Here is a 55,942-nt window from a genome sequence, read left to right on the forward strand (position 1 = left end):
CAACAGGAGCAGCCAATTCGATATGGCCCATGCGTTCGCGGCGCACCTTCTGCAAGGTCACCTCAACGCCGCATTTTTCGCAGACAACGCCACGATACTTCATGCGCTTATATTTGCCGCACAGACATTCGTAATCTTTTACAGGCCCAAAGATACGCGCGCAGAACAGGCCGTCACGCTCGGGCTTAAATGTGCGGTAGTTGATCGTCTCAGGCTTTTTGATCTCGCCATACGACCAGCTGAGAATACGCTCAGGGCTGGCAAGCGAGACTTTGATCTCGTCAAACGCTTTTGGCGCGACAAGCGGGTTGAACGGGTTGTTCGTGAGTTCCTGGTTCATTTTCAAATCCTTGAATTCGGGCAGAGAGATGGGGGATCAGGCAGCGGCGGGGACGGGCCCCGCCAACCGCTTACTCTTCATCCTCCGCATCCAGGAGTTCCATGTTGAGGCCGAGGCCACGCACTTCCTTGACGAGAACGTTGAACGATTCAGGCACGCCTGCTTCGAAATTGTCCTCGCCTTTGACGATCGATTCATAGACCTTGGTGCGGCCTGCAACGTCATCCGACTTAACAGTGAGCATTTCCTGCAAGGTGTATGCAGCGCCATAAGCCTCCAAGGCCCAGACCTCCATCTCACCAAAGCGCTGCCCACCGAATTGCGCCTTACCGCCGAGCGGCTGTTGGGTGACAAGGCTGTATGGCCCTGTGGAGCGCGCATGGATTTTGTCATCCACGAGGTGATGCAGTTTCAGCAGGTATTTCACACCCACGGTGACGGGACGGGCGAATTGCTCACCCGAGCGGCCATCGTAAAGAACCGATTGGCCCGATGTGTCAAAGCCCGCGCGGGTCAGCGCATCGTTTACATCGGCCTCTTTTGCACCGTCAAATACAGGCGTTGCAATCGGAACACCGCGGGTCACGGTTGAAGCGGACTCAACCAATGCTGTGTCGTCCAGATCGGCAAAGGCCTCGCCATACACCTCATCACCATAAGCGATTTTGAGGGCATCGCGCACAGGCGTCATGTCACCAGAGCGGCGATATTCGTCCAAGGCTTCGTCAATCTTCAGACCCAGACCGCGTGCGGCCCAACCCATATGGGTTTCCAAAATCTGACCCACGTTCATACGCGAAGGCACACCGAGAGGGTTCAGAACGAAATCGACAGGGGTGCCATCTGCAAGGAAAGGCATATCTTCCATCGGAACCACTTTCGAGATCACACCCTTGTTGCCGTGACGGCCCGCCATCTTATCACCTGGCTGAAGCTTGCGCTTCACGGCGATAAAGACTTTGACCATTTTCATCACGCCTGGAGGCAGGTCATCGCCGCGGCGAACTTTCTCGACCTTATCCTCAAAACGGTGATCCAAGGTGCGCTTCTGTGCGTCAAACTGTTGGTTCAGCGCCTCTACTTCAGCGGCGTCTTTCTCATCAGCAAGGGCAAGCTGCCACCACTGGCCGTGGCTGAGCGTTTCAAGCAACTCTTCCGTGATCTCAGACCCTGCTTTGACGCCTTTTGGCCCTTTTACCGCAGTTTTTCCTAGCAGCATGGACTTGAGACGCGCATAGATATTGCGCTCAAGAATTGCCAACTCGTCATCACGGTCGCGTGCCAGACGCTCGACAATCTCGCGCTCGATTTGCAGCGCGCGCTCGTCCTTGTCGACACCATGGCGGTTGAAAACGCGCACTTCCACGACTGTCCCGAAATCACCAGGTGGCAGGCGCAAAGATGTATCACGCACATCAGACGCTTTTTCGCCAAAGATCGCCCGCAGAAGTTTTTCTTCTGGGGTCATTGGGCTTTCACCCTTTGGCGTGATCTTGCCAACAAGAATGTCACCGGGCCCAACTTCGGCGCCGATATAGACGATGCCCGCCTCATCGAGGTTGCGAAGGGCTTCTTCCCCTACGTTTGGAATGTCGCGGGTGATTTCCTCAGGCCCAAGCTTGGTGTCACGGGCAGCAACTTCGAATTCCTCGATATGGATCGAGGTGAAAACGTCATCACGCACGATGCGCTCGGAAATGAGGATCGAGTCTTCGTAGTTGTAGCCATTCCATGGCATAAACGCCACGACCACGTTCTTACCCAAGGCCAATTCGCCCATATCGGTCGAGGGGCCATCGGCAATCACTTCACCTTTGCCAACACGATCGCCCACTTTCACCAAGGGGCGCTGGTTGATGCAGGTGTTCTGGTTTGAGCGCTGGAATTTACGAAGGCGGTAGATATCCACGCCCGCATCGCCCAGTTCCAGATCTTCGGTGGCGCGCACAACGATACGTTCTGCATCCACTTGGTCGATGATCCCGCCACGTTTGGCCATGATCGCCGCACCAGAATCGCGTGCAACAACACTTTCGATGCCTGTGCCTACGAAAGGCGCGTCAGCTTGCAACAGCGGAACCGCCTGACGTTGCATGTTAGAGCCCATCAAAGCGCGGTTCGCGTCATCGTTTTCCAAGAATGGAATGAGCGAGGCAGCAACCGAAACCAACTGCTTGGGCGATACGTCAATCAGATCAACCTGATCGCGCGGTGCAAGCGTGTATTCGCCCGATTGACGGGTGTTCACCAGATCATTGATGAACTTGCCGCTTGCGTCCAAAGTCGCGTTGGCCTGCGCAACTGTGTGGCGCATTTCTTCGGTCGCGGACATGTAGACGACCTCATCGGTCACTTTGGTGTCCACAACGCGGCGATATGGGGTTTCGATGAAGCCGTATTTGTTCACCCGTGCGAAGGTCGCAAGCGAGTTGATCAGACCAATATTCGGCCCTTCGGGCGTTTCAATCGGGCACATACGGCCGTAATGGGTTGGGTGAACGTCACGAACCTCAAACCCTGCGCGCTCGCGCGTCAGACCGCCAGGCCCAAGAGCCGACAAGCGGCGCTTATGGGTGACTTCCGACAGTGGGTTGGTCTGGTCCATGAACTGAGACAACTGGCTTGAGCCAAAGAATTCGCGAACAGCCGCAGCGGCGGGTTTCGCGTTGATCAGATCCTGTGGCATCACAGTATCGATTTCGACCGAGGACATACGTTCCTTGATCGCGCGCTCCATACGAAGCAGGCCCACGCGATACTGGTTCTCCATCAATTCACCCACCGAACGCACACGGCGGTTGCCCAAATGGTCAATATCGTCAATGTCGCCCTTGCCATCGCGCAGTTCAACCAAGGCCTTGATGCAGGCAACGATATCTTCGCGGCGCAGAATGCGGGTTGTGTCAGGCGCATCGAGATCGAGGCGCATGTTCATCTTCACGCGACCAACGGCAGACAGATCATAGCGCTCGCTGTCGAAGAACAGCGTGTCAAAGAGGGCGCTTGCCGCTTCAACGGTTGGTGGCTCGCCTGGGCGCATGACTCGATAGATATCCATCAACGCGCCTTCGCGGCTCATGTTCTTATCAACGGCCATAGTGTTGCGGATATAGGCGCCAACATTGATGTTATCGATGTCGAGAACTGGGATGTCGGTGATGCCCGCATCCATCAGATCCATCAGCGTGCCGCCCGTGACATTGCCATCCTTGTCGGTTTCCCATGTCAACTCGTCCCCAGCTTCGACATAAATCGCGCCAGTTTCTTCGTTGATGATATCCTTCGCAACAAAGCGGCCCAAGATGTGATCGAAAGGCACCAACAGCTCGGAGACTTTACCCTCGTCAATCAGCTGCTTCACAGCGCGCGGGGTGATCTTCTTGCCTGCTTCAGCGATGACTTCGCCCGTGGCTGCATCAACAAGATCAAATGTAGGACGGGTGCCGCGCACGCGCTCGGGGAAGAACTTGGTTGCCCAACCTTTGTTCTTAATAGAGCGGAACATCACAGTGTCATAATAGGCATCCATGATGCCTTCTTGATCCAAACCAAGTGCATAAAGCAGCGTGGTCACTGGCAATTTGCGGCGGCGATCAATGCGCGCGAATACGATGTCCTTGGCGTCAAACTCGAAATCCAACCAAGAGCCGCGATAAGGGATGATGCGGCAAGCAAACAAAAGCTTGCCCGAAGAATGGGTTTTGCCTTTGTCATGGTCGAAGAACACACCAGGGGAACGGTGCATTTGGCTGACGATCACGCGCTCGGTGCCGTTCACGATGAACGTGCCATTTGGCGTCATCAAAGGCATATCGCCCATGAACACATCTTGCTCTTTGATGTCTTTGACGGATTTTGCGCCCGTATCCTCGTCAACATCAAATACGATCAAACGCAAGGTCACCTTGAGCGGCGCAGCATAAGTCAAATCGCGGCTTTGGCATTCCTCGACATCAAACTTCGGGGCTTCCAATTCGTATTTAACGAATTCCAAAACCGAAGTTTCGTTGAAATCTTTGATCGGGAAAACCGACTGGAAAACACCCTTGATGCCTTCACCATCCAAAGGCGCGTCTTGGTCGCCTGATTTCAGGAAAAGGTCATAGGAAGATTTCTGAACCTCGATGAGGTTCGGCATTTCCAATACTTCACGGATTTTGCCATAGAATTTGCGAATGCGCTTCTGGCCTGCGTAGGTCTGAGCCATGCTCTGATACACCTTTCGTTTCTTTCGCTCCACGCGCACCGTCGGGGCCACGGCACGGGGGGCTTTGAAACAAGCGGATGGAGGATCCATTCATGCCTGCCGTCCCACCGGCAAGCTCCCGATCCTGCACCACACCTAGAAGAAGGTCTTGGCCACCAAGGCCCTCATCTAGGTGAGGATGGCTGGACAGGAAAAACCCGCCCAGCCACATCGCAACATGGGGAATGCGCCACGCGCATCCCTACCATGATTACTTGAGTTCGACTTCTGCGCCAGCTGCTTCGAGCTTGGCTTTGATGTCGTCTGCTTCTGCTTTTGCAACGCCTTCTTTGACGGCCTTGCCACCTGCTTCAACGAGGTTCTTAGCTTCAACGAGGCCAAGACCTGTGATGCCGCGAACTTCTTTGATGACAGCAATTTTATTGCCGCCAGCAGATTTCAGGATAACGTCAAATTCGGTTTTCTCTTCAGCAGCTGCGCCGGCGTCACCACCAGCAGCAGGGCCTGCCATCATGACAGCGCCGCCTGCAGCAGGCTCGATGCCATATTCGTCTTTGAGGTAGTTCTTCAGTTCTTGTGCTTCGAGAAGGGTCAAGCCCACGATCTCTTCGGCAAGTTTTTTGATATCAGCCATTTTTCGGTTTCCGTATCTAAAATTTGTGATCCAACGTCATGCGGCATAGCCAAACATAACGGGTCTCGAGGTTGCATTATGCGGCTTCGGCCTTCTCTTCGATGGTCGAAAGGATGCTCGCAATATTCGAAGCAGGTGCGCCAATTGCGCCGGCGATGTTGGAAGCAGGTGCCCCAATGCAGCCCACGATCGAAGCAATAAGCTCCTCACGGGATGGCATGGACGCAACGGCTTTAACGCCAGCTTGATCAAGCACAGTGCCACCCATAGCACCGCCAATGATAACGAATTTCGCATTCGCCTTGGCGTAGTCCTCGGCAACCTTGGCCGCAGCCACAGGATCCTCGGAATAGGACAACACAGTCATACCCGTCATCAGGTCAGCAATGCCTTCGGCAGGCGTTCCTTGAAGGGCGATCTTGGCGAGCCTGTTCTTGGCGACGCGTACAGACCCACCAGCTTCGCGCATTTTCGCGCGCAGGTCTTGCATCTCAGCAACCGTGAGGCCCGCGTAGTGAGACACCACGACAACGCCAGAGCTTTCAAAGATTTGGCCGAGTTCCTCGACCACTCTCTCTTTCTGGGCTCTATCCACAGTTCTACTCCAATTAGGGGGTCACCCCCCGGCTCAAGTTTGGCAGGTTTCCCTACCTCTTCGAGTCCAAGTGAGGGGCCCGAGCCAGACCGCCCGAAGGCGCGGTGGCCTTGCGGAAATCCGAAACTCGTTTCCCATCTCAGGAAGGATTTACGGGCATGCGCCCACCCTCCGTCTCGGACAGGTGACCGCACCCACGAGCGAATCGCAGACACGGGTCGAGATGGGGCCATACGACAGAACGCAAAGAAACCCAAGAGGGAACACCACTTTGTGACCAAAGTTGTCCCACCCGAGTTCTTGCGGTCAAACCCCGCGGCTTTCGGCCCCCTCGCACAGAGAGGGCCAAAACTGTTTACGCGTTGGTCGCGCTTTCAACGCTAACCGACACGCCAGGCCCCATGGTGGAGCTGAGCGTGATACGCTTCAAATAAGTGCCTTTTGCGCCTGCTGGCTTGGACTTCGATACAGCGTCGACAAAGGCGCGGATGTTTTCCGCCAGTTTCGCTGCGTCAAAGCTGGCTTTTCCAACTGCACAATGAACGATGCCCGCCTTCTCGACCTTAAACTGAACCTGACCGCCTTTGGCCGCTTCTACTGCCTCTTTAACGTCCATGGTCACAGTGCCGATTTTTGGGTTTGGCATCAGGTTACGAGGCCCAAGAACCTTACCCAAACGGCCCACGATTGGCATCATGTCAGGGGTTGCGATGCAGCGATCAAACTCGATCTTTCCGCCCTGAACGATTTCCATCAGGTCTTCCGCGCCAACGATATCCGCGCCTGCAGCCTTGGCTTCATCTGCCTTAGGGCCGCGTGCGAAAACCGCAACGCGCACAGATTTGCCTGTGCCATTTGGCAAGGTCACTGTGCCGCGCACCATTTGGTCAGCGTGACGAGGGTCAACGCCCAAGTTCATTGAAATATCAACCGATTCATCGAATTTTGCCGAAGCATTGGCTTTGATCAGCTCAACGGCTTCTTCGATTGTGATGTCTTCTTTTCCTGCGAAGGCGGCACGGGCTGCCGTTACGCGCTTACCAATCTTGCCCATAACTTACCCTTTCACCTCAATACCCATCGACTTTGCAGAGCCGAGGATGATTTTCATTGCCGCTTCAACATCGTTCGCGCTGAGGTCTTTCATCTTAGCTTCAGCGATTTCACGAACCTGAGCAACAGTCACAGTTGCGATAGTCTCACGACCAGGATTTTCGGCACCGCGTGGGCGGTTGCGCTTGCCAACAGATTTCAAACCTGCCGCCTTTTTCAGGTAATAAGACGCAGGCGGCGTCTTGATTTCCATCGCAAAAGATTTGTCTTGGTAATAGGTGATCAAGGTGGGGCAAGGGGCGCCCTGCTCCATATCTGCGGTCTTGGCGTTGAACGCCTTGCAGAATTCCATGATGTTAATCCCGCGCTGACCTAATGCAGGGCCAACAGGTGGGGATGGGTTAGCTTGACCTGCAGGGATCTGCAGCTTCATCGTTCCAGCAAGTTTCTTGGCCATCTGGCCTCTCCTTTTTTTCATCGGCACAGCTTTGCTGCACCCTATCAGGATCGGGACGCGTCCCTTTTCCAGTCGCTAGCGTGGTTCGGCAGATCATGCGCGCATGATCCTGCCTCCCACGAATGAGCGGCGCCTGCGCGCCGCACCCACATCAGGCGGTTTTCGACACCTGCGTGAATTCCAATTCCACGGGCGTTGCGCGCCCGAAAATCGAGACCGTCACCTTGAGGCGCTGGTTTTCATCATCAACTTCTTCGACCATGCCATCGAAATCTTCAAACGGCCCGTCATTAACCTTAACCTTTTCACCAACATCAAAGGTGATGGTCGAGCGGGGGCTGGCCTCGCCCTCTTCAACACGGTTTAGGATCGCGTTCACTTCATCATCGCGCATCGGCATGGGGCGGCCCTGCGGCCCAAGGAACCCTGTGACGCGCGGGATCGAAGACACAGCATGATAGGCGCGGTCGGTCAATTCCATGCGCACCAGAACATAGCCAGGCATAAAGCGGCGCGGGACGGTGACTTTCTTGCCACGGCGAATCTCGATCACTTCCTCTTCAGGAACGAGAACTTCTTCGATCTCATCCTCGAGGCCCTTTTCGGCCACGGCGTTTCTGATCTGCTCGGCGATGCGCTTCTCAAAATTTGACAGCACGCTCACCGAATACCACCGTTTCGCCATCCGCTTCTTCCATCCTCGACATAAGGCGCGATCGCGCGCCAGTTATTTTAGTGTCCAACCGCTTGGCATCATGCCGCGCGTGCCGTCCCGAAACAAAAAATCAGCGTGTATCTCGAATCGATACACGCCGCCGGGAAATTTTCTCCGTCCCCCTACCCCCCGAAATAGGGAAAATCAAGGGTTCAAGGGTCTTAGCCTACCGCCGTCAGCAGCAATTCCAAACCTTGGCGGATCAGCCAATCGACCATGAAAAAGAACAACGCCGCCAAAACCGCCATCGCGAATACCATCGCGGTGGTGGTCACAAGCTCGCGGCGGGTCGGCCAAACGATCTTGGAAATCTCGGCGCGGGTTTGTTGAACAAATTGGATCGGGTTGGCCATGGTCTTTTACCTTTTTCGATTGTCGGCTGGTATAGGCAAGCGCGCCCGATGATGCAAGCCGCGAAGCACGCTATGTGCAGTCCAAGGTTGATAATCAAGGAAAGTGGCAGGGGCAGCAGGATTCGAACCCGCGGCCTACGGATTTGGAATCCGTTGCTCTACCAACTGAGCTATACCCCTAAGGCCGTGCATGCTGATAGCGGGGCTTGGCCCCCAATGCAAGAGGAAGGCTGCGCAGATTTCCATGGTTTATCTCCCGCTTGATGCTTGCACGGCAGGACAGTTTGCGCGAAGGAACCTAGCTATGACCAAGACCGCCACAACACTACGCAAAAGGATCGCAAATTCCGCCTTTGCAAATCGCGCGGTTGCAGCGGCTTTCGGGGCATGGGCGCGGTTGGTGCGCATAACCTCGCGCCGCGAGGAAGAGGGTTGGACACAGATTGAGACGGCATTGGCCACCCACGGCGCTGTGATCATCGTTTGTTGGCATCAACGGCTGATGATGACGCCCTTTATGTTTGATCTTTCTAAATATCGCTGTCGCAGCCTGACGTCTGATGCACGGGCGGGGCGGTTGGTGGGCCATATCCACCGCCATTTCGGCTATGAAAGCGTGCCAATGCCGCGCGGTATCCTTGGGGCCGCCGAAATGCGCCTGATCCTAAAAGGGTTGCGCGAGGGCATCTCGATTGGCGTTTCGCCAGATGGGCCGCGCGGGCCTGCGCGGGTCGCAAAATCAACCCCGATCCAATGGGCGCGCTCCGCCCAAGTGCCTGTGGTCAGTTTTACGTTTTCAGCCAAACATTATCTCAAATGGCCAACATGGGATCGGCTGATCTTCCCGCTGCCTTTTACCAAACTGCATCTGCGTTGGCGGGTTTGGGAGGAGACTGTGCCCCCGAAGCTCTCGGAGGCCGAGACCGCCGCACTGGCCGAAAGACTGCAATCCTTCATGGATGCAGAGGCGCTCGCAGCAGATCACAAAGCAGGTCACAATACCGCACAGCTTTAATGAAGAAAGCCGCCCCCGAAGGCGCGGCTTTCTTTGAGTTTAGAAAATCGCTAGCGATTAAGCGATGATTTTGGAGACCACGCCTGCGCCGACTGTGCGGCCGCCTTCGCGGATGGCGAAGCGCAGACCATCTTCCATCGCGATGGGGGCGATCAGCTCGACTTCGAACTTCAGGTTGTCGCCAGGCATAACCATTTCCGTGCCAGAAGGCAGGGTCACAGTGCCGGTAACGTCCGTGGTGCGGAAGTAGAACTGAGGACGGTAGTTCGCGAAGAATGGGGTGTGACGACCACCTTCTTCTTTTGTGAGGATATAGGCCTCAGCTTCGAACTTCGTATGTGGCTTCACAGAACCTGGCTTGCAGAGAACCTGACCACGCTCAACGCCCTCACGGTCGACACCACGCAGAAGCGCGCCGATATTGTCGCCCGCTTCACCACGGTCAAGCAGCTTGCGGAACATCTCAACGCCTGTGCAGGTCGTCTTGGAGGTGTCGCGGATACCAACGATCTCAATCTCGTCACCCACATTGATCACACCACGCTCAACACGGCCCGTCACAACTGTGCCGCGGCCAGAAATCGAGAACACGTCTTCAATTGGCATCAAGAATGGCTGGTCAACTGCGCGTGCAGGCGTTGGGATGTAGCTGTCAACAGCTTCCATCAACGCGCGGATCGAGTTCTCACCGATCTCTGCGTCACGGCCTTCCATCGCAGCCAAAGCAGACCCTTTAACAACAGGAATGTCATCGCCAGGGAAGTCGTAGGAAGACAGAAGCTCGCGGATTTCCATCTCAACAAGTTCCAACAACTCTTCGTCATCAACCTGATCGACTTTGTTCATGTAAACAACCATCGCAGGGATACCAACCTGACGACCAAGCAAAATGTGCTCGCGCGTCTGTGGCATAGGGCCGTCCGCCGCGTTCACAACCAAGATCGCGCCGTCCATCTGCGCCGCACCGGTGATCATGTTCTTCACATAGTCAGCGTGACCAGGGCAGTCCACATGCGCGTAGTGACGCGCATCTGTCTCATACTCAACATGCGCAGTCGAAATCGTGATCCCACGCGCCTTCTCTTCAGGTGCGCCGTCAATCTGATCATACGCCTTAAAATCACCAAAATACTTCGTGATCGCCGCTGTCAGTGTCGTCTTGCCGTGGTCAACGTGACCAATCGTGCCAATGTTCACGTGCGGCTTATTACGTTCAAACTTTTCCTTTGCCATAGCCCTGGCGCCTCATTTTTTGGGGGGCAAAATCTGTGCCCGAGTTTAACACGCGCGCTCGTTACGAGGCCTGAGACAAAAAATCAAGACGACATTCAAATCATTCAGCCCATGGTTGCTAACTGGGTTAGGGCGCAGGACGTGGAACGGGCGTGACAGTTGGCGTGGCACTGGTTCCTGTAACGGCCATTTCGGGCACCTCAAGGGCAGTAAGATCCGCCTCAGCCAAAGGATCGGGGGGCACATCTAATCCCTCAAGCGCCGCATTTGCCGCATCGGGGTCAATGCCAAACCATTGCGGGTTTTCAAGCATCCATGCCTGCACGCGCTTGGCCGCGTTGCGGGCCAAAATCTGCATCTGTTCTTCGCGGTCACGGGTGAAGCCCGACCCAAATATCGTATCGGGTGACGCGCCCTCAAAAATGGTGATTTGGTTGGGTGCCTCATGCAATTTCACCCCTGCCGCATCGTCCCAAATATTGGCAGAAATCACCAAAGCCGATTTTGGGCTGAGAAGGACGGGAATACCAGGAGGGGCCAGAGAATAGGCATCTACACTCAGCGCAATATGGTAGAGCTTATCCCCCTCATATGCGCCAAATCGGCGATCAATCTCTGAGGAGAGCACCGCAATCCACTCTTCGGGTGTGGCATCGCGTGAGGGGGGGACTTGCTGCATATTATCAGCAACAACAATATTGAACCCCAAGGCAAAATCCCCCATCGGGATTTGCGCCTGCCCCAAAGGATCGGGGGCTGCACAACCAATTAGCAGCAGGGACATCATTCCCGCCGCAACACTGCGCCTTGAGAATGTTAAAAATCGCATGACAGACCCCCAGTGTTGTCAAAGCGGTTATGTAAAGCGGTTATCCCTTGGGAAACCGCGCGGTGCCATGCGCCCTGCTGTGGCCCGTTTGCCAATCCAATCGGCAAGTTCTGTTTCCGTGCGGGTGCGTCCCGCAGGATCAGACCAACTTAGACCATCGGCCAAACGCAAGCCACGCGCATCGACCAAACCGCCATCTTTGTATTTTTGCAGCCGCACACCTTTACCGCGCCCAAGTTCGGGCAATTCGTCAAGAGAGAAGATCAGCACTTTGCGATTTTCACCGACAACGGCGATGTGATCATCCTCTGCCGCCAATCTATGACAGACAACCGCGCGCACACCTTCGCGCAGGTTTAAAACTTGCCGCCCCGTGCGCGTCTGCGCCAAAACCTCATCTTCAGCAACGAGGAACCCGTCCCCCGCACTGGAGGCCAACAGTAGCTTTTGCCCCTCACGATAGGGGAAGAACGCCAAAATCTCGGCCTCATTGGGCAAATCTACCATCAGGCGCAACGGTTCGCCCAAGCCGCGCCCGCCAGGCAGGTTTGAGGCTTGGATCGTGTAGAAACGTCCGTTGGAGGCAAAAGCCAGCAGCTTATCGGTTGTTTCCGCATGGAACAGGAAACGGCCCGCATCACCATCGCGGAACTTCATCTCTGTGCCAAGATCAACATGGCCTTTGACTGCCCGCACCCATCCCATGGCTGAACACACCACCGTAATCGGTTCGCGCTCAATCATCGCCTCAAGCGGCACATCTTCAATCTCGCCCGCTTCGGCAAAGGCGGTGCGGCGTGCGCCACCTTCGGCGCTTGCGCCAAATTTCTTGCGGAATTCACGCAATTCATCGGCAATCCGCGCCCATTGCAGGCTTTCGGTTTCCAACAAATCCTCTAGGCCCGCACGCTCCTCCATCAGCGCGTCACGTTCGCGCTGCAATTCCATCTCCTCCAGTCGGCGCAGACTGCGCAGACGCATGTTGAGAATGGCATCGGTTTGCGTTTCGGTCAGTTCACCCTCGCCTTCGGGCGGGGTCTGATAATCCAATTCGGAGGTGGCGCGCACGAATGTGCGTGACCAATCTTCGCGCATCAGTGCAGCTTTGGGGTCTTGGTCATAGCGGATAATATCAATCACGCGGTCAAGGTTGAGGAAGGCGATCAGAAAGCCCTCAAGAACCTCTAAGCGGTGATCGATTTTTGCCACGCGATGCTCAGAACGGCGAATCAACACATCGCGGCGATGGTCGAGGAAGGCGCGCAGCACTTCCTTGAGGCTGCAAACTTTTGGCACGCGCCCATCGATCAGCACATTCATATTTAGCGAAAACCGCGTCTCAAGGTCTGAATTGCGGAACAGCATCCCCATCAAAACTTCTGGGTCTACATTGCGCGAGCGCGGCTCAAGCACGATGCGAATATCTTCGGTCGATTCATCTCGAAGATCCGCCAAAATCGGCACTTTTTTTGTTTGGATCAGTTCGGCCAGCTTTTCGATCAGCTTGGATTTTTGAACCTGAAACGGGATTTCTGTAACCACGATCACCCATGATCCGCGGCCTTGATCCTCGACCTCCCATTTTGCACGCAAGCGAAACGCGCCACGGCCCGTGCGATATGTTTCCGCGATACTATCACGCGGCTCGACAATCACGCCTCCTGTGGGGAAATCGGGGCCTTGGATATAATTCAAAAGTGTTTCATCGCGGGCATCTGGGGTTTTGATCAAATGCAAACATGCGGCGATGAGCTCGTCCAAATTATGCGGAGGAATGTTTGTGGCCATGCCCACCGCAATCCCGCTCGCCCCGTTGGCCAAAAGATTGGGGAAGGCTGCGGGCAGAACCTCGGGTTCCGTCAAGGTGCCATCGTAATTGGGGCGGAAATCAACGGCGTTTTCGTCCAAACCTTCAAGCAGCGCCTCGGCCATCGCAGTCATGCGCGCCTCAGTATATCGGCTTGCCGCGGGGTTATCGCCATCAATATTTCCAAAATTTCCCTGACCATCGACCAATGGATAGCGCAGGTTAAAATCTTGGGCCAAACGCGCCATTGCGTCATAAATCGCGGCATCGCCATGTGGGTGGTAATTCCCCATCACATCGCCCGAGATTTTCGCAGATTTACGGAAGCCCCCGTTCGAGGCCAAACGCAACTCGCGCATTGCAAACAGGATGCGGCGATGAACAGGTTTCAGGCCATCACGCGCATCAGGCAGGGCGCGATGCATGATGGTAGACAGCGCATATTGCAGATAGCGCGTGCCAATGGCACGGCTGAGCGGCTCAACTTCCCGCTTCTCGTGAAAACTGTCATTCTGCTCGCTCATTGCACAACCTGATAGGCAAATTGCCCTGACCAAACAAGCGCCCCGTGCGCCCATTGCGATAAATTATTCCTCGCCTGCGCGGTTTTTTGCCCCAGATCGCCAGAATAGCAGGTCACCGCTGTGATCCGTGATTGCGCATTTTGTGCGTCACACATAGGCAAAGGCTGCGACAGGGCGAAGGCAAAGACCATGACAAAATCTATTATGATAACAGGCTGTTCGTCAGGCATCGGGGCGTGCTGCGCGCACGGGTTGCGGGCACGCGGTTGGCGGGTCATCGCAAGCGCCCGCAAAACGGCGGATGTTGTGGCGCTGCGCGCCGATGGGTTCGAGGCCGTGCAATTGGATTACGCCGACCCTGCATCTGTGGAGACGGGGCTTGCAAACTGCCTTGAGCTGACGGGCGGCACCCTTGACGCGCTTTTCTCAAACGGGGCCTTTGGCATCCCTGGTGCAGTCGAAGATTTGCCACGCGGCGCACTGGCCGAGATTTTCGAAACCAATGTCTTTGGCGTTCATGATCTGACGCGCCGCGTGATCCCTGTGATGCGCGCACAGGGGCATGGCCGCATCGTGCAACATTCGTCTATCTTAGGGCTTGTGACCTTGAAATGGCGCGCGGCTTATGTGTCGACCAAATTCGCGCTTGAAGGGCTGACCGACACACTGCGCCTTGAGATGCGGGATACAAATATCAGCATCAGCACATTGAACACGGGGCCCGTCACCTCGAAAATCCGACAGAATTCTATTCCGCTTTTCGAAAAATGGATTGATTGGGAAAATTCTGCACGCGCGGATCAATATCGCAACGGCTTGTTGAAACGCCTCTACGAAGAGCGCGGGCCTGACCCCTTTGAACTGCCTCCTGAGGCGGTTCTGAAGAAACTTGTTCATGCGCTTGAGGCACCACGCCCCAAGCCGCGCTATTACGTCACAACGCCAAGCTATTTCATGTCGACCGCGAAACGGGTGTTACCGACCCGCGCCCTTGATTGGCTGATCGCAAAAGGGTGAGATTGCCGCATCCGTCCACTGCCCTCTGGCAAAAATAATTCGCCTCTGTGAAAAACGCCCTAGCTGTGGCCTATCACAGACCGCCACGACCGAAGGGAAACCCAAATGATCAACGACCCACTTTTTATTGTTGTCGCCTTGGCCTGTCTGGTCGTTGTGGCGATCTTGTTTCTTGGCATTAATTCCTTCCGCAAAGGCACCGCCGAAAGCGCGAAGCAATCCAATAAATTCATGCAAGCCCGTATCATCGCGCAATTTGTGGCGGTGATTTTGATCGTTCTTTTTGTCATTTTGCGCGGCTAGCCAGCCAATTAAGGGAGCAGACCCATGGTTGTTTTGAACAAAATTTACACAAAAACAGGTGATGACGGTGAAACCGCCTTGGGTGATGGCAGCCGCGTGGCGAAACATTCCATGCGCGTCACAGCATATGGAACCGTGGACGAGTTAAACGCGACCTTGGGCATCACGCGGCTTGAAGCCAGTGACGAGATGAGTGCGCATCTTGCCCGCATTCAAAACGATCTTTTCGACCTAGGGGCTGATCTTTGCACCCCAAATATCGAGAAAGACGCCGAACGCCCCTATCCCGCCCTACGAATTGTTGAGGCGCAAGTGACGCGTGTGGAAAAAGAAATCGACAAGATGAACGCCGATTTGGAACCGCTGCGCAGTTTCATTTTGCCAGGTGGCACCGCCTTGTCGGCACATCTGCACATGTGTCGCACCGTCTGCCGCCGTGCCGAGCGGAATTGCGTGGAATTGGCAACGATGGAATCGGTCAACCCTATGGCGGTGAAATATCTAAACCGCCTCTCTGATTGGTTCTTCGTTGCGGGTCGCGTGGCCAATGAGGGTGGCAAAGCCGATATTTTGTGGACACCAGGCGCCAATCGCGAGGCTGAGTAGGTTACCGCAAACAAGCTTTTAAAATTAGTTTTCTCGAGAGCAGCGCCGCGTTAGAGCGTCTCAGATGCCGCTTTTGGTCTGTTGCCGCAGGGAATCAGCGATTACAACAGCGTCTGAATAATCGCGCCGCGGCGCATGATCGAAATGCTTTAACTGGAGAACGTGCGGATGAAAATTCTGGTGCCGGTCAAGCGCGTGATCGACTATAACGTAAAAGTTCGTGTCAAAGCGGATGGCTCGGGTGTTGATCTCGCCAATGTGAAAATGTCGATGAACCCGTTTGACGAGATTGCCGTGGAACAGGCAATCCGCCTGAAAGAAGCGGGCAAGGCTGAGGAAGTGGTGGTTGTGTCCATCGGCGTCAAACAGGCGCAAGACACATTGCGCACCGCTTTGGCTATGGGGGCAGATCGCGCGATCCTTGTAGAAGCCGCCGATGATGTGCATCACGATATCGAGCCTCTAGCCGTTGCCAAAATCCTGAAAGCTGTGATTGCAGACGAGGGCCCGAGCCTTGTGGTTGCAGGCAAGCAGGCCATCGACAATGACATGAACGCAACCGGTCAGATGCTTGCCGCCCTGCTGGGATGGAGCCAAGCAACCTTCGCCTCTGCCCTTGAGGTCGAGGGCGACAGCGCCACTGTGACCCGCGAGGTTGATGGCGGCTTGCAGACAATTAAGGTCAAAATGCCCGCAATCGTCACAGTTGACCTGCGCTTGAACGAGCCGCGTTACGCATCACTGCCAAACATCATGAAGGCGAAGAAAAAGCCCCTCGATGAAAAAACGGCGGCAGATTACGGCGTGGATGTGACCCCGCGTTTGACAGTGATCAAAACGAGCGAGCCAGAAACCCGCAAAGCGGGCATCAAGGTGGCTTCGGTTGAAGAGCTTATCTCGAAACTTAAAGACGAAGCGGGGGTAATCTGATGGCGGTTCTTCTTCTTGCAGATGTCACCAACGGCCAGCTTGCCGTTGATCAGGTGTCCAAGGCCCTCACAGCCGTATCTGGCTTGAGCGATGTTCATATTCTGGTTGCAGGCGAAGGTAGCGATGCCGCTGCTGCAGAGGCCGCGACCCTTGCAGGCGCATCCAAAGTAATCTTTGCGGGCGATCACGGCTTTTGCCACATGTTGGCCGAACCAGTTGCCGATTTGATCGTGTCGATGGCGGGCGGCTATAGCCATATTGCTGCTGCGGCGACCTCGGACGCAAAAAACGTGCTGCCCCGTGTGGCCGCTTTGCTGGATGTGATGATCATTTCCGAAGTTGTGGGCGTTGTGGATGCCGACACGTTCGAGCGCCCCATCTACGCTGGCAACGCCATCCAAACCGTAAAATCAAACGACAGCGTGAAGGTCATGACCATCCGCACCGCAGGGTTCGATGCCGCCGCCACTGGCAACTCGGCCCCTGTTGAGGCCCTTGGCACAGCCGCCACAACAGGCCTGTCCCAATGGGTTGAGGATAAAGTGGCTGCTTCGGATCGTCCCGAACTGACCTCTGCAGGGATCGTTGTTTCGGGTGGTCGCGGGGTTGGCAGCCAAGAACAATTCGCCCTCATTGAAGGACTGGCCGACAAGCTGGGCGCTGCGGTTGGTGCAAGCCGTGCTGCTGTCGATTCTGGCTACGCCCCCAATGATTGGCAGGTGGGCCAGACGGGTAAGGTTGTCGCGCCGGATCTCTATGTTGCCGTTGGTATCTCAGGTGCCATTCAGCACCTTGCGGGTATGAAGGACAGCAAGGTGATTGTGGCAATCAACAAAGACGAAGAAGCCCCCATCTTCCAAGTGGCGGATTACGGGCTGGTTGGGGATTTGTTTGATGTCGTGCCTGAATTGACAGGCAAGCTCTGATCCAATCAAACTTGGCTCTAAAGACCCGCGCCGCGAATTGGTGGCGCGGGTTTTTTTTCTACAGCTTGAGGATTTTCTCTGAGAGGTCACGCGCCGCGCGGACATGGATATCAGGCCCAAGCAAAGCGCGCACTATTTTCTCTTCTCCCAATCCAAAGAACATGCCCCGCGTTGGTTTTTCTTGTTCCTCAGGCGTTGTCACGCATATCGTCAATGAGGCCGCTTGGGCGGCTATTTCTTCCAACATCCCTTTGGTGACAAAAAGCGGGTCTGCCCCCAACTCACAGCAATAGCCCGTTTCCGCAGGCGGGAGGTGCCCGATCCATAGCAAGTGAACTGGGCAAATAGCGCGGTTCAAAAGGCTACGCATACGCGCCATCCAAGCCATCTTTAATTCATCCACAACGATCTGAAACCGATCTTCGGAACAGGTTAAAAGATGTTCCAACATATGGCGCGAGAAATGGAAATCCGTGAAATCAACCTCGCGATAGATTGCCCGCAATATGTCAGAGGGTTGCAGGAACCTATCATTGCGGCGTGGATGCACCTGATAAAAGCGGTTGGTCAGGTGATGCGCACCTGTAATTTGCAACACAATCGCCTCGGCCCTACTCATCGCATCGGCGATAGCCCCATCGCCAAGCGCCAATTCCAACCCCGCATTCATTGCGGCCATATTCGCCACGGGGCGCCCCAACATCGCCGACAAGCGGTCAGGATAGGGCTGCGGTACGAATTTGCCGAATGTCTCAGAGCCGCCCAAACACAGCAAAAACGGCTTGGTTAGATCAATTTGCGGCCCACGAAACCGCATCAGTGACCCCTCATAGGTCACAAGTTTATAATCGAGGGGGCCATGCCCCTTGAAGGCAAAGCTCATTGCCTGCTCCCACCTTGATTCGTCTCACCCAAGGGAAAGAATGGCCAAAGCCTCTTACGAATTCCCTAACCATCAGATTTTACGAGATTTTATGTTGATTTTTGAATGATCCTGCAGCTTTGCGTTCTCAACTGCTGCAGCGCTTTTGCGCGGTTACGGCTTGTGTCTTTGGGGCTTCGCCTTTTATGGTGCAGCATGCAAAGACCACGCGTTTTCAAGACAAAGGTTCAGCGATGGAAATCAGCAAAATCGGCATCGTAGGCGCAGGCCAGATGGGCAATGGGATCGCGCATGTCTGCGCCTTGGCAGGTTATGAAATCTGGCTGAACGATGTCAGCCAAGATCAGTTGGACAAGGGCGTAGCGCTGATTGACCGCAACCTTGAGCGCCAAGTGAGCCGCGAGAAAATCTCGGCCGCAGATAAGGCAAATGCCTTGGCGCGCATCCATACGACATTGCACCTCTCTGACTTAGGCAAAACTGATCTCGTCATCGAGGCCGCGACTGAACGCGAAACTGTGAAGCAAGCCATCTTCGAAGATCTGCTTCCACATTTGCAGCCGCATACTATTTTGACATCCAACACCTCCTCTATCTCCATCACGCGCTTGGCCAGTCGCACGGATCGGCCTGAGAAATTTATGGGGTTCCACTTTATGAACCCTGTGCCCGTGATGCAGTTGGTTGAACTGATCCGCGGCATCGCAACAGATGACGAAACCTTTACGGCCTGTAAGGCGGTCGTGGATCGCCTTGGGAAAACATCGGCCACAGCAGAAGATTTTCCTGCGTTCATCGTTAATCGCATCCTGATGCCGATGATCAACGAGGCGGTTTATACCCTCTATGAAGGTGTCGGCAGCGTGCAATCAATTGACGAGTCGATGAAGCTTGGCGCCAATCATCCAATGGGGCCGCTTGAATTGGCGGATTTTATCGGTTTGGACACCTGCCTTGCCATTATGAATGTCTTACATGATGGATTGGCCGATACGAAATATCGGCCTTGCCCGCTTTTGACCAAATATGTCGAGGCAGGGTGGCTGGGACGCAAGACCGAGCGTGGCTTTTACGATTATCGGGGCGAAGTGCCCGTGCCCACCCGCTAGGGCCTAGACATAAATCGCGCGTCAGGGTTGTCTTTCAAAGACAAAACATGCGCCCTCAAATCAGCCATAAATTGACGCGGGGAGGCGCTGGCCTCCTTCCAGTCTTCTGGTAGGATCGGATGCCCGATTACAGGGGCCTGCGGTTTATCAAACGCATGGGCCACCTCATGCAGCAAAAGACCCTGCCGCAAAATGGGCGAAATCCGATTGGCAATTTGATACCACCGCGAATTTGATCCAGGGAAATTGAGCGGCAAAATTGTTGCCCCCGATGTGCGGATCATCTTTGCGGTAAACACATTCCATTCCGCTTCAACCGCAGGGCCGAAGGCGGTTTTTGCGGCGGCGACCACCCCTGATGGGAAAAGCGCAATCAACCCGCCCGCCTTGAGATGACTCATCGCTTTGTCGCGCATTTCAACCATTTTGCGCTGAGCCTCGGATTCATGGGGAAACGGCACGGGGATCATGTATTGAGCCGCGCTTTCATCAATTCCAGTCAACAGCGCGCGGGTCAAAATGCGGTAATCTGGCCTTTTGCGCCCGATCAGATCAGCCAAGATCATGCCATCCACCAAACCATGCGGATGATTGGCCACCAACACCACGGGCCCTGTTGCGGGAATACGGTCAAGCTGTGCCTCTGGGGTCAGCAAATCAATGCCCATGACCTTCATCGTAGCAGGCCAAAACTCCTGCCCTTTCGGGGCACCAAGTGTTTCAAATGCACGCACGCGGCGGATAATCGTGATCTTGCCCGTCATCCATTCTATCGCGCGAATAATCGTGCGTGTGACGGGGCTGTCGAATGTGTTGGAGTAGGTCAGGCTGCGCCGATCATAGACGGGGCCTTGCGGCACTTCGGCCGCCACAATGGGTGCTGCGCCAGATTTTGTTTCTGTCGTCTCAGTCACGCAGTCTGTCCCCTCCAGCCGCTTGTCGCAAACGGGCCTTAACGGCCTTCGCCAAATTTATCTGCGACAAGCTCCGTCAGCGCCCCTGCCAGAGATTGCGCTTGAGTGCCAGTTGTTTCAACCTCAATTTCAGTGCCAATCGAGGCAGCAAGCATCAAAAGGCCCATAATCGAGTCGCCCGAAGCAGAAATGCCATCTTTGCTCACTGTCGCTTCGGCATCGAATTTTTCGACTGTTTCGACAAATTTCGCAGAGGCCCGCGCGTGTAGGCCTTTTTCATTCACTATTTTCAGAACGCAGCGTACCGTCTCGGTCATTCAGGGGTTCCATCAAAGCTGTTGATATAGCGCCGCCCCGCCTCGGTGGCGCGCGCCACCGCTTGATCCAAGGGCAAATGGCGCGATTTGGCCAATTTGATCAGCATCGGCAGATTAACACCGGTCAGAATTTTGCGGTTGGCACTGCGGCACGCAGGCAAGGATAAGTTCGAGGGTGAACCACCATACATATCGGTAACCACAACCACACCATAGCCTGTATCCACGGCATCTGCGGCGGCAGAAATATCACGTTGGCAGGTGGCGCGATCATCTTCGGGGCCGATGGGGATCGCGCGGGCCGCGTGAACAGGACCCACCACATGTTCAGTCGCGGCCAACAATTCGCGGGCCAATCCACCATGTGCAACGATAACAATCCCTATCACCCGCAAGACCCTATTGTATTTCAGGGCGTGGCGATGAGGCCGCGCCGCTCCAATTCTCTATGACGTTTTGACACTTGCCAGCCCGCTTGTGCAAGGTGGCTTACGATGATTTCCGTCATTGCAACAGAGCGGTGTTGTCCCCCCGTGCATCCAAACGCAACTGTCAGATGCGTTTTTCCTTCGTCAACATAAGCAGGAAGGAGCGTCTCAATCAGTCCCAAAACTTGGGTGGAGAAGGGCGCGAACCGCGGATCTTTGGCAATGAAATCGCGCACGGCTTGGTCGCGCCCATCAGATCGGCGCAGATCATCGTGCCAATACGGATTTTCCAAAAAGCGACAGTCAAACACCATATCGGCGCCAGTCGGCAGGCCGCGCTTGTAAGAAAAGCTTTGGATCGTCAGCGCCAAGCGATGCGGGGTTGTTGCGCTAAAATGGCGCGCAATCTCCTCGCGCAACTCATGCGGGCTGAGGGTGCTGGTATCGATCAGGCTTGTGGCGCGCGCGCGCACGGGGCTAAGCAATTCCTTCTCACGGCGTATGCCTGTCAGTGTATCCTCAGCGGGGGCCATTGGATGACGCCGCCGCGTCTCTGAAAAGCGGCGAACAAGAACATCATCGGCGCAGTCGAGATAAACCAGTTCGGATAAAACCTGCTCATGCGCGGCCAATCCATCGACCGCAGCAATCAATGCCTGTGCGGAGAAATCGCGGTTTCGTGGATCTGTGCCCAGCGCCAGAGGCCGCGTCAAAGGTGGGCCTTCCAATAGGCGGGGCAAGAGCGACAATGGCAGGTTATCAATCGCCTCGTATCCCAAATCCTCTAACGTATGGATGGCGCTGCTGCGGCCCGCACCAGACGGCCCTGTGACAAAGACCACCCGTTGCGCCTCGTCATCTCCCGAGGGGCGCGTGTGCTGTGGGTGGCCTGTTTTATCTTCGCGATCCATCGGCTTGGCACTTGTTAAGAACGGGTGGCATTGGCTCCTGCTCACAACTGTAGCGCAAATGGGCTGCGATCCAAGCGATTACGCGAGCGGGGCGAAGCCATGTCGCAGGGCGTGAACCACCGCGCTGGTCTGCGGGACGCGCGCATTGACGCTCAAAAGACGCGCAAAATGCCCGCGCCACATCGCCATGCGGGTGGCAGGCAGGCGTGGCTGCGGCATGTCTTGCAGATGTAAGACAAGCGCAAGGGCCGCCTGATCCACCAATGGCCCCGCATTCAAAAGCCCAACCCCCCGCGCCTCAATCATCGGCAGGCGTTCAGGGGGCGCGCGCAAGGTTAAACCTTCGGTATCGGCCTCAAGCAGGATCGCGTCATCGCAGATCAGCTCTGCACCAAACGTCATCAAATCAAGCGCAAGCGAGGATTTGCCTGCACCAGATGCCCCCAAGATAAGCACCCCCTGCCCTTCATACGCCACCGCCGTGGCGTGCAAACGCAGCGCAGCACCATGCATATGGCCAAACTGCGCCAAATCGAGCGCATTGGCAAAATTCCCACGATCCTCAGCCATAGATTAAATCGGCAAGCCAACGATGAACCGCGCACCAAGCGGGTCGGAGGTGACATCAGCCTCAGTGGGGCGAATATTTTCAGCCCAGATCACCCCACCATGCGCCTCAACAATGTGCTTGGAAATCGCAAGGCCAAGGCCCGAGTGATTGCCAAATTGTGCTTGGGGCCGCTCTGAATAGAAACGGGTGAACACTTTCGTCAGCGCGTCATCAGGGATGCCTGGCCCTGTATCTTCTACCACCACCAAAATGCGATCCTCTCTTTTGCGCGCCCAGATACGGACGGCATCCCCAGCATCGCAGAAAGACAAGGCATTGGACAAGAGGTTGACAAAGACCTGCGCCAAACGCCCCTCTAGCCCGGTGATCAGGATGGGCGCATCTGGCAAATCCGTGATGAAACTTACATCTTTCGCGCGCGCTTCGCCCGCGTGATAGTCGCAGATGTTGCGCAAGGTTCGCAGAAGATCAAATTCTTCTTCCTCCTCCTTGACCAAATCAGCATCTAATCGCGAGGCATTCGAAATATTTCGAATCACTGTTTTTCTGCGGCCAGAATGTGGCATCGGCGCGTGAACGAACCGTTAGCGCCTCAACAAATCGGGCGAGTTTGACAAAATTTGTCCAATCGGGGAAATGGTTGCGCTAACTGTGCGGATGCGTCCTGTTCAGTAATAAAACCGTCATGTTATACGGGGCTTACGCGGGGTTGAGTGCAGCTCTGTTCCCGCGTTGATTTCCATCACTGCCGGGCAGCATCGTCACAGGAGCACAAGAGAACATGAGCACAGGACGCGTGAACCCCGCCCATCGGCTGGAGCATCAAGGCATTTCGGATCTGGGCCAGGTTCACTATAACCTGCTTGAACCTGCACTGATCCAAGCCGCTTTGACCCGCAATGAGGGTCGCCTTGGCAACGGCGGCACTCTGTTGGTCAGCACAGGAAAATATACGGGCCGCTCTCCTAAAGATAAATTTGTTGTCGCAACCCCTTCGGTCGAGCCGCATATCTGGTGGGACAACAACGCCCGCATGGAAATGGACGCCTTCGATCGCCTCTATTCCGACATGGTCGCGCATATGAAGGGCAGCGAATATTTCGTGCAAGATCTCTATGCTGGTGCGGATGCGGACCACCGCCTTGATGTGCGCGTGATCTCGGAGTTGGCATGGCACAACCTGTTCATCCGTCACCTGCTGCGCCGCCCATCGTGCACAGAACTGGACAGCTTTGTGCCCGAATTCACAATCATCAATTGCCCTAGCTTTAAGGCGGATCCTGCGAAACATGGCTGCCGCACGGATACAGTGATCGCGCTGAATTTTGACAAAAAACTGATCTTGATTGGTGGCACCGAATATGCGGGCGAAAACAAGAAATCGGTTTTCACCTTGTTGAACTATCTCTTGCCTGAGAAGGGCCTCATGCCGATGCATTGCTCGGCCAATCACGCCACGGGTAACCCTGATGATAGCGCGGTGTTCTTTGGTCTTTCTGGCACAGGAAAAACCACGCTTTCCGCTGATCCTGCTCGCGTGTTGATTGGTGATGATGAGCATGGATGGTCAGAAAATGGCATCTTCAATTTTGAGGGTGGCTGTTACGCCAAGACCATCAACCTGCGCAAAGAGGCAGAACCAGAAATCTACGCCACGACCCATAGTTTCGGCACTGTGATCGAAAATATGGTCTATGACGAAGAAACGCTTGAACTTGATTTTGACGATGCAAGCCTGACGGCAAACACCCGCTGCGCCTATCCGTTGGAGCAGATCTCAAACGCGTCCGACACTGGGCTTGGCGGGCATCCGAAAAATATCATCATGCTGACCTGTGATGCTTTTGGTGTTTTGCCTCCGATTGCGCGCCTGACCCCTGCGCAGGCGATGTATCATTTCTTGTCAGGTTTCACCTCTAAGGTTGCCGGCACAGAGCGCGGCGTGACCGAGCCAGAACCAACCTTCTCAACTTGTTTTGGCGCCCCCTTTATGCCGCGCCGCCCTGAGGCCTATGGCAACCTTCTGCGCGAAAAAATCGCCACTTACGGGTCGACCTGCTGGCTTGTGAACACGGGCTGGACGGGCGGGGCCTATGGCACAGGATCGCGGATGCCCATTAAAGCAACCCGCGCCCTTTTGACCGCGGCACTGGATGGGTCACTCAATCAAGGCCAATTCCGCAAAGACTCCAATTTCGGCTTCGAAGTGCCTGTCAGCCTTAAAGGGGTAGATGATGCCCTGCTTGATCCACGCAGCACATGGTCAGATGCCGCAGCCTATGATGCGCAGGCCGCAAAATTGGTTGGGATGTTCGCCGATAACTTTGCGCAATATGTGCCCTACATAGACGAAGACGTAAAAGCAGCCGCGATCAGCTAAACCTCATCGCAAGAGCAAGGCTTCGAAAACCGCCCCCGACACAGGGGCGGTTTTTTTATCAGCCCATCAGACCACGGCGCACCAAATTGGCCCCTGCCACAAGTAGAACGATCAATGTGATCTTGCGAAATTTGACGGGATCAAGCCGATCAGACAGCTTGAACCCCACCTGCATGCCCAGAAAGGCAGGGATGAGCAGCGCCACCGAAAACGGTGCCGTGGTCAGGTTCAGCACCCCTGAGGAAAGATGCCCCGTCAACAGGCTGACCGACCCCAGACCATAGACCACACCCTGCACCAACATCTGGCGGGCCTTTGGGGTATCAAGGGCAATGAGATAAAGAACCGTGGGCGGCCCCCATGTGCCTGTCAGCCCCCCCAAAGCCCCCGCCAAAGTGCCGACACCCCATTCCGCCTTGCGGCGGTGCTGCGGTGGAATGTGAAATTTGATGCCCATCAACTGGATCAGGGTTAACACCACCACAGGAAAACCAAGGATCAGATACATCGTTTGGGTTGGTATGACGGTCACAAATTGCGCAACGATAACGATCATCACACAGACGATCAGGATATACCGCCAATATTCCTCAAACGCCGTTTTGGCCTCAGCCCAGCCATAACGGGCCACCTGCAATCCGTTGGAAAGGACTATCGGGAAAATGATGCCTGCAATCGCCAATTGCGGCTCTAGAAACATCGACAAACCCGAAATCATGATCAAGGGCATGGCAAAGCCAACCGCACCTTTCACGAAACCTGCCGCAAAAGTCACGCCAAGGGCGAGGGCGAAAGCCCAATATGGCATAAGGTGTAAGAAATCTGTCATGGCTGCTCCCTGCCTTGGTCAGGGTATTGCGCACATCCAACACCAAAACAAGCGCGACATTTTAATTCTTTTCGGTGCATTTTTTCGAATTAATGTTGCGCTGCATCTGCAAAATGATTTAGAAGCAGGTGCAGAATCGAAAGATAAGCTTGCCCTTGCGCACCCTCAATTTGGAGAGACGCTATGCCCCGTGACGCCGAAATGACCGATGCCCCTGTGATCTTGGCCAATCTCACCGCTTTGACGGCAGAGGCCCTGCCCCCAGTCGAGGCGGTTTTGGCCCGTGCCAAAGACGCCGTGCGCGATTTGGTGACAGTGGACGGGAAAATCTCGGGCGCGGCGATTGAGGCGGAGCAGACCGCCGCACATGGTCTGGCCTGGCTTGCCACCTATGTTGAGGCGCTGCGCCAGATGCAAACATGGGCCGAACTCTTGGGCAGTGAAGGCAAGTTTGGTGATATTGAACAATTAATCTTGCAAATTGCTTTTGGCGAATATCTGGCCCAACTTCAGGGCGGGATTGCTATGAACCAAGGCGAAGTGCTGCGCCTGTCTGAACTTGGGCTTGGGGACGCAGATGCAAATCTTCTGAAAACAGATGCAATCGCCACATTGGTCACACGCGGCAACACCCAAGCAGCCCGTTTGCGCCTTGTTGAGTTGATGCATGAACGCGCCGCAGAAATCACTGTTGGCACCTCAGGCCTTGAAGATGAATTGGAAATGATCCGCGAACAATTCCGCCGCTATGCGCTGGAAAAGGTCGAGCCTTTCGCACATGACTGGCACCTGAAGGACGAACTGATCCCCCTCTCGGTGATCGAAGAGCTGGCAGAGATGGGCGTGTTCGGCCTCACCATTCCAGAGGAGTATGGTGGCTTTGGCCTGTCCAAAGCGGCGATGTGTGTCGTCTCGGAGGAACTTAGCCGCGGATATATTGGTGTGGGCTCCCTTGGAACGCGTTCAGAAATCGCGGCTGAGTTGATCCTTGCTGGGGGAACGGATGAGCAAAAGGAAAAATGGCTGCCCGCCTTGGCAAGCGCCGAGAAGCTGCCAACAGCCGTGTTCACCGAACCCAACACTGGCTCAGACCTGGGCAGCCTGCGCACCCGCGCGGTCAAGGATGAGGCGGGCAATTACCGCATCACGGGTAACAAGACATGGATCACGCACGCGTCACGCACCCATGTCATGACCCTCTTGGCCCGCACTGACCCCACGACCACCGATTACCGTGGCCTGTCGATGTTCTTGGCCGAAAAAACACCGGGCGATGACGAAAACCCCTTCCCCACCGCAGGTATGACGGGCGGCGAGATCGAGGTCTTGGGTTATCGCGGCATGAAAGAATATGAACTTGGCTTCGACAATTTTGAGGTGAAGGGCGAGAACCTTTTGGGCGGCCAAGAGGGGCAAGGCTTTAAGCAACTGATGCAAACTTTTGAAAGCGCGCGCATCCAAACCGCTGCCCGCGCCATCGGCGTGGCACAATCCGCCTTGGATGTTTCGATGCAATATGCCCAAGATCGCAAACAATTCGGCAAATCCCTAATCGAATTCCCGCGTGTTGCCTCAAAATTGGCCATGATGGCCGTAGAAATCATGATTGCGCGGCAATTGACCTATTTCTCCGCTCGCGAAAAAGACAATGACCGCCGTTGCGACCTTGAGGCAGGAATGGCCAAATTGCTTGGCGCACGAGTGGCATGGGCCGCCGCGGATAACGGATTGCAGATCCATGGCGGCAATGGGTTTGCGCTTGAATATAAAATCAGCCGTATTTTGTGCGATGCCCGTATACTCAACATCTTTGAAGGCGCGGCAGAGATCCAAGCTCAGGTGATTGCGCGCCGCCTTCTAGGCTAATCATGCGCGCCTTGAGGGCATGTGCCGCCCTTCTGGCACTCGCCGCCTGCAATGAAGACCCGCCCATGCCCCCTGTTGGGGCATGGGTCTTGCAATCTGATCCAAGCATAACCTTGGAAGTGGACGCAGAATTTAACTTTTACGGTCAAGGCCCCTGCAACCGTTACTTTGGTCGGTTCGAAGTGGTGGAAACTGGCCTCAGTGCAGGCCCAATTGGCGCTACGCTGATGGCCTGTCCCAATCTCGGCCAAGAATTCGCCTATTTCAGCGCCCTTGAGGCGACCCGCAGCACGGCTGTAGAGGATGGGCAATTGGTTCTGCGCAGTGCTGAGGGCGCAGCCCTCGTTTTCAGCCATCAACATTGACGGTTGAGGATATCCACTAAGCGCCCACGCGCGGCGGGAAGTGGGCGATCCCCCAAACTAGGGGCCAAATGATTGGCCAAGAAATGCCCTGTCAGGCGCAAGCCTGCTTGCCGTTCAGCGTGATCAGCGGGGCCAACCCCCTGCAAAAAACGCGGCAAGGGTAAAAGGCGATCTGCCCATTCACCCGCCGCATCGCGCGCCACAGCGTGCCCTGTGCGCGGCGACACATAGGCCAAATCCTGCGACACGCCTGTGCGGGCGCAGTGGCTGAGATCGAGGCCAAAGCCCAACTCAGACAACAGCGCCAATTCCCATTGCACATAGGCATCGAGCCAATGATCCGCACCAAGCCCATCCAGCAGTGCAAGGCTATGTGCATAAAGCGCGGGGTAAGCGCTGCGTTCAGGCAAGGCAAAAGACAAAAGTGCGCAAACCGCGTTGAGCCCTGCAAGCTGCACAGGGTCGCTCATCACAGGGGCCGCGCGCGCGATCAAAGGCTCGATTGTGAAGGCGCCCATATGATCCGCGAGGCGCGCGCGCCACGTCGCCTGAAGCTGCGTTCCAACTTGCAAATGGGCGGCCATTTTGCGAGAGGCCCCACCCCGCAAAACGCCCACGAAACGGCCCTGCTCTGCCGTGAAAATTTCAAGGATGGCGGCAGATTCCCCATGGCGCCGCGCCGCGAGCAATACACCTTCTGCGTGCCATTCCATCAGATCAGACCCTTTGCTGAGGCTAAAGCAATCCCTCTTGATCTAGCATATGCCGACCCGCACGATCTTCCACCTCAATCACCCAAAGATCAGGGTCAAATTCGCGCTGTTTGGAGATGGCTGCATCCACCGCGGCCTCTGGCCCTTGCGTCAGCACATCCCAAACCCGCGCACCAGTCTCTAGATCAAACCCACGATGAAACAAGGAGGCGGTGCCATCAAGCAAGGACAGCTTAACCAAGACCGCACCCGCATCCTTATCACCCCGCGCCACGACAAAGGCGGGGATCTCGGACAAAGACAGCCGCCGCAGATAGGCTTGCACCCAAAACTCTGCGCGCAGACGGGGGGTCACTTGGTGTTCCCGTCCTTAAAATCGAGGCCCATTTCTGAATAGCGCTCAGATTCTTCGAGCCAATTCGGGCGCACTTTGACCTGCAAAAATAGATGCACCTTGCGGCCAAGAAACTCGGCCAATTCTTCGCGCGCGGCGCGCGAAACAGCCTTAATTGTTTCGCCCCGATGGCCCAACAAAATGCCCTTATGTCCGTCACGGCTGACGTAAATCACTTGATCAATGCGCGCGCTGCCATCATCGCGTTCCTGCCAGCTCTCGGTTTCCACCGTTAATTGATAGGGCAATTCTTGATGCAGGCGCAGGGTCAGTTTCTCACGGGTCATCTCTGCCGCGATCATGCGCATTGGCAAATCCGCAATCTGATCCTCAGGGTAAAGCCATGGCCCCTCTGGCATCTCTTGCGCCAACCATTCGCGCAAATCGCCCACACCATGGCCGCGCTCTGCTGAGATCATAAAGGTTTTCACAAATGGAAAAGCCGCGTTGGCCTCTTCGGTCAGCTTCAACAACTGAGGCGCCTCAACGCGGTCGATTTTGTTAATCGCCAAAGCGATCTTCCGACCCGAGGCCTTTTCAAGCAAACCGCTTAAGATTTCCTTGACCCCTTCGGTCAATCCACGATGGGCCTCGATGAGCAGGACAACCACATCCGCATCCGCGGCCCCTGTCCAAGCGGCCGCGACCATCGCCCGATCCAAACGGCGGCGCGGCCGAAACAGACCAGGCGTGTCGACAAAAACAATCTGGCTTTCGCCCTCAAGCGCCACACCACGAATACGCGCGCGGGTGGTCTGGACCTTATGGGTCACAATCGAAACTTTTGCCCCGACCATATGATTAAGCAAGGTAGATTTACCTGCGTTCGGTTCACCAATAAGGGCAACAAATCCAGCGCGGCTGGTCATGGGCAGTTCCTTGTTTCAACGATCTTCGGGCATAGCGGGAAATCAGCCCTAGCGCCAGACGTATTAAGCGGAACCACCATCGAGGGCGGCAAGCAATTTTTTTGCGGCTTCTTGTTCGGCGTGGCGCTTGGCTTTGGCACTTGCCTGCGCGGCCTCGCCCGAACTGAGCGTAACTTCGATGGTGAAGGTAGGGGCATGATCTGGCCCTTCACGGCTTAGCTCGGCATAGCGAGGCAAGCCTTTCCCCTTGGCCTGCGCCCATTCCTGCAAGGCGGTTTTCGCATCGCGGGCATCATCGGCCACTGTATCGGCCTTGCCCGCCCAAAGACGGCGGATCAACCCACGCACCGCATCATAACCTGCGTCCAAGTAAACGGCGGCAATCACAGCCTCCATCGCATCGCCCAAAAGGGCATCTTTGCGGCGCCCCCCCGTCATCATTTCGGATTTGCCCAATTTCAACACCGCGCCCAAATCTACGCTGCGCGCGACTTCGGCACAGGTTTCCTTGCGCACAAGTGCGTTAAAGCGGGGGGCCAGTTGCCCCTCTGGCGCGTCTTGATCCTGTTCGAGCAACAGCTCAGCAATGACCAATCCCAACACGCGATCCCCCAAGAATTCCAAGCGTTGATTATCCGCTCGGGTCGGAGAGGAGAGCGAAGAATGGGTCAAAGCCCGCAAAATCAATTCGGGGCGGGAAAAGCTATGCCCTAAACGGGCGCAAAACTCGTCAATCTCACGCGATAATTTCACTGTAATGCTCTAAAAAACCGATCACTGCGCCATGTCCAGAAATAGACCATGCGATCCCCTGCAGAAGAAAAGATCACCCGATCTGCGCGGCCCAAAAGATTTTCAACAGGCACGAACCCAACCCCGCCAATAGAACGAGGGAAACGGCTATCTTGAGAGTTGTCACGATTGTCGCCCATCACGAAAACATGACCCTCGGGCACGGTAAATTCGGGGGTGTTATCCGCGAAAGAGCGGTCATCAATATTCAACACCGCATACGATACCCCATTGGGAAGCATCTCAATCGCGCGGTCTTTTTCGCAGATGCCACCCGCCCCAACAGGCGCATTTGAACAGCGCGGAAGGTGGCCCAGCGGGCCTTGTGGCTCGAACGCCTCAACGAAAGGTGCTGTTGGTTCTTGTGGGACGGGCGTGCCGTTGATGATCAACTGGCCATCTTGAACTTGGATCACATCCCCGGGCAGACCAATAACACGCTTGATGAAATCTGCATCATTGGTGGGATGGCGGAAGACGGCAATATCACCACGCTCGGGCAATGTCTCGAAGATGCGGCCGGAGAAGGGACACATCGAGAAAGGGCAGCTGTGACGCGAATAGCCATAGGCCATTTTATTGACAAACAGGAAATCACCGATCAGCAACGTGTCTTTCATCGATCCGGACGGGATCCAAAATGGCTGAAAGAACAAGGTGCGAAAGACACCTGCAATCAGCAGCGCGTAGACAATCGTTTTGATCGTCTCGCCAATTCCCTCTTTTTTTGCCTTATAGCTTGCCATGCGTTTTGCCCCATCCGCTAAAAAATCGCGGTGGCCTTCGCCTGTGGCACCCTTGTGTCGCATCGCGGCAGGATTGCCAAAACGTCAACCGACCCATGCCCCTCATGGGCCGCGCGCGCCCTGCTGTCAAGCAAGCGAACGGTTTGGTGGGGTTGGCATAGCGGGAAGTTGCGCAGATATCCCATCTGGCAGCGCCTCAATCACCACGAATGCCTGCGCCCATGGGTGATCATCGGTCAATGTAACGTGGATAACGGCATCATACCCTTTTGGGGTCATTTCATTGAGCCGCTCTTGCGCCCATCCTGTGACGTGCATCACGGGCTGGCCCGTTTCCAAATTCGTCACCGACATATCGCGCCACGCAATCCCCATGCGCAGCCCCGTTCCCAGTGCCTTGGAACAGGCCTCTTTGGCAGCCCATCTTTTGGCGTAAACCGCAGCGGGGTTTTGCATGCGTTCGGCACGTTTTTGTTCATGTTCGGTGAACACGCGGTTGCGGAACCGATCACCAAACCGATCAAGCGCACGTTGGATGCGTTCGATATTTGCCAGATCCGTTCCGATCCCCAAAATCACGCGCGGGCCTCCTCCATCAGGCGGCGCATTTCACCGATGGCGGCAGACAACCCTGTAAATACCGCCTCGCCGATCAAGAAATGACCAATATTCAATTCGCGCACCTCTTTGATGGCCGCAATCGGGGTGACTGTCTCATAATTCAAGCCATGCCCCATATGCACCTCAAGGCCCAGATCAGCCGCCTGTTTCGCACCTGCGATCAAGCGGGAAAGTTCGGCTTTGTGGGCCTCCATCTCACCCTCGGCGTGGTAATCGCAATAGGCCCCCGTATGCAGTTCAATCACAGGCGCCCCAATGCGCGCGGCTGCCGCAATTTGCAGCGGGTCTGCGGCGATGAACATCGACACACGGATGCCTGCATCGCGCAAAGGCGCAATGAATTCCGCAAGGCGCGCCTCGTCCCCTGCCACATCAAGGCCACCTTCGGTGGTGCGTTCTTCGCGCCGCTCAGGAACGATACAGGCGGCATGTGGGCGATGAGACAGGGCGATTTTTTGCATCTCCGCGGTGGCGGCCATCTCGAAATTGAGCGGGGTTTTAATCGCCGCCATCAGCCCCGCGATATCTTCGTCCCGAATGTGACGGCGGTCTTCGCGCAAATGCGCTGTAATGCCATCAGCCCCCGCCGCTTCGGCTAAGAGGGCCGCCCGCACAGGATCAGGGAGCGCACCACCGCGCGCGTTTCGCAATGTTGCGACATGGTCAATATTGACACCCAGCCTAAGATCGCGGGTCATCTGGTGCCTCCCACCCATTGTACAATGAGTGCTAATCTAGCGTTTTGCGCCCGAAGTGCCAGCCTGTTCGCGGCGTTTCTCAATCTTCGCTCTGCGCTTGGCAATGCGGCGCTTTTGATACGCACGGATCAGGGGCACACTGATAAAATAGGCCAAGATTGATGATAAAATCCCCGGAATAATCGCCCCAAGCATCCATGGGAAGAATGCCGTGTCATAGAAAATCTTGAGTTCATGCCAATGCGCGGGCGCACCTGAGAAGATCGACCACAGGTTATGCAACAAATCACCCGCCGCCCCCCGAAACCGCGCAATCAACCCTGCATTCACATCGCTGCGCATGGTTGAGCCAAGCATGAAATGCCCTGTTTCAAGCGAGATTATCGCAATCGGCACATAGGTCAGCGGGTTGCCGACAAAAGTCGCCAGAAGCGAAGCAATCACATTGCCCCGCAAAATCCATGCAAGCAGAGCTGCGATGAAAAAATGGAACCCAAAAAAGGGTGTAAAAACCGCAAATACACCAGCGGCAACACCGCGCCCAATCGATTCCGCCGATCCTGGTAGGCGGTTCAGACGATGGGTGACATATTGGAAGGCACGCATCCATCCGCCACGCGGATAGACCCATTCGGCCACAATCCGAAGCAAGGGTCGCTGATCCCTTCGCTTAAACACCACGGATTGTTCCTCTCCCTTACTCGCGTAGCTACACCCGCGCCGTGTCGGGTCTAAGGACGCCTTTCTACATCTCGATAACGGCCAAGCTTGGCGACATCGCTATCAGCCTCCAATGCCATCATCACCGCATGCAGATGTTCAGCATTCCTTACATCAACATCAATTAATAAACGAAAGAAGTCTGGCTTTCGGTCGATAAAATGTAAATCAGAGATATTGGCATTTTGCTCGCCAATCAATGTGCAGATTCTTCCCAAAACACCGTTAAAATTCGAAATCGTCACGTTGATCGTAACGTTATGCACCGCCGCGTGCCGACCTTCTGACCAATGCAGGTCAATCCAACGCTCGGGCGCGTTGTCGAATTCAGCCAAAGATTCGCAGTCAATCGCATGAACCATTGGCCCACGCCCGCGATAGGTGATTCCCACAATCCGTTCACCGGGCACAGGCTGGCAACATTGGGCACGCTGCACATCTGACCCCGAAGGCAAACCAATCACAGCCCGCTTTTGATCGACATCGACAAAATCACCACTGGTGGCGAGTTCTGGATAAAGCTTGGTCACCACATCGCGCGCCGAAATTTCAGCAGATCCGATCCGCGCCAAAACCTCGTCACCATCTTCGAGGCCAAGGGCCTTGGCGGCTGTATCCAAGGCCTTGGGAGTGGATTTCTTATTGGCATGCTCAAACGCCACCCGCGCCAATTCGCGCCCCAATTTGATATAACGCCCCCGATCCTCTTCGCGCAGGCGGCGGCGGATTGCGGCCTTGGCGCGACCTGTCACCACGATATCAATCCATGTGGCCTGCGGGCTTTGACCTTCAGCGGTCACAACCTCGACCGATTGGCCATTTTTCAGGCGTGTCCAAAGCGGCACGCGAATGCCATCAACCTTGGCCCCCACGCAAGAATGGCCAATGCGCGTGTGAATCGAATAGGCGAAATCCAACGGGGTCGCCCCACGCGGCAACTTCACAACATCCCCTTTAGGCGTGAAGCAGAACACTTGGTCGGAATACATTTCCAACTTCACGTGTTCGAGGAATTCATCATGATCCTCGGCCATCTCAAAGCGTTCTGTCAGCGTGGACAACCATTTTGCAGGATCAACCGCAAACGGGTTCGCCGCGCGCACCCCGTCTCGATAGGACCAATGCGCTGCGACACCAGATTCAGCAACTTCGTGCATCTGGCGCGTACGGATTTGGATTTCAACACGCTTGCCATCTCGCCCTGAAACAGAGGTATGGATCGAACGATAGCCGTTCGACTTGGGCTGGCTGATGTAATCCTTGAATCTTCCCGGAACCGAACGCCATCTTTGATGCATCGCCCCTAAAACGCGATAGCATTCATCCTCTGTCTCAACGATGACGCGAAATCCGTAAATGTCAGACAAACGCGAAAACGCGAGGTCTTTTTCCTGCATTTTGCGCCAAATCGAAAAGGGCTTTTTGGCACGGCCATAGACATCGGCAGAAATGCCATGCTTGGCCAAAACGGCTTCGATATCGTCGGTAATCTTTGGGATCACATTGCCCGATTCTTTCTGCAGGGTCAAAAAGCGGCGCATGATCGAATTGCGGGCTTCGGGATTGACCACGCGAAAGGCGAGGTCTTCCAACTCCTCGCGCATCCATTGCATCCCCATACGGCCTGCAAGCGGCGCGTAGATATCCATTGTCTCGCGCGATTTTTGCAGCTGCTTTTCGGCGCGCATATGGCGGATGGTGCGCATATTGTGCAATCGGTCGGCCAGTTTCACGAGGATCACGCGCAGATCCTTGGACATGGCCATGAACAATTTGCGAAAGTTCTCAGCCTGCTTTGATTCGCGATTGGACAGCTGCAAATTAGTCAGCTTGGTCACGCCATCGACTAATTCCGCAACATCCGTCCCAAAACGGCTTTCCAGTTCGGAATAGGTGCCCTTGGTATCTTCGATTGTGTCATGCAGCAGCGCTGTTGCGATTGTGGCATCGTCCAGCCGCATCTCGGTCAGGATTGCGGCCACCGCAACAGGGTGGGTGAAATAGGCCTCACCCGATTGGCGCATTTGTCCCTGATGCATATCTTGCGCATAGGAATAGGCCCCCCGCAGGAGGGCCTCATTGCATTTTGGATTGTAGTTTCGGACAAGACTGATCAGATCATCGGCATCGAGAAGGCCGCTTCGATCTGATCCATTTCCGTCCATAAATCGCCTGTTTTAGTTCTGCCCCTGCGCTTCAAGCAGGGCACGCAACATCTGTTCTTCGGTCATGTCATCCGCTTGTGGACGATCCTGATCGGCGCTTTGCAGCAATGTCATCGTGTCTTCTTCAGGCTCATCAACCTCAATCTGGGTTTGATGCGATTCAATGAAACGCTCGCGCAGGCCATCTGCGGATTGTGTCTCTTCTGCAATCTCGCGCAACGCAACGACAGGATTCTTGTCATTGTCGCGATCCACAGTAAGCGGCGAGCCAGACGCCATTTCGCGGGCGCGATGTGCAGCAAGCATCACCAATTCAAAGCGGTTGGGAACCTTGTCTACGCAATCTTCTACCGTCACGCGGGCCATACTAAACTCTCCAAGGCTGATTAAGGGAGGGGCGCAAGCCTCGTAAATAGTCAGACCGCCCCCGAAATACAAGTGCAAAAGACCGCGCGCGCTCTCACAGTGGATTGATCTCACGACACTGTTCGGGCGGCAATTTTGCGCGCAATTCAGAAACCGTTTCGCCAAGGATCGGGTGACACCAATTTGGGGCAACATCACAGAGCGGGATTAAAACAAAGCCGCGCTCAGCCATGCGGGGGTGGGGTAAAATCAATTGATCAGGCGCGCGCGATTGCGCCTCTTTTGTCGAAAGATTGGCCCAAACTTGCCATGTGTCTGGATCTGGCAAAACCAAATTGCCGAGGCCTAAAAGATCTAAATCCAACCCACGCGCGGCCCAGCGTTGCAGACGGCTGCGGCCAAAATCAGCCTCTATGGCATGCAGCTTTTCCAGCAGCAAATTTGGGCCTAACGGCCAGTCAAAGGAGATCGCTGCATTCACAAAATCAGGGCCAGAACCTGCAGGAAATGCAGGGGTTCGATAGAATTGGCTCAACTTGAAATCGCCACCACCCTGCGCGGTCACATAGTCCCGCAACTGTGCAATCGCACGATCCAAAACCACGCGCGGCGCCTGCCCCTCGACAGGTAGATTTGAGCCAAGCGCGACAAGTGCTTTGCGCGGCTCCGCATTAGAAAGGAAAGCTTGCGCCAAATGATTTATCCCCTATTTTGCTCTGCATTGCTGATCGTGATATTTTGACAAATTATTCAAGGCCGCGATTGGTCTAATTAATATAAGGTCTTTCAAATGTTTTATCGTGATGAGCGCCTCGCGCTCTTTATTGACGGCTCAAATCTTTATGCGGCAGCCAAGGCTTTGGCTTTTGATATCGACTATAAACTCTTACGCCAAGAATTCATGCAACGCGGAAAACTTCTTCGCGCATTTTACTATACGGCCCTTCTTGAGAATGACGAATATTCCCCGATTCGCCCTCTGGTGGATTGGTTGAACTACAACGGGTTCACCATGGTGACGAAAGCCGCCAAGGAATTCACAGACGCGCAAGGGCGACGCAAGATCAAAGGGAATATGGATATTGATTTGGCGGTCGATGCGATGGAAATCGCAGACCATGTCGATCATATCGTGCTGTTTTCTGGCGATGGCGATTTTCGTCCGCTTGTGGCTGCCATCCAACGCAAGGGCGTTCGGGTTTCGGTTGTGTCCACCATCCGCTCGAACCCACCTATGATTGCCGATGACCTAAGGCGGCAGGCGGACAATTTCATTGAATTGGACGAGTTAAAAGACGCAGTAGGACGCCCCCCGCGCGAAAATGGCGGTGAGGATGACTTTGAGGAAAGCTATTAAGGCGCCCCGCACACAGCACCGCGCCCCTCTTCCTCCCCCACCAGATAGAGCGACAACATCTTCGACAAATCCCCCAAGCGCACAGGCTTGGTCGGATAGGCATCCATGCCGACATCAATCCCCTTGTGGCGGTCATGGCCAACGGCGTCAGCTGTGATGGCGATTATAGGGATTTTTGAGAACCCTGACGCACTTTCACGCGCCCGAATTTCGCGGGCCATTTCAAAACCATTCATCGTGGGCATGTGACATTCGGTGAGGATCAGATCGAAACAGTCTTGATCCAGCGCTGCAAGCGCCTCGCGCCCATTGATGCGCAGGAAATGTGGCATGTGTGAGGCGTTTGCGCCGATGCCGTTTAGGCAGAAACGCTAGACGGCGGGGCCACAAAGACTTAACTGTGGGGTGATCGGAGAGATACTATGCAAAAACCGCCCCTCACCCTCTATTTGGCCGCGCCGCGCGGATTTTGCGCAGGTGTAGATCGCGCAATTAAAATCGTGGAAATGGCTCTCGAGAAATGGGGCGCACCCGTCTTTGTGCGCCATGAAATCGTGCATAACAAATTCGTGGTGGATGCCCTACGCGAAAAGGGCGCAGTTTTTGTCGAAGAATTGGACGAGTGCCCAAATGATCGACCCGTGATTTTTTCTGCCCATGGGGTGCCCAAATCTGTTCCCGCAACCGCAGAGCGGCGGCAGATGATATATGTTGATGCAACCTGCCCGCTTGTGTCCAAAGTGCATATCGAGGCGGCGCGGCATCATGAGGCGGGGTTGCAGATCGTGATGATCGGCCACGCGGGCCATCCGGAAACGATTGGCACTATGGGCCAATTGCCCGAAGGCGAAGTCGTCTTGGTTGAAACAGTAGCGGATGTGGCGGCCCTCACGGTGCGCGACCCCCTGAAACTGGCCTTTGTGACGCAAACCACCCTTTCGATTGATGACACCGCCGATGTTGTTGCGGCCCTCAAGACACGGTTCCCTGCGATTATCGGCCCGCACAAAGAAGACATTTGCTACGCCACCACCAACCGCCAAGAGGCCGTCAAGGCGATGGCGGTCAAGGCAGATGCCATGCTTGTCGTGGGCGCGCCCAATTCCTCAAATTCAAAACGCTTGGTCGAGGTGGGGGCAAAAATGGGCTGCAACTATGCGCAGCTTGTGCAACGGGCGACTGATATTGACTGGCGCGCGCTTGAGGGGATTACCAGCCTTGGTCTGACGGCAGGCGCATCTGCGCCAGAGCTATTGGTCAATGAGGTGATTGATGCCGTGCGGGCGCGCTATGATGTAACAGTCGAACAGGTTGAGACTGCCGTGGAAAATGTTGAGTTCAAAGTGCCGCGCATCCTGCGTGAACCTGCCTAACCATCGCCCATGGATCCGCTTTACCCATTTGTTTTTGCAGGGCTGTTTTCGCCTGGGCCAAATGTTATCCTCTTGACCACATCAGGCGCGCTGTTCGGGTTTCGCGCGACCATTCCGCATATTTTCGGTGTCGCCGCAGGGGTGGGGGTGATTGCTGCTGCCTCAAGCTTAGGTGTCAGCGCGATTTTATTGGCCTATCCAGTGGCTGCCTTAGTGATGAAAATAGCCGCAGTATCTTGGATCCTTTATATGGCATCCACCCTATGGCGGGCCAAACCGGCAGATCCTAAGGCGCGACAGGTCGCAAAGCCGTTTACCTTTCTTCAGGCTGTGATGTTTCAATGGGTCAATCCCAAGGTTTGGGCCGTTAGCCTTGCCGCTGCTGCGGGCTTTGGCGCGGGTGGCACGCTTTTGACAGAAGCCTTGCGCCTTTCGTCCGCCTTTTCAGGAATTAATCTTTTTGTCTGTCTGTTTTGGGCAGCAGCAGGAACGGCCTTGGCGCGGCTTCTGACCACGCCGCGTGCATGGAATATTTTTCGCAAAACCATGGCAAGCGCCCTCGCGCTGACAGCCGCAATGGTCTTTATGTGAGCCCCGCCCTATATTGCGCCACAGGGTCAGGCTGCGACCCAATCAACCAATCAGGCCCGATGCAATGTTCCGATTTTTCGAAACACTGGTAGATCCCTATACACCCTACGCCGATGAGGATACGCCCCCCAATCGACTCTGGCCGTTTTTGCGCGGCTATGCGCAACCCTTCAAACGGGTGTTCATCGCAGCCGCCTTTATGTCGATGGTGGTCGCTTCGATTGAATTGGGGCTGATCGTCTATTTGGGGCGCGTTGTTGATCTGCTATCAGTCAGTAGTCCCGCAGAACTGTTTGCAAATCACGGGCTCGAGCTTGGCTTAGTCGCGCTCTTTGTGGTGCTAGTCCGCCCTTTGATGCAGCTTTTGGATGTGGGGCTTTTGAACAATGCGATCCTGCCGAATTTCGGCACGCTGATCCGTTGGCGGGCACATCGGCATGTTTTACGTCAATCGGTCGGATGGTTCGAAAATGATTTTGCGGGCCGTATCGCAGGGCGGATTATGCAAACCCCGCCCGCCGCAGGCGATGCGGTGTTTCAGATTTTTGACGCCATCACATTTTCAATCGCCTATTTCATCGGCGCGGTGATCCTACTGACCCAGTCAGACCCACGGCTTGCCGTGCCCTTGGTGATTTGGTGCGGGCTCTATGGGCTGTTGGTGCGCTGGACAATCCGCAATGTCACCCCCGCCTCCAAGGCCAGTTCAGATGCGCGATCCATGACAACGGGACGGGTCGTTGACAGCTATACCAACATCCACTCGGTCAAGCTTTTCGCGCATACAACACGCGAACTGGACTATGCCCACGAGGCGATTGAGCATACCCGCCAAACATTCGCCCGCGAGATGCGGATATTCACGATAATGGACATCACGCTATTGACCTTGAATGGACTTTTGATTGTGTCCGTTGTCGGTTGGTCGGTCTGGTTGTGGTATACGGGAACGGCGACTGTGGGCGTTGTGGCGGCGGCAGCCGCCCTCACCTTACAACTCAATGCAATGACGGGCTGGATCATGTGGGCTCTCTCAAGCCTATTCCGAGAATTGGGGGTGGTGATGGAGGGGATGGAGACCATTGCCCAACCGATCACATTGCGTGACCGCCAAAACGCATCCGCGCTCAAATTCGAGAAAGGATTGATCGAATTTGATGCGGTCAGTCACCATTATGGGCGCAGCGCGGGTGGCTTAGATCGCCTCAGTTTATCCATCCAGCCCGGCGAAAAGGTCGGGCTTGTCGGGCGCTCTGGCGCTGGGAAATCGACCCTCGTTAAACTTTTGCTACGATTTTATGATTGCGAAGGCGGCGTAATCCGCATTGATGGCCAAAATATTGCCGATGTGACCCAAGACAGCCTGCGCGCCACAATCGGCGTTGTGCAGCAAGACAGCAGCCTGTTGCACCGCTCCGTGCGCGACAACATCGCCTATGGCCGCCCCGATACAAGTGATGCTGACGTAATCCGCGCCGCAGAACGCGCCGAGGCCTTAGGGTTCATCCATGATCTAGAAGACCCAGAGGGCCGCACAGGGTTTAAGGCCCATGTTGGCGAACGCGGGGTGAAACTTTCAGGCGGACAAAGACAGCGCATTGCGCTTGCGCGGGTGGTTCTGAAAGATGCGCCGATTTTAATTTTAGACGAGGCCACAAGCGCGCTTGATAGCGAGATTGAAGCGAGCATCCAAAACACGCTGAGCGACCTGATGGCAGGCAAAACCGTGATTGCGATTGCGCATAGACTGTCGACCATTGCGCAGATGGATCGCATCATCGTTTTAGATGAAGGCCACATCATCGAAGATGGCCCACATGAGGTGCTTTTGGCAAAGGGCGGGCTCTATGCTTCGCTGTGGAACCGCCAATCGGGCGGCTTTCTTAATCCAGACGGAGGTTCCGCGTGAGCGAAGAAACCCTCACCATCACCCGCCTCGGACATCGCGGCGATGGCATTGCACAGAACGCGGGCGGAGGCCAAATCCTTGTCCCCCTTACCCTGCCTGACGAGGTGGTGCGCGGCGTGGTAAACGAAGGTCAATTGGACGGGGCCAAAATTGTGACCCCTTCCCCCGCGCGGGTAAAACCTGTCTGCGCGCATTATAAATCCTGTGGCGGGTGCAGCCTGCAACATGCATCGGACACATTTGTCAGTGCGTGGAAGGCAGACCAAATTGCAATTGCGCTTGCCGCGCACGGGATCACAACTGATATCCGCGCAACCCTAACTTCGCCTGCGCACTCACGCAGGCGCGCCACCTTTGCCGCGCGGCGTACAAAATCGGGGACGATGGTAGGATTTCATGCCCGAAAATCGGACGTCCTTGTGCCGATCGGCGAATGTCACCTTTTGCCCGATGAGATGGTGGCCACGCTGCCCGTATTGGCCGAGATCGCCCGTTTGGGGGGATCGCGCAGTGCGGTTTTGGGCTTTAGCCTAACCCAGTCCGAAATCGGGCTTGACCTCCACGCGACGGGCGGCAAGCCCTTGGATCATGCGCTGCGGGTTGAATTGCCAAAATTCCGCACCGAATTTCTGCGCCTGACATGGGGGGATGAGGTCGTCTTTATGGAAACCCCACCCTATCACCAAATGGGGCACGCGCGTGTCACCCCATCCGCAGGTGCATTTTTGCAAGCCACCAAAGTGGGCGAAGCAGCGCTTTTGGCCACTGCACGCAGCGCGATTTCGGGGGCCACACGCATCATTGACCTTTTTGCGGGATGTGGAACCTTTACCTTTCCACTGGCCGAAACAGCGCCCGTGCACGCAGTCGAAGGCAGCGCCGATATGGTCAAGACCTTGCAAAACGCCGCCCGCTATGCGGACGGGCTAAAGCCCATTACCGCCGAAACCCGCGACCTGTTTCGCCGCCCCGTTTTAAGTGACGAATTAGCCAAATATGACGCGGTGGTCATCGACCCGCCCCGTGCAGGCGCACAGGCACAGGTGCATGAATTGGCGAAAACCGACATCCCCCAGATTGCATTTCTATCCTGCAACCCGATCAGTTTTGCACGTGACGCAAAAACCCTCATTGACGCAGGTTATTGCCTTGAATGGGTGCAGCCCATCGACCAATTCCGTTGGTCGCCGCATATAGAACTTGCCGCCCGCTTTATCCGACCCCTTATGACGCGGTAACGCGCTCAAGGATGGCTGCTATGACCCGTGATTTTACGACCACGCGACAGATACTTGCCGATTGGCTAGACCGCCCTCACATCCACCAATTCATCATCGGCGTGATCATTTTTAACGCCATTCTTTTGGGCCTTGAGACACCGCCCGAAGTTATGGGCACGGCGGGCACCATTTTCCTGACATTGGACTGGATTTGCCTTGCGATTTTCGTGATCAGAATTGCGCTGAAACTGGTGGCCCGTGGCGCGCGGTTTTTCCGCTCGGGATGGAACGTTTTTGATTTCTTGATTGTTGGGATCGCGCTGATGCCCGCACCCACGGGCTGTCAGTTCTGCGCGCCTTGCGCATCTTGCGGGTATTGCGGGTCATCTCAGCAGCGCCACGATTGCGCCGCGTGGTCGAGGGGTTTGTGACCGCCCTGCCAGGAATGGGCAGCGTGTTCTTGCTGATGGGGATCATCTTTTACATCGGTGCCGTGGTGGCAACCAAACTGTTCGGGGTATCTTTCTCCGAATGGTTCGGCACGCTTGGCGCGTCTTTCTATTCCCTGTTCCAAATCATGACGTTGGAAAGTTGGTCCATGGGCATCGTGCGCCCCATGATGGATGTTTATCCTTATGCGTGGCTGTTCTTTGTGCCTTTCACCATGGTCACGGCCTTTGCGGTGGTGAACCTGCTGGTTGGCCTGATCGTCAATTCCATGCAAGACGCTCATGCCGAAGAAAGCAATGCCGCCACAGATGCCTATCGTGATGAGCTGCTAGACCGACTGCGCAAGATTGAGGAGCGGTTGGGGAAGTAGACGTTTAAGCCCGCTTCCCCAAAACATCTACGCCCAAGGTCACGAAAACCTTGGTCACGATATCCTCGGCATTCATGCCTGCCACCGCATACATGTCGCGCGGGCTGGCTTGGTCGATGAAAATATCGGGCAGCACCATGGAGCGGTATTTGATCCCCCGATCAAACACGCCCGTTTCCGCCAGATGATGCGCGACATGGCTGCCAAAGCCACCAATCGCCCCTTCTTCAATGGTGATCAGCGCCTCGTGATGACGGGCGAGTTGGTCGATCAAATCTGTATCCAACGGTTTGGCAAAACGCGCGTCAGCAATCGTGGGCGCGATCCCTTTCTGAGCCAAAATCTCCGCAGCTTCGCGCACTTCTTTCAGGCGGGTGCCAAAGTTCAAGAGAGCCACGCGATTGCCGTCTGCGATCATCCGCCCCTTGCCGATTTCAAGCGCCTGACCGCGTGCAGGTAACTCGACCCCAACACCTTCGCCGCGCGGAAAGCGGAAGGCAGACGGGCGATCCCCAATCTCTAGGGCAGTGCGCACCATATGCACCAATTCCGCTTCATCGGCAGCCGCCATCACCACGAAATCGGGCAAATTTGCCAGATAGGCGATGTCAAAACTGCCCGCATGGGTGGCGCCATCGGCACCAACAAGCCCCGCGCGATCAATCGCAAAGCGCACAGGCAGACGTTGTATGGCCACGTCATGCACAACTTGATCATAGCCGCGTTGCAAGAAGGTCGAATAAAGCGCGCAGAAGGGTTTCAACCCACCCGCCGCCATACCCGCCGAAAAGGTCACCGCATGCTGTTCGGCAATGCCCACATCAAAACAGCGTTCGGGAAAGCGTTCTTCAAATAGGTTCAGGCCTGTTCCGTCTGGCATCGCCGCCGTGATAGCCGTCACCAACGGATCCTCGGCGGCCTCGGCAATCAGCGCATCTGCAAAGACACGCGTATATGAGGGCGCGTTTGAGGGCGCTTTGTGTTGCTTGCCCGTGACCACATCGAAGCGCGCGGTGGCGTGGCCGCGATCTGGGCGATCTTCGGCATAGCCTTTGCCCTTCTTGGTATTCGCATGAATGAGCATCGGCCCATCCGCCCGCGCCTTGACGGTGCGCAAAACCGCAAGCAGCTGATCCATATCATGTCCATCAATCGGGCCGATATAATCAAAGCCCAATTCTTCGAACAAGGTGCCGCCGACTGTCGCGGATTTCAGAAGTTCTTTCGCGCGGCGCGCCCCGTGTTGGAACGGCTCGGGCAAAAGCGATACTGCGCCCTTGGCGGCGGCTTTGAATTCCTGAAACGGCGCGCCTGCATAAAGGCGGGACAAATAAGCCGACATCGCACCTGTTGGCGGCGCAATCGACATTTCATTGTCGTTGAGGATCACAATCAACCGCTTTTTCAGATGGCCCGCATTGTTCAGGGCCTCATAGGCCATGCCTGCGGAAATGGAACCATCACCGATAATCGCAATCGCATCTCCCAAACCTGTCTCGCAGGCACCGCTTAAATCGCGCGCAACGGCAAAGCCGAGCGCCGCAGAAATAGAGGTGGAACTATGCGCAGCGCCAAATGGGTCATAGGGCGACTCGCTGCGTTTCGTGAAACCTGACAAGCCACCCTTTTGGCGCAGACTGCGGATACGATCCCGCCGCCCTGTCAAAATCTTATGCGGATAACATTGGTGGCTGACATCCCAAATGATCTTGTCACGCGGGGCATCAAATACGGCATGAAGTGCCACGGTCAACTCAACCACACCCAGACCAGCCCCCAAATGCCCACCCGTCTCGGAGACAGCCGAAATCGTCTCGGCGCGCAATTCATCGGCCAAGCGGGTCAGATCATGATCAGAAAACCGCTGCAAATCGCGCGGCGTGGTCACTTGATCCAAAAGCGGTGTTTTAGGTCTATCTGTCATCGGCCCTCCAGTGGTCGCCATATAGCCATGTCAGGGGCCAAGGGCAACGGATCAAGCCTATCTGTCGCGGGCAATGATGAATCGGGCAAGGTCGCGCAGGCTTTGGGCTTTATCCCCGAATGGTGCAAGGGCCATTTCCGCCTCAGCGACCAAGCGCGCTGCCTCAGCCTTGGCACCGTCTAGCCCCAGAAGCGTGACAAAGGTCGCTTTGCCCGCATCGGCATCTTTGCGCAGGGCCTTACCTGCCTTGCTGCTGTCGCCTTCCACATCCAAAATGTCATCAGCAATCTGAAAGGCGAGGCCAATTGCACGGGCATATGCCCTCAACGGTGCGGGATCTTGGCCCGCTATAATCGCTGCGGCATGGGCGGGCCATTCCAACAGCGCGCCCGTTTTATTGCTTTGCAATTCCGTGATTTGTTCAAGGGTCAAGGGGGACGCAGCGGTTTCTGCGGCAATGTCCTGCGCCTGCCCTAAAACCATACCGCGCGCACCTGCGGCTTCAGCCAAGGTCGACACCAATTTGATCCGCACCTCCGCGGCCCCAAGATTAGGATCAGCCAAAAGCGTGAATGCAAAACTTTGCAGCGCATCCCCCGCGAGAACCGCAATCGCCTCGTTCCATTTTTTGTGAACAGTGGGCTGACCGCGGCGCAGGTCGTCATCGTCCATGCAAGGCAGATCATCGTGGATCAGGCTATAGGCATGGATGGCCTCAACCGCACCCGCCGCAGGAAGCGTGGAGGCCGCAGGAATGCCATATAGCGCCGATGCCTCAAGCACCAAAAACCCACGCAAACCCTTGCCACCCTGCAACGCATAGCGCATCGCCGCCGCGACATCATCTGTGCCATATTGCGCAAGCGACTCGGTCAAGAACGCAGCAATGACGCGGGAATGGGTGCTGAGGCGGGCTTGAAACTCAATAGGGGCCAAAGGCGCTCAAAGCCCCTCAACTGGGGTGCTGCCCGTTGGCGCGCCTGTGCCATCTAGGGTGATTTTGGAGACTTTTTCTTCGGCCTCTTTGAGTTTGGCCTCACAACGTGCGCGCAGCGCAGCCCCCCGTTCATAGAGCGCGATGGATTGGTCAAGTGGCACATCCCCACGCTCAAGCTTGGCCACGACTTCCTCTAGGGCGCGCAAGGCGTCTTCAAAACTCATCTGCGCAAGGTCGTTGTCATCTGTCATTTCGAAGCTTCCATCAATTCTGTGACATGGGCCGCAACACTGCACCCCAGTGAGGGCAGATCATAACCGCCCTCTAGCGCCGAGACCACCCGCCCCGCGCATTGGGTTTCGGCAAATGCGCAAATTTCTCGCGTCAGCCATGCAAAATCCGTTTCATCCCAATTTAGATTGGCCAATGGATCGGCCTGATGCGCGTCAAAACCTGCGGAAATCAGGATAAGGTCAGGCGCAAATTCAGCCAATCGCGGAAATACATCGCGAAGATAGGCCTGTTGCATCAAGGCCCCGTCTGAATTGGGTGGAAGGGGCACATTCAGGATGTTACCCGCCACGCCACGTTCGCCACGCGCCCCCGATCCTGGATAAAGCGGCATCTGGTGTGACGAGACAAACAAAGCGCGGGTTTCATCCCACAGCAAATCTTGCGTGCCATTGCCGTGATGCACATCGAAATCAATCACGGCCACCCGTGCGGCCCCCGCCCGCTCGAGTGCATGTTTGGCCCCAATCGCTACTGACCCAAAGAGACAAAACCCCATGGCTGTTGCAGTTTCGGCGTGATGCCCAGGTGGTCGCGTGAGGACGAATGCGTTTTTGGCGCGGCCCTCCATCACGGCATCGATTGCTGCGATCATACCCCCTACACCCGAAAGCGCGGCCTGCCATGACGCGGGCGACAGAAAGGTATCGCCATCAAGCGCAACTTGCCCTTGCGTGGGCAAAGCCGCTTTGAGTTGATCAATATAGGCTTGGGGGTGGCACAATCGCAGATCGTCTTCCGTGGCCAATGGGGCCGCGTGGCGTTCAAGCCCCACGAAATCTACGCCATCCAAATGGGCCTTTATGGCCGCAATGCGCGCCACCTGTTCGGGATGGCCCTCTGGCGTCAGATGATCTTGCGCAAATGGGTTTTCAAATAGCCATGTCGCCATCAGTCAGGCACCAACATATAGCCCGCGCCGCGGACAGTTTGCAGATAACGGGGTTGTTTCGGGTCAGCTTCAATCTTGCGGCGTAGACGGGTGATTTGCACATCAATCGCGCGCTCTTGCGCAGGGTCGCCGCCTGCCATCTTGTCACGGCCCAATTCTTCGACCAACTGCTGACGGGTCACAGAACTGTTCACATGGGTTGCAAAGATCCGCATCAATGCGGCCTCGGTTGCAGTCAGGCGCAAAGGCTGATCACCCTGCCACAACTCGCCACGATCAATGTCAAAGCGCATTGCACCAAGATGCAGCAGTTTGGGCAGGTTTTGGCTGGCTTCGGGTTGCGGCATACGGCGCAGGATCGCGCCGATACGCAATAGCAATTCCTTGGGCTCAAAGGGTTTTGGCAAATAATCATCTGCCCCCGCCTCAAAACCTGCAATACGATCTTGCGCCTCGCCCTTGGCCGTCAAAAGCAAGATTGGGCAATCCATCGTTTTGCGCAAATCTTGTGTCAGGGTAATGCCATCCTCACCCGGCATCATCACATCAAGCACAATCAAATCGAAATCCAACCCCTGCAACAGGCGGCGGGCTTGCGCAGCATCGCGCGCAACACTGGCCAGAAACCCGTTGCGGATCAGAAATTTCTGCAACAGCCCGCGGATGCGTTCATCATCATCCACGATCAGGATATGCGGGTTGGTGTCTGCCATTTTAGGTATCCAAACCTGCTTGGAAATGGCGCAGCATCTCAGGATCCATCATCTGCTCAAGGACAGCACGAAATCCTGCCACGGCCTCTGGCCCCGCATTGCGATAGGCCGCGCGCATGCGGTTGCGCTGCGCCTCTGACAATTCGCGTTCAAGCTTGGCGCCTGTTTCGGTGAGATAAAGATGCCGTTCGCGCTTATCCTGCACCCCAACGCGGCTTTCGACCAAACCATCGGCGATCAGACTCCGCAGAACGCGATTGAGGGACTGCTTGGTCACGCCCAGAATATTCAGCAGGTTATTGACTGTCGTTCCAGGGGTGCGGTTGATGAAATGGATGGCACGATGATGGGCGCGACCATATTCGTAATTTTGTAAAATGCGATCAGGATCAGCGGTAAATCCCCGATAGGCGAAGAACATAGCCTCAATCCCGCGGCGCAGCTGCTCATCCGTCAAAAAGAGCAAGCTTTCGCCCGTGCCGATAGGGTTATTGACTGCACGTTCTGCCATCTTCATCTCCCGCATCTTTTTGGGTCTTTGGCATCGGAACCAAGGAACACTTCACAGTTTATGTCAGCCTTGTTGACTTTCCAAGAATCAATTGTTACCGAATTGCCAGTTTTGCGAAATATTATGTCCAAAACGGCCGTATTTTGCACAACATTTGCAAACTGGCGCAGATATGCGCCCTGAAGGAAAGATGGGATTGGAAAGATGAGCGGCACCTACGATAACCGCGATGGGAAAATCTGGCTGGATGGGGCTTTGGTCGATTGGCGCGAGGCCAATGTGCATATTCTGACCCATGCGATGCATTATGCATCTTCCGTCTTTGAGGGCGAGCGCGCCTATGGTGGCAAAATTTTCCTCAGCCGCGCTCATTCCGAACGGCTGCATTTTTCCGCAGGCCAATTGGACTTCGAAATTCCATTTACTGTTGACCAAATTGAGGCAGCCAAGGCCGAGGTTCTCGCGGCCAATGGCCTGAGCGATGCCTATGTGCGCGCGGTTGCGTGGCGCGGCGCGGGTGAGGATATGGGTGTCTCCTCTCGCCGTAACCCCGTTCGTTTGGCCATCGCGGCATGGGGCTGGGGCAATTACTATGGGGATGCAAAAACCAAAGGCGCCAAACTTGATATAGCGCGTTGGAAACGCCCCTCGCCCGAAACGGCGCCAAGCCATGCCAAGGCCGCAGGCCTGTATATGATCTGCACAATGTCTAAGCATGAGGCCGAAGCCAAAGGCTGCTCGGATGCCATGATGTTTGATTATCGCGGCTATGTCGCCGAGGCGACAGGCGCAAATATCTTCTTCGTCAAAGATGGCGAAGTGCATACGCCAAAGCCAGATTGCTTCCTCAATGGCCTAACCCGCCAGACAGTTATCGGTATGTTGAACGATCGCCAAATCAAGGTGCATGAGCGTCATATCATGCCGGAAGAATTGGAAGGGTTTGAACAATGCTGGCTGACGGGAACCGCCGCAGAAGTCACCCCAGTGGGTCAGATTGGCAGCTATAATTTCGAGGTTGGCGCCCTGACGCGGGACATCTCGGACGCCTACGAAAAACTGGTTCGCGCCTAAGCGACACCACGCATCACGGCCCGCAAGATCAGCTGACCTTGCGGGCCTTTTTATGATCTCCCTTGCATTTCTTAGAATTCATGCCACCATCAGTCTATGGTGGTGCATACTCAATCCTTTGGCGCTTCCCGTATTCCCGAAAAGGTCGCCTTTGATCGTGGCGAATTATCGGCGATCCTGTCGATTTATGGCCGCATGGTGGCTGCAGGTGAATGGCGCGATTATGGAATGTCGCTGCTGAGTGATGTTGCGATTTTCTCAGTTTTCCGCCGCACCGCCGAACACCCCATTTATCGGATTGAAAAGCGCCCCAAATTGGCAGGCAAGCAGGGAATGTATTCCGTGATTGGGATGGACGGGCGCATTCTCAAGCGCGGGCATGATCTGCGCAATGTGCTGCGCGTGCTAGAGCGCAAATTGATCCGCGCCGTAGACGATTAATACCCCGTCATTCTATCAAAACATGTTTGCGCGCGGTGATCTCGCCGCCGCCAGACGTGCGAATGCGCGCCTCGGCATGGGCAAGCGGCTCATAGGCCACCGCCATGTGATGGGCATTTGCGTGCAACAGCATCTCTTCATCGGCCATGATCCCGACATGGCCCCTCCAAAACACCAAATCCCCGCGGCGCAGTGGTGCATCCTCGGGCAAAAGCGCGCCGAGCGCTGCCTCTTGTTGGTCACTGTCCCGTGGACAGTCTTGACCACAGGCGCGCATCGCCAATTGGATCAGGCCAGAGCAATCAATGCCCCATCGGCTGCTGCCGCCCCAAAGATAGGGGGTTCCAAGGAATAGATCAGCCACGCCCACCGTATCCGAAAACCGCGCCGTTAAGGGGCGCAGGTGGGATTTTGGAACATGATGCCCCGTCTGGATGCGATGAAAGCTTTCACCCTCTTTCGCAGGCTCAACCACGTTGACACGTGCGCCGAAAAAGATCGACACATCGGGCGACGATTTTACATCGGGGCGCGGATAGAGATGGGTTGCGGGGGCGGTGACCCAATGGGTGACGGGCGTTTCTGCCGCAAGGGCCTGCAATAAAATATAACCTACTTGGCCGTCCCGCTCTGCTTGACCAAAAACTTGCCCATCGCGCGTTTCAAGCGCCAAAAACCGCTCGCCAAACAACAATTGGCTCGCCCGCGTGCCCTTTGGTTCGGTCATGATATTGGCCAACGGTTGCTGCACCGTCATCCATGTGCCGTCCAAGAATTCATCCGCCACAACCTGACCTTGCAGCGCCCGAAGCGCCACCCGCCCATTGCTTGCCGTGATCCGTGGATCGCTTGCCATGTCTTAAACCCCTTCAGACAGCACCGCGTATAGCGCACGAATGCCCTGACCCAAACCCCCTTTTGGGCGCGCAGGTGCATCACTTTGCTGCCAAGCAAAAATATCGAAGTGACAATAGCGCGCGGCGCCTTGGGTGAAGCGGCGCAAAAACAAGGCCGCCGTAATCGACCCCGCCATGCCCCCAGAGGGCGCGTTATCCAGATCGGCAATGCCCGGTTCAATCATAGCCTCATAAGGGGCGTGAAAGGGCATACGCCAAACAGGGTCGAACTGATCAGGGCTTTTGGCAGTAATCTGCGCGGCAAGACCCTCATCATCTGTGTAAAATGGCGCAAGGTCTGGCCCCACTGCGACCCGCGCAGCGCCAGTTAATGTTGCCATAGAAATCATAAGATCGGGGGCGCCTTCAGCCCCAAGCGCCAAGGCATCAGCCAAGACCAGCCGCCCCTCTGCATCGGTATTGTTGATCTCGACCGTCATGCCGTTGCGGGCGGTCAAAATATCACTGGGGCGAAAGGCTGAACCATCAACGGCATTTTCAACTGCAGGGATCAAAACCCGCAACCGCAGCTTTAGACCCGCATCCATGATCATCTGAGCAAGGCCCAAAACATTGGCAGCCCCCCCCATATCCTTTTTCATCGTGCCCATGGATGATCCAGGTTTCAGGTTCAAACCGCCTGTGTCAAAACACACGCCCTTGCCCACCAAGGTGATTTGCGGCCCGCCTTCGCCCCAAGTCATATCAATCAAACGAGGCGCGCGGGGACTGGCCCGACCGACCGCATGGATCATCGGGAAATTCTGCGCCAATAGATCGTCCCCAAGGATCACGGAAATCTTGGCGTTATAGCGCGCCGCCAACTCGCGGGCGGCCCCCTCCAATTCTTCGGGGCCCATGTCTTGCGCAGGGGTGTTGACCAGATCACGCACCATGGCCTCGGCTTGGGCGAGCCGTTCGAAATGCGGGGCATCTATGCCCGCAAGCGCCACTAAGGCCGCCTCGCGACCCGATTTTTTACGATAGCGGTCAAACCGATATTCCGCCAGTAAATACCCCAGTGCAATTTCTTCGCGAAGGTTTTGCGGGTGGGCCTCCAATGAGGCTGAGGCCACCTCATAAAGGCCTTTTGGCAAATCAGAAATCGCGGCACCTGCAGCGAACCGTTTCCTGATCCGATCAGCGGACGTTCCTACCCCCAACAAAACAGCCGCAATTCCACCCGCCTCATTGGGCAGAAGACAGGTTTTGCCCAATGCCCCGCTAAAGCCATGGGTCACGGCCCATTGCCGTGAGGCAGCGCCCAACTGAGCCAAAGCTGCATCAGCCCCATCGGCGCTGATCACATGAACAGGGATTGCGTCCGTATCAGGAAATTCATCTGGGCGGGCAAATCGCAGCGCGTGGGACATTCCGTCATTCCTTTGAGGTCAGGGCAATATCGCTGAACCGCAAAGTAACAACACCATCCCGCGCCGCAAGGGCGATCACACACTCATATCCTCAATATCGTAAATCGCATAAACAGATCGCTCGCCCACACGGCGCAAACGAGCCAAGGTTGCGCCGATTGCGGCCATATCTTGGCGCGCCATCACGATATGAACATCGCGCGCCACCCGCGCCAAGGTCGCCATACCGATCTTGCTGGCAGAGTCGGCAATCTCAGCGAAAATCTTTTTCCGTTCAAGCGTGCTGTCGACACAGTCAATCTGCGCGAGCGCGATCATGATATGCTCTAGCCCCACAGCCACTTCATATTCTGCTTGCGTCTCGCCAATATCGCGACAAAGCCGCTCTAACCTGTCGGGATCAAACCGCGCAGGTTCTTCAAAACGCAAGACGGTCACCACATCCGTCATTTTCCCATCCCACCATGCGCTGCATGTGGTCACAGGGTGATATTTGGGGGTGAAGAAAAGGTTGATTTGAGACAGGAATGAAAAGACAGTTTATAGAAAATTATCAGAGATTGTGATCAAGTGCTCTGAAGGGACATTATGGATGCACCGCATTAAATCACTGCCAAGTTATTTGCTTGAACGCTATCAGGATTGGAAAGTGAAATCCTTTCCTGAGAACCGTGATTGGTTTCGCAAATTGGCAACCGAAGGGCAGAATCCAAAGGCCATGGTCATAGCCTGCTGCGACAGCCGCGTTGCCGTGACATCCGTGTTTGGACAACGCACAGGTGAATTATTCATTCACCGCAACATCGCCAATCTGGTGCCCCCTTTTACCCCTGACGGGCAGCATCACGGCACCGCTGCCGCGGTCGAGTTTGCAATCAAGAACCTCAAAATCGAGCATCTCATCATCATGGGCCATTCCAATTGCGGCGGCGTGCGGGGGTGTATTGACATGTGCCAAGGCCGCGCCCCCGATTTGGAAAAGAAAGAAAGCTTTGTGGGCCGTTGGTTGGATGTTTTGCGGCCAGGATTTGAGAGGGTCAAAGATATCACCCCCCCTGAGGTTCAACAAACCATGCTTGAAAAAGAGGGGATACAAGTCTCGCTTGAAAACCTGATGAGCTATCCCGTGGTGGCCGAGGCTGTAGGTTCAAAGAACCTGACCCTGCATGGGATTTGGGCCGATATCGCGGATATGGATATCGAAAGCTATGACGGCACATTGCGCCATTTTGTGAAAGTCTAAACTTTACCACTTGGCCCCGCTTCGTTAGGCAACGCTGAGCAAAATCTGGAGGTGTTCATGGACTCGATCCTGTCGCTCGCGGCGCAGAACCTGATCTCGCCCATCATCTTGTTTTTCGTCTTAGGATTTGCAGCTGCTTTTGCGCGCTCTGACCTCAGCGTGCCCGAGGCCGTAGCGAAAGGGATGTCGCTCTATTTGCTCTTTGCCATTGGCTTCAAAGGCGGGGCCAGCGTGGCCGCGCATGGCATTGACCAAACGCTGATCTTCTCGATTTTGGCTGGGGTGATTTTGTCGTTTGTTCTGCCTTTCATAGCCTTCGCTTTGCTGCGCGTGATGACGGGGCTAACGGCCATTGATGCCGCCGCAGTGGCGGCACATTACGGCTCGATCTCGATCGTGACCTTTGTCGCGGCAAGTTCAGTGCTGCAAACCGCAGGTTTGATGAGCGAAGGCTATATGGTCGCGGTCGCCGCCGCGATGGAGGCCCCTGCAATCTTAGCAGCCCTGTGGCTTGTGGCACGGGCGGATGCAAAAGCGGGTCAAGGCGGCGGTATGGATGCGGGTCTGCTGCGGGAAATCCTGCTAAATGGGTCTATTGTTTTGCTCATCGGATCCTTCATTATTGGCGGGATCACGGGCCAAGAGGGCTTGGATAAAATCGCCTCTTTCATCGTATCCCCCTTCCAAGGTGTGCTGTGCCTTTTCCTTTTGGATATGGGCCTTGTGGCGGGGCGCGGCCTGCGGGATGCGCGGCATTTGCTGAAGCCAGGGCTTTTCGCCTTTGGCGTGCTGATGCCCTTAATCGGCAGTTGTCTTGGCCTTGGAGCCGGGTTGCTTCTGGGTCTGTCGACAGGCGGCGTGATGTTGATGATGACGCTCTCCGCCTCGGCCTCTTATATCGCGGTGCCTGCTGCAATGCGCGTGGCCCTGCCTGAGGCCAATCCTTCAATTTATCTCACCCTGTCACTTGGGATTACGTTCCCGTTCAATTTGACATTGGGCATACCAATTTATCTGGCATTGGCGCGCGCCGCCACGGGAGGCTAAGGCAATGGAAACGCATAAGGCAAAGCGGGTTGAGATCACAATTGAGGCGGTCATGGAAACCCGCCTCACGGATGCATTGGTCAAGGCTGGGGTGACAGGCTTCACCATCCTACCCGTTTTGGGCGGGTCGGGCCGTTCAGGACAATGGAGCCGCGAGGGTCAGGTCAGCCGTGCAGGCGGAATGATCAACGTGGTCTGCATCATTCGCCCAGAAAAGCTAGAGGCGCTGCTCAAAGCGGCATTCGCGGTGGTGAAGCGGCATATCGGCGTGGTCAGCGTGACTGACTGCGAAGTCCTCCGCGCCGAACGATTTTAAGAAAAAGGAGGGCCAACGGCCCCCCAACATATCTGATGCGCAACGCCATGCGTCAGCCTTTTTTCAGAACCCGATTGCCCAAGGTTTCTGCAATCTGAACCGCATTCAACGCAGCGCCTTTGCGCAGGTTGTCACTGACGCACCAAATATTCAGACCATTCTCAATCGTGCTGTCTTGACGGATACGGCTGATAAAGGTGGCATAATCGCCGACACATTCCACGGGGGTCACGTAACCGCCCGCCTCACGCTTATCGACCACCATCACACCTGGGGCCTCGCGCAGAATGTCACGGGCTTCTTCCTCGTCTAGGAAATCTTCAAACTCGATATTGATCGCCTCGGAATGGCCCACAAAGACAGGCACACGCACGCAGGTTGCAGTTACCTTAACCGAAGGATCGAGGATTTTCTTGGTCTCAGCGACCATTTTCCACTCTTCCTTAGTAGACCCATCTTCCATGAACACATCAATATGCGGGATCACGTTGAAGGCAATCTGCTTGGGGTAAACGCTCGGGGCAACTTCCTGACCTGGAACGAACATTCCCTTTGTCTGGTTCCACAGCTCATCCATCGCATCTTTGCCTGTGCCAGACACAGACTGATAGGTCGACACCACAACACGCTTGATCCGCGCGCGGTCATGAAGCGGCTTCAATGCAACAACCATCTGGGCGGTGGAGCAATTGGGGTTCGCGATGATGTTCTTCTTCGCATAGCCCTCAACCGCCCCAGGGTTCACCTCAGGGACAACCAAAGGCACATCAGGATCATAGCGATAGAGCGAGGAATTATCGATCACGATACAAC

The 55,942-nt window shown here is 55.5% G+C and carries 61 protein-coding genes, 1 tRNA gene and 2 pseudogenes (2 of these 64 cut by a window edge); 22 read left to right on the top strand and 42 right to left on the bottom strand.

What is annotated here, in order from left to right; all coding sequences use genetic code 11:
* The 9 genes from rpoC to AAC632_RS02385 all read right to left on the bottom strand — a co-directional run.
* On the bottom strand, positions 1–340 hold the 5' end (the start) of the coding sequence (gene rpoC / locus AAC632_RS02345) for a DNA-directed RNA polymerase subunit beta' (RefSeq protein WP_340299864.1). The gene continues 3,890 nt to the left of window position 1, outside the view; only the first 340 of its 4,230 coding nucleotides appear in the window; its start codon is at positions 338–340; the stop codon falls past the left edge of the window.
* A 70-nt stretch (positions 341–410) separates the two neighbouring features.
* Positions 411–4,547, bottom strand: a complete 4,137-nt coding sequence (rpoB, locus tag AAC632_RS02350) for a DNA-directed RNA polymerase subunit beta (protein WP_340299865.1) — start codon at positions 4,545–4,547, stop codon at positions 411–413.
* Between the two features lie 250 nt (positions 4,548–4,797).
* The gene (rplL, locus tag AAC632_RS02355) at positions 4,798–5,181 is read right to left on the bottom strand and encodes a 50S ribosomal protein L7/L12 (protein WP_317657484.1); all 384 of its coding nucleotides are present in this window, start codon (positions 5,179–5,181) and stop codon (positions 4,798–4,800) included.
* Positions 5,182–5,257: 76 nt separating this feature from the next.
* A complete protein-coding gene (rplJ, locus tag AAC632_RS02360; protein ID WP_317657485.1) occupies positions 5,258–5,776 on the bottom strand; it encodes a 50S ribosomal protein L10 in 519 nt (172 codons plus the stop codon).
* Positions 5,777–6,131: 355 nt separating this feature from the next.
* On the bottom strand, positions 6,132–6,830 hold the full coding sequence (gene rplA / locus AAC632_RS02365) for a 50S ribosomal protein L1 (RefSeq protein WP_317657486.1): 699 nt from the start codon (positions 6,828–6,830) through the stop codon (positions 6,132–6,134).
* A 3-nt stretch (positions 6,831–6,833) separates the two neighbouring features.
* Positions 6,834–7,286 (bottom strand): 50S ribosomal protein L11, encoded by a 453-nt coding sequence (rplK, locus tag AAC632_RS02370; protein ID WP_340253991.1) that lies wholly within the window; start codon positions 7,284–7,286, stop codon positions 6,834–6,836.
* A gap of 151 nt (positions 7,287–7,437) precedes the next feature.
* A complete protein-coding gene (gene nusG, locus AAC632_RS02375) occupies positions 7,438–7,971 on the bottom strand; it encodes a transcription termination/antitermination protein NusG (protein ID WP_317657488.1) in 534 nt (177 codons plus the stop codon).
* A gap of 191 nt (positions 7,972–8,162) precedes the next feature.
* The gene (gene secE, locus AAC632_RS02380) at positions 8,163–8,354 is read right to left on the bottom strand and encodes a preprotein translocase subunit SecE (RefSeq protein WP_340298318.1); all 192 of its coding nucleotides are present in this window, start codon (positions 8,352–8,354) and stop codon (positions 8,163–8,165) included.
* A gap of 104 nt (positions 8,355–8,458) precedes the next feature.
* Positions 8,459–8,534 (bottom strand) — tRNA-Trp (locus AAC632_RS02385).
* A gap of 124 nt (positions 8,535–8,658) precedes the next feature.
* Between AAC632_RS02385 and AAC632_RS02390 the strand changes: the two genes are divergently transcribed.
* Positions 8,659–9,369, top strand: a complete 711-nt coding sequence (locus AAC632_RS02390) for a lysophospholipid acyltransferase family protein (RefSeq protein ID WP_340298317.1) — start codon at positions 8,659–8,661, stop codon at positions 9,367–9,369.
* Between the two features lie 57 nt (positions 9,370–9,426).
* Here the strand turns inward: AAC632_RS02390 and tuf are convergent, their stop codons facing one another.
* The 3 genes from tuf to AAC632_RS02405 all read right to left on the bottom strand — a co-directional run bounded on the left by tuf (position 9,427) and on the right by AAC632_RS02405 (position 13,762).
* Complete coding sequence (gene tuf, locus AAC632_RS02395) at positions 9,427–10,602, bottom strand: elongation factor Tu (protein ID WP_340243653.1); 1,176 nt, start codon at positions 10,600–10,602, stop codon at positions 9,427–9,429.
* 127 nt (positions 10,603–10,729) lie between these two features.
* The gene (locus tag AAC632_RS02400) at positions 10,730–11,431 is read right to left on the bottom strand and encodes a hypothetical protein (RefSeq protein ID WP_340298316.1); all 702 of its coding nucleotides are present in this window, start codon (positions 11,429–11,431) and stop codon (positions 10,730–10,732) included.
* 27 nt (positions 11,432–11,458) lie between these two features.
* Positions 11,459–13,762, bottom strand: a complete 2,304-nt coding sequence (locus AAC632_RS02405) for a DNA topoisomerase IV subunit A (protein WP_340298315.1) — start codon at positions 13,760–13,762, stop codon at positions 11,459–11,461.
* 189 nt (positions 13,763–13,951) lie between these two features.
* Between AAC632_RS02405 and AAC632_RS02410 the strand changes: the two genes are divergently transcribed.
* The 5 genes from AAC632_RS02410 to AAC632_RS02430 all read left to right on the top strand — a co-directional run bounded on the left by AAC632_RS02410 (position 13,952) and on the right by AAC632_RS02430 (position 17,544).
* Entirely contained in the window at positions 13,952–14,779 is an 828-nt protein-coding gene (locus AAC632_RS02410) for an SDR family NAD(P)-dependent oxidoreductase (protein ID WP_340298314.1), read from the top strand.
* Between the two features lie 105 nt (positions 14,780–14,884).
* The gene (locus tag AAC632_RS02415) at positions 14,885–15,082 is read left to right on the top strand and encodes a twin transmembrane helix small protein (RefSeq protein ID WP_317657285.1); all 198 of its coding nucleotides are present in this window, start codon (positions 14,885–14,887) and stop codon (positions 15,080–15,082) included.
* A 24-nt stretch (positions 15,083–15,106) separates the two neighbouring features.
* Positions 15,107–15,688 (top strand): cob(I)yrinic acid a,c-diamide adenosyltransferase, encoded by a 582-nt coding sequence (locus AAC632_RS02420; RefSeq protein ID WP_340298313.1) that lies wholly within the window; start codon positions 15,107–15,109, stop codon positions 15,686–15,688.
* Positions 15,689–15,856: 168 nt separating this feature from the next.
* Positions 15,857–16,618, top strand: a complete 762-nt coding sequence (locus tag AAC632_RS02425) for an electron transfer flavoprotein subunit beta/FixA family protein (protein WP_340298312.1) — start codon at positions 15,857–15,859, stop codon at positions 16,616–16,618.
* Positions 16,618–17,544: an electron transfer flavoprotein subunit alpha/FixB family protein gene (locus tag AAC632_RS02430; RefSeq protein WP_340298311.1), complete on the top strand. Its 927-nt coding sequence runs from the start codon at positions 16,618–16,620 to the stop codon at positions 17,542–17,544. The genes AAC632_RS02425 and AAC632_RS02430 overlap by 1 nt, the downstream gene beginning before the upstream one ends.
* 58 nt (positions 17,545–17,602) lie before the next feature.
* Here AAC632_RS02430 and AAC632_RS02435 read toward each other — a convergent pair whose 3' ends face one another.
* A complete protein-coding gene (locus tag AAC632_RS02435; protein WP_340298310.1) occupies positions 17,603–18,427 on the bottom strand; it encodes a DUF6473 family protein in 825 nt (274 codons plus the stop codon).
* Between the two features lie 233 nt (positions 18,428–18,660).
* On the opposite strand from AAC632_RS02435, the gene AAC632_RS02440 reads away from it, so the two are divergent.
* Positions 18,661–19,536, top strand: a complete 876-nt coding sequence (locus AAC632_RS02440) for a 3-hydroxybutyryl-CoA dehydrogenase (RefSeq protein WP_340298308.1) — start codon at positions 18,661–18,663, stop codon at positions 19,534–19,536.
* Here AAC632_RS02440 and AAC632_RS02445 read toward each other — a convergent pair.
* The 6 genes and pseudogenes from AAC632_RS02445 to AAC632_RS02470 form a co-directional block, all read right to left on the bottom strand.
* Positions 19,533–20,411 (bottom strand): lysophospholipid acyltransferase family protein, encoded by an 879-nt coding sequence (locus AAC632_RS02445; RefSeq protein WP_340263066.1) that lies wholly within the window; start codon positions 20,409–20,411, stop codon positions 19,533–19,535. The two genes, AAC632_RS02440 and AAC632_RS02445, sit on opposite strands and share 4 nt — an antisense overlap.
* Positions 20,412–20,488: 77 nt before the next feature.
* Entirely contained in the window at positions 20,489–20,767 is a 279-nt protein-coding gene (locus AAC632_RS02450) for an HPr family phosphocarrier protein (protein WP_340262957.1), read from the bottom strand.
* The gene (locus AAC632_RS02455; protein WP_317657278.1) at positions 20,764–21,156 is read right to left on the bottom strand and encodes a PTS sugar transporter subunit IIA; all 393 of its coding nucleotides are present in this window, start codon (positions 21,154–21,156) and stop codon (positions 20,764–20,766) included. The genes AAC632_RS02450 and AAC632_RS02455 overlap by 4 nt, the downstream gene beginning before the upstream one ends.
* 20 nt (positions 21,157–21,176) lie before the next feature.
* Entirely contained in the window at positions 21,177–22,106 is a 930-nt protein-coding gene (rapZ, locus tag AAC632_RS02460; protein WP_340298307.1) for an RNase adapter RapZ, read from the bottom strand.
* 78 nt (positions 22,107–22,184) lie between these two features.
* A complete protein-coding gene (locus tag AAC632_RS02465; protein WP_340298306.1) occupies positions 22,185–22,676 on the bottom strand; it encodes an HPr kinase/phosphorylase in 492 nt (163 codons plus the stop codon).
* A gap of 3 nt (positions 22,677–22,679) precedes the next feature.
* Positions 22,680–23,207: pseudogene (locus AAC632_RS02470) on the bottom strand (sensor histidine kinase); the annotation flags it as partial.
* A 251-nt stretch (positions 23,208–23,458) separates the two neighbouring features.
* Between AAC632_RS02470 and AAC632_RS02475 the strand changes: the two are divergent.
* Positions 23,459–25,057, top strand: a complete 1,599-nt coding sequence (locus AAC632_RS02475; protein WP_340298305.1) for a phosphoenolpyruvate carboxykinase — start codon at positions 23,459–23,461, stop codon at positions 25,055–25,057.
* Positions 25,058–25,115: 58 nt separating this feature from the next.
* On the opposite strand, the gene AAC632_RS02480 is transcribed toward AAC632_RS02475, so the two are convergent.
* Positions 25,116–25,886, bottom strand: a complete 771-nt coding sequence (locus AAC632_RS02480) for a sulfite exporter TauE/SafE family protein (protein WP_340262952.1) — start codon at positions 25,884–25,886, stop codon at positions 25,116–25,118.
* Between AAC632_RS02480 and AAC632_RS02485 the strand changes: the two genes are divergently transcribed.
* The 3 genes from AAC632_RS02485 to AAC632_RS02495 are packed head-to-tail and all read left to right on the top strand — an operon-like array spanning position 25,885 to position 28,117.
* On the top strand, positions 25,885–26,091 hold the full coding sequence (locus AAC632_RS02485) for a hypothetical protein (protein WP_340262949.1): 207 nt from the start codon (positions 25,885–25,887) through the stop codon (positions 26,089–26,091). The genes AAC632_RS02480 and AAC632_RS02485 overlap by 2 nt on opposite strands.
* The gene (locus tag AAC632_RS02490; protein ID WP_340298303.1) at positions 26,070–27,752 is read left to right on the top strand and encodes an acyl-CoA dehydrogenase family protein; all 1,683 of its coding nucleotides are present in this window, start codon (positions 26,070–26,072) and stop codon (positions 27,750–27,752) included. The genes AAC632_RS02485 and AAC632_RS02490 overlap by 22 nt, the downstream gene beginning before the upstream one ends.
* A gap of 2 nt (positions 27,753–27,754) precedes the next feature.
* On the top strand, positions 27,755–28,117 hold the full coding sequence (locus AAC632_RS02495; RefSeq protein ID WP_340298302.1) for an META domain-containing protein: 363 nt from the start codon (positions 27,755–27,757) through the stop codon (positions 28,115–28,117).
* Here the strand turns inward: AAC632_RS02495 and recO are convergent.
* From recO to folK, 11 genes are all read right to left on the bottom strand, one after another.
* A complete protein-coding gene (recO, locus tag AAC632_RS02500; protein ID WP_340298300.1) occupies positions 28,108–28,830 on the bottom strand; it encodes a DNA repair protein RecO in 723 nt (240 codons plus the stop codon). The genes AAC632_RS02495 and recO overlap by 10 nt on opposite strands.
* Positions 28,831–28,852: 22 nt before the next feature.
* On the bottom strand, positions 28,853–29,185 hold the full coding sequence (locus AAC632_RS02505; protein ID WP_340298299.1) for a DUF1491 family protein: 333 nt from the start codon (positions 29,183–29,185) through the stop codon (positions 28,853–28,855).
* On the bottom strand, positions 29,182–30,093 hold the full coding sequence (gene era, locus AAC632_RS02510) for a GTPase Era (RefSeq protein ID WP_340262939.1): 912 nt from the start codon (positions 30,091–30,093) through the stop codon (positions 29,182–29,184). The genes AAC632_RS02505 and era overlap by 4 nt, the downstream gene beginning before the upstream one ends.
* Before the next feature lie 63 nt (positions 30,094–30,156).
* Positions 30,157–30,846 (bottom strand): ribonuclease III, encoded by a 690-nt coding sequence (rnc, locus tag AAC632_RS02515; protein ID WP_340298298.1) that lies wholly within the window; start codon positions 30,844–30,846, stop codon positions 30,157–30,159.
* Positions 30,843–31,631, bottom strand: a complete 789-nt coding sequence (gene lepB, locus AAC632_RS02520; protein ID WP_340298297.1) for a signal peptidase I — start codon at positions 31,629–31,631, stop codon at positions 30,843–30,845. The genes rnc and lepB overlap by 4 nt, the downstream gene beginning before the upstream one ends.
* Before the next feature lie 126 nt (positions 31,632–31,757).
* A complete protein-coding gene (gene acpS / locus AAC632_RS02525; protein WP_340298296.1) occupies positions 31,758–32,210 on the bottom strand; it encodes a holo-ACP synthase in 453 nt (150 codons plus the stop codon).
* Positions 32,207–32,950 (bottom strand): pyridoxine 5'-phosphate synthase, encoded by a 744-nt coding sequence (locus tag AAC632_RS02530; protein ID WP_340243714.1) that lies wholly within the window; start codon positions 32,948–32,950, stop codon positions 32,207–32,209. The genes acpS and AAC632_RS02530 overlap by 4 nt, the downstream gene beginning before the upstream one ends.
* 36 nt (positions 32,951–32,986) lie before the next feature.
* A complete protein-coding gene (locus AAC632_RS02535) occupies positions 32,987–33,601 on the bottom strand; it encodes a DUF2062 domain-containing protein (protein WP_340298295.1) in 615 nt (204 codons plus the stop codon).
* 80 nt (positions 33,602–33,681) lie between these two features.
* Positions 33,682–35,835: a RelA/SpoT family protein gene (locus AAC632_RS02540; RefSeq protein WP_340298294.1), complete on the bottom strand. Its 2,154-nt coding sequence runs from the start codon at positions 35,833–35,835 to the stop codon at positions 33,682–33,684.
* A 12-nt stretch (positions 35,836–35,847) separates the two neighbouring features.
* Positions 35,848–36,201 (bottom strand): DNA-directed RNA polymerase subunit omega, encoded by a 354-nt coding sequence (rpoZ, locus tag AAC632_RS02545; RefSeq protein WP_213675507.1) that lies wholly within the window; start codon positions 36,199–36,201, stop codon positions 35,848–35,850.
* A 94-nt stretch (positions 36,202–36,295) separates the two neighbouring features.
* Positions 36,296–36,895: a 2-amino-4-hydroxy-6-hydroxymethyldihydropteridine diphosphokinase gene (gene folK / locus AAC632_RS02550; RefSeq protein ID WP_340253909.1), complete on the bottom strand. Its 600-nt coding sequence runs from the start codon at positions 36,893–36,895 to the stop codon at positions 36,296–36,298.
* Between the two features lie 96 nt (positions 36,896–36,991).
* Here folK and AAC632_RS02555 point away from each other — a divergent pair, with 96 nt between their 5' ends.
* Positions 36,992–37,558, top strand: coding sequence for a LabA-like NYN domain-containing protein (locus AAC632_RS02555; RefSeq protein WP_317657259.1), 567 nt, complete (start codon positions 36,992–36,994; stop codon positions 37,556–37,558).
* Here the strand turns inward: AAC632_RS02555 and AAC632_RS02560 are convergent.
* Positions 37,555–37,890, bottom strand: a complete 336-nt coding sequence (locus tag AAC632_RS02560) for a response regulator (protein ID WP_340298293.1) — start codon at positions 37,888–37,890, stop codon at positions 37,555–37,557. The two genes, AAC632_RS02555 and AAC632_RS02560, sit on opposite strands and share 4 nt — an antisense overlap.
* A 90-nt stretch (positions 37,891–37,980) precedes the next feature.
* On the opposite strand from AAC632_RS02560, the gene ispH reads away from it, so the two are divergent.
* The 5 genes and pseudogenes from ispH (at position 37,981) to AAC632_RS02585 (ending at position 43,471) form a co-directional block, all read left to right on the top strand.
* Positions 37,981–38,931 (top strand): 4-hydroxy-3-methylbut-2-enyl diphosphate reductase, encoded by a 951-nt coding sequence (ispH, locus tag AAC632_RS02565; protein ID WP_340298292.1) that lies wholly within the window; start codon positions 37,981–37,983, stop codon positions 38,929–38,931.
* Positions 38,932–38,940: 9 nt separating this feature from the next.
* Positions 38,941–39,522 carry a LysE family translocator gene (locus AAC632_RS02570; protein ID WP_340298291.1) on the top strand — a complete coding sequence of 194 codons (582 nt, stop codon included), beginning with the start codon at positions 38,941–38,943 and terminating at the stop codon, positions 39,520–39,522.
* A gap of 64 nt (positions 39,523–39,586) precedes the next feature.
* A complete protein-coding gene (locus AAC632_RS02575; protein WP_340298289.1) occupies positions 39,587–41,431 on the top strand; it encodes an ABC transporter ATP-binding protein in 1,845 nt (614 codons plus the stop codon).
* Positions 41,428–42,669 carry a class I SAM-dependent RNA methyltransferase gene (locus tag AAC632_RS02580; RefSeq protein WP_340298287.1) on the top strand — a complete coding sequence of 414 codons (1,242 nt, stop codon included), beginning with the start codon at positions 41,428–41,430 and terminating at the stop codon, positions 42,667–42,669. The genes AAC632_RS02575 and AAC632_RS02580 overlap by 4 nt, the downstream gene beginning before the upstream one ends.
* Positions 42,670–42,689: 20 nt before the next feature.
* Positions 42,690–43,471, top strand: a pseudogene (locus tag AAC632_RS02585) (ion transporter).
* Between the two features lie 4 nt (positions 43,472–43,475).
* On the opposite strand, the gene dxs reads toward AAC632_RS02585, so the two are convergent.
* From dxs to AAC632_RS02615, 6 genes are read right to left on the bottom strand one after another with little or no spacing between them, the layout of a single operon-like run.
* Positions 43,476–45,395 carry a 1-deoxy-D-xylulose-5-phosphate synthase gene (gene dxs / locus AAC632_RS02590; RefSeq protein ID WP_340298285.1) on the bottom strand — a complete coding sequence of 640 codons (1,920 nt, stop codon included), beginning with the start codon at positions 45,393–45,395 and terminating at the stop codon, positions 43,476–43,478.
* Positions 45,396–45,452: 57 nt separating this feature from the next.
* Positions 45,453–46,322, bottom strand: coding sequence for a polyprenyl synthetase family protein (locus tag AAC632_RS02595; protein WP_445322671.1), 870 nt, complete (start codon positions 46,320–46,322; stop codon positions 45,453–45,455).
* A gap of 15 nt (positions 46,323–46,337) precedes the next feature.
* Positions 46,338–46,583, bottom strand: coding sequence for an exodeoxyribonuclease VII small subunit (locus tag AAC632_RS02600; protein WP_317657251.1), 246 nt, complete (start codon positions 46,581–46,583; stop codon positions 46,338–46,340).
* Positions 46,580–47,515, bottom strand: coding sequence for a histone deacetylase family protein (locus AAC632_RS02605; RefSeq protein WP_340298284.1), 936 nt, complete (start codon positions 47,513–47,515; stop codon positions 46,580–46,582). Before AAC632_RS02605 ends, AAC632_RS02600 begins: the two co-directional genes overlap by 4 nt.
* A complete protein-coding gene (locus tag AAC632_RS02610; RefSeq protein ID WP_340298283.1) occupies positions 47,515–48,228 on the bottom strand; it encodes a response regulator in 714 nt (237 codons plus the stop codon). The genes AAC632_RS02605 and AAC632_RS02610 overlap by 1 nt, the downstream gene beginning before the upstream one ends.
* A gap of 1 nt (position 48,229) precedes the next feature.
* Positions 48,230–48,739: a MarR family winged helix-turn-helix transcriptional regulator gene (locus tag AAC632_RS02615; RefSeq protein ID WP_317657248.1), complete on the bottom strand. Its 510-nt coding sequence runs from the start codon at positions 48,737–48,739 to the stop codon at positions 48,230–48,232.
* A gap of 204 nt (positions 48,740–48,943) precedes the next feature.
* On the opposite strand from AAC632_RS02615, the gene AAC632_RS02620 reads away from it, so the two are divergent.
* A complete protein-coding gene (locus AAC632_RS02620; RefSeq protein WP_340243737.1) occupies positions 48,944–49,813 on the top strand; it encodes a branched-chain amino acid aminotransferase in 870 nt (289 codons plus the stop codon).
* Positions 49,814–49,909: 96 nt separating this feature from the next.
* Positions 49,910–50,254: a DUF2794 domain-containing protein gene (locus AAC632_RS02625; RefSeq protein ID WP_340298282.1), complete on the top strand. Its 345-nt coding sequence runs from the start codon at positions 49,910–49,912 to the stop codon at positions 50,252–50,254.
* Positions 50,255–50,261: 7 nt separating this feature from the next.
* Here AAC632_RS02625 and AAC632_RS02630 read toward each other — a convergent pair whose 3' ends face one another.
* The 3 genes from AAC632_RS02630 to AAC632_RS02640 all read right to left on the bottom strand — a co-directional run bounded on the left by AAC632_RS02630 (position 50,262) and on the right by AAC632_RS02640 (position 52,973).
* Positions 50,262–51,110 carry a C40 family peptidase gene (locus tag AAC632_RS02630; protein ID WP_340298281.1) on the bottom strand — a complete coding sequence of 283 codons (849 nt, stop codon included), beginning with the start codon at positions 51,108–51,110 and terminating at the stop codon, positions 50,262–50,264.
* A gap of 3 nt (positions 51,111–51,113) precedes the next feature.
* Positions 51,114–52,523, bottom strand: a complete 1,410-nt coding sequence (locus AAC632_RS02635) for a leucyl aminopeptidase family protein (protein WP_340262908.1) — start codon at positions 52,521–52,523, stop codon at positions 51,114–51,116.
* Between the two features lie 75 nt (positions 52,524–52,598).
* Positions 52,599–52,973 (bottom strand): hypothetical protein, encoded by a 375-nt coding sequence (locus tag AAC632_RS02640; RefSeq protein ID WP_340298280.1) that lies wholly within the window; start codon positions 52,971–52,973, stop codon positions 52,599–52,601.
* A 142-nt stretch (positions 52,974–53,115) separates the two neighbouring features.
* Between AAC632_RS02640 and AAC632_RS02645 the strand changes: the two genes are divergently transcribed.
* From AAC632_RS02645 to AAC632_RS02655, 3 genes are read left to right on the top strand one after another with little or no spacing between them, the layout of a single operon-like run.
* Positions 53,116–53,766 carry a carbonic anhydrase gene (locus AAC632_RS02645; protein WP_340262906.1) on the top strand — a complete coding sequence of 217 codons (651 nt, stop codon included), beginning with the start codon at positions 53,116–53,118 and terminating at the stop codon, positions 53,764–53,766.
* Positions 53,767–53,823: 57 nt separating this feature from the next.
* The gene (locus tag AAC632_RS02650; RefSeq protein WP_340298279.1) at positions 53,824–54,813 is read left to right on the top strand and encodes a sodium-dependent bicarbonate transport family permease; all 990 of its coding nucleotides are present in this window, start codon (positions 53,824–53,826) and stop codon (positions 54,811–54,813) included.
* Positions 54,814–54,817: 4 nt separating this feature from the next.
* Positions 54,818–55,129 (top strand): P-II family nitrogen regulator, encoded by a 312-nt coding sequence (locus AAC632_RS02655; RefSeq protein WP_340298277.1) that lies wholly within the window; start codon positions 54,818–54,820, stop codon positions 55,127–55,129.
* 52 nt (positions 55,130–55,181) lie between these two features.
* Here AAC632_RS02655 and AAC632_RS02660 read toward each other — a convergent pair whose 3' ends face one another.
* On the bottom strand, positions 55,182–55,942 hold the 3' portion of the coding sequence (locus AAC632_RS02660) for an aspartate-semialdehyde dehydrogenase (protein ID WP_340253858.1). 262 nt of this gene lie beyond the right edge of the window; the window shows 761 of its 1,023 coding nt (coding positions 263–1,023); the start codon falls outside the window, past its right edge — the gene reads right to left on this strand; the stop codon is at positions 55,182–55,184.

This window comes from Roseobacter sp. HKCC-CH-9351 (genome assembly GCF_037830295.1).
Lineage (GTDB): Bacteria > Pseudomonadota > Alphaproteobacteria > Rhodobacterales > Rhodobacteraceae > M30B80.

Bases quoted from the DNA above. Each gene is read 5' to 3' on its own strand.
- AAC632_RS02640 (WP_340298280.1), bottom strand. From the start codon at position 52,973: ATGACGGATGTGGTGACCGTCTTGCGTTTTGAAGAACCTGCGCGGTTT.
- rpoZ (WP_213675507.1), bottom strand. From the start codon at position 36,201: ATGGCCCGCGTGACGGTAGAAGATTGCGTAGACAAGGTTCCCAACCGC.
- AAC632_RS02540 (WP_340298294.1), bottom strand. From the start codon at position 35,835: ATGGACGGAAATGGATCAGATCGAAGCGGCCTTCTCGATGCCGATGAT.
- AAC632_RS02575 (WP_340298289.1), top strand. From the start codon at position 39,587: ATGTTCCGATTTTTCGAAACACTGGTAGATCCCTATACACCCTACGCC.
- AAC632_RS02405 (WP_340298315.1), bottom strand. From the start codon at position 13,762: ATGAGCGAGCAGAATGACAGTTTTCACGAGAAGCGGGAAGTTGAGCCG.
- secE (WP_340298318.1), bottom strand. From the start codon at position 8,354: ATGGCCAACCCGATCCAATTTGTTCAACAAACCCGCGCCGAGATTTCC.
- era (WP_340262939.1), bottom strand. From the start codon at position 30,093: ATGACCAGCCGCGCTGGATTTGTTGCCCTTATTGGTGAACCGAACGCA.
- AAC632_RS02480 (WP_340262952.1), bottom strand. From the start codon at position 25,886: ATGACAGATTTCTTACACCTTATGCCATATTGGGCTTTCGCCCTCGCC.
- AAC632_RS02630 (WP_340298281.1), bottom strand. From the start codon at position 51,110: ATGGCAAGCGATCCACGGATCACGGCAAGCAATGGGCGGGTGGCGCTT.
- recO (WP_340298300.1), bottom strand. From the start codon at position 28,830: ATGGAATGGCACGCAGAAGGTGTATTGCTCGCGGCGCGGCGCCATGGG.
- AAC632_RS02475 (WP_340298305.1), top strand. From the start codon at position 23,459: ATGAGCACAGGACGCGTGAACCCCGCCCATCGGCTGGAGCATCAAGGC.
- AAC632_RS02425 (WP_340298312.1), top strand. From the start codon at position 15,857: ATGAAAATTCTGGTGCCGGTCAAGCGCGTGATCGACTATAACGTAAAA.
- AAC632_RS02570 (WP_340298291.1), top strand. From the start codon at position 38,941: ATGGATCCGCTTTACCCATTTGTTTTTGCAGGGCTGTTTTCGCCTGGG.
- rapZ (WP_340298307.1), bottom strand. From the start codon at position 22,106: ATGGATCGCGAAGATAAAACAGGCCACCCACAGCACACGCGCCCCTCG.
- dxs (WP_340298285.1), bottom strand. From the start codon at position 45,395: ATGACAGATAGACCTAAAACACCGCTTTTGGATCAAGTGACCACGCCG.
- AAC632_RS02655 (WP_340298277.1), top strand. From the start codon at position 54,818: ATGGAAACGCATAAGGCAAAGCGGGTTGAGATCACAATTGAGGCGGTC.
- AAC632_RS02440 (WP_340298308.1), top strand. From the start codon at position 18,661: ATGGAAATCAGCAAAATCGGCATCGTAGGCGCAGGCCAGATGGGCAAT.
- nusG (WP_317657488.1), bottom strand. From the start codon at position 7,971: ATGGCGAAACGGTGGTATTCGGTGAGCGTGCTGTCAAATTTTGAGAAG.
- rplA (WP_317657486.1), bottom strand. From the start codon at position 6,830: ATGGGCAAGATTGGTAAGCGCGTAACGGCAGCCCGTGCCGCCTTCGCA.
- AAC632_RS02625 (WP_340298282.1), top strand. From the start codon at position 49,910: ATGGTGGTGCATACTCAATCCTTTGGCGCTTCCCGTATTCCCGAAAAG.
- AAC632_RS02620 (WP_340243737.1), top strand. From the start codon at position 48,944: ATGAGCGGCACCTACGATAACCGCGATGGGAAAATCTGGCTGGATGGG.
- AAC632_RS02415 (WP_317657285.1), top strand. From the start codon at position 14,885: ATGATCAACGACCCACTTTTTATTGTTGTCGCCTTGGCCTGTCTGGTC.
- AAC632_RS02615 (WP_317657248.1), bottom strand. From the start codon at position 48,739: ATGGCAGAACGTGCAGTCAATAACCCTATCGGCACGGGCGAAAGCTTG.
- ispH (WP_340298292.1), top strand. From the start codon at position 37,981: ATGCAAAAACCGCCCCTCACCCTCTATTTGGCCGCGCCGCGCGGATTT.
- AAC632_RS02420 (WP_340298313.1), top strand. From the start codon at position 15,107: ATGGTTGTTTTGAACAAAATTTACACAAAAACAGGTGATGACGGTGAA.
- AAC632_RS02490 (WP_340298303.1), top strand. From the start codon at position 26,070: ATGCCCCGTGACGCCGAAATGACCGATGCCCCTGTGATCTTGGCCAAT.
- AAC632_RS02605 (WP_340298284.1), bottom strand. From the start codon at position 47,515: ATGGCGACATGGCTATTTGAAAACCCATTTGCGCAAGATCATCTGACG.
- AAC632_RS02650 (WP_340298279.1), top strand. From the start codon at position 53,824: ATGGACTCGATCCTGTCGCTCGCGGCGCAGAACCTGATCTCGCCCATC.
- rpoB (WP_340299865.1), bottom strand. From the start codon at position 4,547: ATGGCTCAGACCTACGCAGGCCAGAAGCGCATTCGCAAATTCTATGGC.
- AAC632_RS02645 (WP_340262906.1), top strand. From the start codon at position 53,116: ATGCACCGCATTAAATCACTGCCAAGTTATTTGCTTGAACGCTATCAG.
- AAC632_RS02450 (WP_340262957.1), bottom strand. From the start codon at position 20,767: ATGACCGAGACGGTACGCTGCGTTCTGAAAATAGTGAATGAAAAAGGC.
- AAC632_RS02555 (WP_317657259.1), top strand. From the start codon at position 36,992: ATGTTTTATCGTGATGAGCGCCTCGCGCTCTTTATTGACGGCTCAAAT.
- tuf (WP_340243653.1), bottom strand. From the start codon at position 10,602: ATGGCAAAGGAAAAGTTTGAACGTAATAAGCCGCACGTGAACATTGGC.
- AAC632_RS02495 (WP_340298302.1), top strand. From the start codon at position 27,755: ATGCGCGCCTTGAGGGCATGTGCCGCCCTTCTGGCACTCGCCGCCTGC.
- AAC632_RS02435 (WP_340298310.1), bottom strand. From the start codon at position 18,427: ATGAGCTTTGCCTTCAAGGGGCATGGCCCCCTCGATTATAAACTTGTG.
- AAC632_RS02430 (WP_340298311.1), top strand. From the start codon at position 16,618: ATGGCGGTTCTTCTTCTTGCAGATGTCACCAACGGCCAGCTTGCCGTT.
- AAC632_RS02465 (WP_340298306.1), bottom strand. From the start codon at position 22,676: ATGGCTGAGGATCGTGGGAATTTTGCCAATGCGCTCGATTTGGCGCAG.
- rplK (WP_340253991.1), bottom strand. From the start codon at position 7,286: ATGGCCAAGAAACTTGCTGGAACGATGAAGCTGCAGATCCCTGCAGGT.
- AAC632_RS02560 (WP_340298293.1), bottom strand. From the start codon at position 37,890: ATGCCACATTTCCTGCGCATCAATGGGCGCGAGGCGCTTGCAGCGCTG.
- rplL (WP_317657484.1), bottom strand. From the start codon at position 5,181: ATGGCTGATATCAAAAAACTTGCCGAAGAGATCGTGGGCTTGACCCTT.
- AAC632_RS02410 (WP_340298314.1), top strand. From the start codon at position 13,952: ATGACAAAATCTATTATGATAACAGGCTGTTCGTCAGGCATCGGGGCG.
- AAC632_RS02485 (WP_340262949.1), top strand. From the start codon at position 25,885: ATGGCTGCTCCCTGCCTTGGTCAGGGTATTGCGCACATCCAACACCAA.
- AAC632_RS02400 (WP_340298316.1), bottom strand. From the start codon at position 11,431: ATGCGATTTTTAACATTCTCAAGGCGCAGTGTTGCGGCGGGAATGATG.
- AAC632_RS02390 (WP_340298317.1), top strand. From the start codon at position 8,659: ATGACCAAGACCGCCACAACACTACGCAAAAGGATCGCAAATTCCGCC.
- AAC632_RS02530 (WP_340243714.1), bottom strand. From the start codon at position 32,950: ATGACCCGCGATCTTAGGCTGGGTGTCAATATTGACCATGTCGCAACA.
- AAC632_RS02635 (WP_340262908.1), bottom strand. From the start codon at position 52,523: ATGTCCCACGCGCTGCGATTTGCCCGCCCAGATGAATTTCCTGATACG.
- AAC632_RS02600 (WP_317657251.1), bottom strand. From the start codon at position 46,583: ATGACAGATGACAACGACCTTGCGCAGATGAGTTTTGAAGACGCCTTG.
- AAC632_RS02610 (WP_340298283.1), bottom strand. From the start codon at position 48,228: ATGGCAGACACCAACCCGCATATCCTGATCGTGGATGATGATGAACGC.
- lepB (WP_340298297.1), bottom strand. From the start codon at position 31,631: ATGGCAAGCTATAAGGCAAAAAAAGAGGGAATTGGCGAGACGATCAAA.